53 protein-coding genes (1 of these 53 cut by a window edge) are annotated in these 57,310 nt (G+C 51.9%); 29 read left to right on the forward strand and 24 right to left on the reverse strand.

Going from position 1 to position 57,310, the window contains the following annotated elements; translation table 11 throughout:
• Positions 1–318: 318 nt before the first annotated feature.
• Complete coding sequence (locus H8B13_RS16835; RefSeq protein ID WP_187311993.1) at positions 319–732, reverse strand: DUF2251 domain-containing protein; 414 nt, start codon at positions 730–732, stop codon at positions 319–321.
• Between the two features lie 68 nt (positions 733–800).
• Positions 801–3,641 carry an excinuclease ABC subunit UvrA gene (gene uvrA, locus H8B13_RS16840; RefSeq protein WP_187312231.1) on the reverse strand — a complete coding sequence of 947 codons (2,841 nt, stop codon included), beginning with the start codon at positions 3,639–3,641 and terminating at the stop codon, positions 801–803.
• A 253-nt stretch (positions 3,642–3,894) separates the two neighbouring features.
• Between uvrA and H8B13_RS16845 the strand changes: the two genes are divergently transcribed.
• The 3 genes from H8B13_RS16845 (at position 3,895) to H8B13_RS16855 (ending at position 5,350) form a co-directional block, all read left to right on the forward strand.
• Entirely contained in the window at positions 3,895–4,293 is a 399-nt protein-coding gene (locus H8B13_RS16845; RefSeq protein ID WP_187311994.1) for a hypothetical protein, read from the forward strand.
• Between the two features lie 90 nt (positions 4,294–4,383).
• A complete protein-coding gene (locus tag H8B13_RS16850) occupies positions 4,384–4,716 on the forward strand; it encodes a hypothetical protein (RefSeq protein WP_187311995.1) in 333 nt (110 codons plus the stop codon).
• Between the two features lie 124 nt (positions 4,717–4,840).
• On the forward strand, positions 4,841–5,350 hold the full coding sequence (locus tag H8B13_RS16855; protein WP_187311996.1) for a DUF1905 domain-containing protein: 510 nt from the start codon (positions 4,841–4,843) through the stop codon (positions 5,348–5,350).
• 200 nt (positions 5,351–5,550) lie between these two features.
• Here the strand turns inward: H8B13_RS16855 and H8B13_RS16860 are convergent, their stop codons facing one another.
• On the reverse strand, positions 5,551–6,237 hold the full coding sequence (locus H8B13_RS16860) for an SGNH/GDSL hydrolase family protein (RefSeq protein WP_187311997.1): 687 nt from the start codon (positions 6,235–6,237) through the stop codon (positions 5,551–5,553).
• Between the two features lie 266 nt (positions 6,238–6,503).
• Here H8B13_RS16860 and H8B13_RS16865 point away from each other — a divergent pair, with 266 nt between their 5' ends.
• Positions 6,504–7,988 (forward strand): alpha/beta hydrolase family protein, encoded by a 1,485-nt coding sequence (locus H8B13_RS16865; protein WP_187311998.1) that lies wholly within the window; start codon positions 6,504–6,506, stop codon positions 7,986–7,988.
• Between the two features lie 242 nt (positions 7,989–8,230).
• A complete protein-coding gene (locus tag H8B13_RS16870) occupies positions 8,231–9,712 on the forward strand; it encodes an alpha/beta hydrolase family protein (RefSeq protein WP_187311999.1) in 1,482 nt (493 codons plus the stop codon).
• A 91-nt stretch (positions 9,713–9,803) separates the two neighbouring features.
• Here the strand turns inward: H8B13_RS16870 and H8B13_RS16875 are convergent, their stop codons facing one another.
• The 3 genes from H8B13_RS16875 to H8B13_RS16885 all read right to left on the reverse strand — a co-directional run bounded on the left by H8B13_RS16875 (position 9,804) and on the right by H8B13_RS16885 (position 12,811).
• Positions 9,804–10,730, reverse strand: a complete 927-nt coding sequence (locus H8B13_RS16875) for a hypothetical protein (protein ID WP_187312000.1) — start codon at positions 10,728–10,730, stop codon at positions 9,804–9,806.
• Positions 10,731–11,102: 372 nt separating this feature from the next.
• Positions 11,103–11,510 (reverse strand): DUF4974 domain-containing protein, encoded by a 408-nt coding sequence (locus tag H8B13_RS16880; protein WP_187312001.1) that lies wholly within the window; start codon positions 11,508–11,510, stop codon positions 11,103–11,105.
• A gap of 8 nt (positions 11,511–11,518) precedes the next feature.
• Entirely contained in the window at positions 11,519–12,811 is a 1,293-nt protein-coding gene (locus H8B13_RS16885) for an MFS transporter (RefSeq protein WP_187312002.1), read from the reverse strand.
• A gap of 681 nt (positions 12,812–13,492) precedes the next feature.
• On the opposite strand from H8B13_RS16885, the gene H8B13_RS16890 reads away from it, so the two are divergent.
• From H8B13_RS16890 to nth, 3 genes are all read left to right on the forward strand, one after another.
• Complete coding sequence (locus tag H8B13_RS16890; RefSeq protein WP_187312003.1) at positions 13,493–14,128, forward strand: RNA polymerase sigma factor; 636 nt, start codon at positions 13,493–13,495, stop codon at positions 14,126–14,128.
• Positions 14,067–14,297 (forward strand): hypothetical protein, encoded by a 231-nt coding sequence (locus tag H8B13_RS16895; RefSeq protein WP_222841461.1) that lies wholly within the window; start codon positions 14,067–14,069, stop codon positions 14,295–14,297. Before H8B13_RS16890 ends, H8B13_RS16895 begins: the two co-directional genes overlap by 62 nt.
• A gap of 68 nt (positions 14,298–14,365) precedes the next feature.
• Positions 14,366–15,094: an endonuclease III gene (nth, locus tag H8B13_RS16900; protein WP_187312004.1), complete on the forward strand. Its 729-nt coding sequence runs from the start codon at positions 14,366–14,368 to the stop codon at positions 15,092–15,094.
• Positions 15,095–15,107: 13 nt separating this feature from the next.
• On the opposite strand, the gene H8B13_RS16905 is transcribed toward nth, so the two are convergent.
• Complete coding sequence (locus tag H8B13_RS16905) at positions 15,108–16,316, reverse strand: glycosyltransferase family 4 protein (protein ID WP_187312005.1); 1,209 nt, start codon at positions 16,314–16,316, stop codon at positions 15,108–15,110.
• Positions 16,317–16,376: 60 nt separating this feature from the next.
• Positions 16,377–17,399, reverse strand: coding sequence for a gliding motility lipoprotein GldB (locus tag H8B13_RS16910; protein WP_187312006.1), 1,023 nt, complete (start codon positions 17,397–17,399; stop codon positions 16,377–16,379).
• Between the two features lie 86 nt (positions 17,400–17,485).
• On the opposite strand from H8B13_RS16910, the gene H8B13_RS16915 reads away from it, so the two are divergent.
• Entirely contained in the window at positions 17,486–18,142 is a 657-nt protein-coding gene (locus H8B13_RS16915; RefSeq protein WP_187312007.1) for a porin family protein, read from the forward strand.
• A 183-nt stretch (positions 18,143–18,325) separates the two neighbouring features.
• Here the strand turns inward: H8B13_RS16915 and H8B13_RS16920 are convergent, their stop codons facing one another.
• The 3 genes from H8B13_RS16920 to H8B13_RS16930 form a co-directional block, all read right to left on the reverse strand.
• Entirely contained in the window at positions 18,326–19,933 is a 1,608-nt protein-coding gene (locus H8B13_RS16920; RefSeq protein WP_187312008.1) for a ribonuclease E/G, read from the reverse strand.
• A 400-nt stretch (positions 19,934–20,333) separates the two neighbouring features.
• A complete protein-coding gene (locus H8B13_RS16925) occupies positions 20,334–21,251 on the reverse strand; it encodes a tetratricopeptide repeat protein (protein ID WP_187312009.1) in 918 nt (305 codons plus the stop codon).
• A gap of 83 nt (positions 21,252–21,334) precedes the next feature.
• Complete coding sequence (locus H8B13_RS16930; protein WP_084443967.1) at positions 21,335–21,640, reverse strand: HU family DNA-binding protein; 306 nt, start codon at positions 21,638–21,640, stop codon at positions 21,335–21,337.
• A 199-nt stretch (positions 21,641–21,839) separates the two neighbouring features.
• On the opposite strand from H8B13_RS16930, the gene mutY reads away from it, so the two are divergent.
• The 4 genes from mutY (at position 21,840) to recG (ending at position 26,370) form a co-directional block, all read left to right on the forward strand.
• Positions 21,840–22,931: an A/G-specific adenine glycosylase gene (gene mutY / locus H8B13_RS16935; RefSeq protein ID WP_222841462.1), complete on the forward strand. Its 1,092-nt coding sequence runs from the start codon at positions 21,840–21,842 to the stop codon at positions 22,929–22,931.
• A gap of 94 nt (positions 22,932–23,025) precedes the next feature.
• Positions 23,026–23,451, forward strand: a complete 426-nt coding sequence (locus tag H8B13_RS16940) for a single-stranded DNA-binding protein (protein ID WP_187312010.1) — start codon at positions 23,026–23,028, stop codon at positions 23,449–23,451.
• A gap of 121 nt (positions 23,452–23,572) precedes the next feature.
• The gene (gene gldD / locus H8B13_RS16945; protein ID WP_261990430.1) at positions 23,573–24,202 is read left to right on the forward strand and encodes a gliding motility lipoprotein GldD; all 630 of its coding nucleotides are present in this window, start codon (positions 23,573–23,575) and stop codon (positions 24,200–24,202) included.
• Between the two features lie 71 nt (positions 24,203–24,273).
• Complete coding sequence (recG, locus tag H8B13_RS16950; protein WP_187312011.1) at positions 24,274–26,370, forward strand: ATP-dependent DNA helicase RecG; 2,097 nt, start codon at positions 24,274–24,276, stop codon at positions 26,368–26,370.
• Between the two features lie 61 nt (positions 26,371–26,431).
• On the opposite strand, the gene H8B13_RS16955 is transcribed toward recG, so the two are convergent.
• Positions 26,432–26,668 (reverse strand): hypothetical protein, encoded by a 237-nt coding sequence (locus H8B13_RS16955; RefSeq protein WP_187312012.1) that lies wholly within the window; start codon positions 26,666–26,668, stop codon positions 26,432–26,434.
• 566 nt (positions 26,669–27,234) lie between these two features.
• Here H8B13_RS16955 and H8B13_RS16960 point away from each other — a divergent pair.
• Positions 27,235–28,524, forward strand: a complete 1,290-nt coding sequence (locus tag H8B13_RS16960; protein ID WP_187312013.1) for a hypothetical protein — start codon at positions 27,235–27,237, stop codon at positions 28,522–28,524.
• Between the two features lie 72 nt (positions 28,525–28,596).
• On the opposite strand, the gene H8B13_RS16965 is transcribed toward H8B13_RS16960, so the two are convergent.
• The 5 genes from H8B13_RS16965 to H8B13_RS16985 all read right to left on the reverse strand — a co-directional run bounded on the left by H8B13_RS16965 (position 28,597) and on the right by H8B13_RS16985 (position 36,711).
• Positions 28,597–30,381: an acyl-CoA dehydrogenase family protein gene (locus tag H8B13_RS16965; protein ID WP_187312014.1), complete on the reverse strand. Its 1,785-nt coding sequence runs from the start codon at positions 30,379–30,381 to the stop codon at positions 28,597–28,599.
• 228 nt (positions 30,382–30,609) lie between these two features.
• On the reverse strand, positions 30,610–31,788 hold the full coding sequence (locus H8B13_RS16970) for a thiolase family protein (RefSeq protein ID WP_187312015.1): 1,179 nt from the start codon (positions 31,786–31,788) through the stop codon (positions 30,610–30,612).
• Positions 31,789–31,836: 48 nt separating this feature from the next.
• The gene (locus H8B13_RS16975) at positions 31,837–34,245 is read right to left on the reverse strand and encodes a 3-hydroxyacyl-CoA dehydrogenase/enoyl-CoA hydratase family protein (protein WP_187312016.1); all 2,409 of its coding nucleotides are present in this window, start codon (positions 34,243–34,245) and stop codon (positions 31,837–31,839) included.
• Between the two features lie 69 nt (positions 34,246–34,314).
• Entirely contained in the window at positions 34,315–34,794 is a 480-nt protein-coding gene (locus H8B13_RS16980) for a MarR family winged helix-turn-helix transcriptional regulator (RefSeq protein ID WP_187312017.1), read from the reverse strand.
• A gap of 141 nt (positions 34,795–34,935) precedes the next feature.
• Positions 34,936–36,711, reverse strand: a complete 1,776-nt coding sequence (locus H8B13_RS16985) for an AMP-dependent synthetase/ligase (RefSeq protein WP_187312018.1) — start codon at positions 36,709–36,711, stop codon at positions 34,936–34,938.
• A gap of 155 nt (positions 36,712–36,866) precedes the next feature.
• Here H8B13_RS16985 and H8B13_RS16990 point away from each other — a divergent pair, with 155 nt between their 5' ends.
• The 4 genes from H8B13_RS16990 to H8B13_RS17005 all read left to right on the forward strand — a co-directional run bounded on the left by H8B13_RS16990 (position 36,867) and on the right by H8B13_RS17005 (position 39,925).
• The gene (locus H8B13_RS16990; protein ID WP_187312019.1) at positions 36,867–38,015 is read left to right on the forward strand and encodes a formimidoylglutamase; all 1,149 of its coding nucleotides are present in this window, start codon (positions 36,867–36,869) and stop codon (positions 38,013–38,015) included.
• Between the two features lie 54 nt (positions 38,016–38,069).
• Positions 38,070–38,399, forward strand: a complete 330-nt coding sequence (locus H8B13_RS16995) for a cytochrome b5 domain-containing protein (protein WP_187312020.1) — start codon at positions 38,070–38,072, stop codon at positions 38,397–38,399.
• Positions 38,400–38,441: 42 nt separating this feature from the next.
• Positions 38,442–39,248 (forward strand): N-acetylmuramic acid 6-phosphate etherase, encoded by an 807-nt coding sequence (murQ, locus tag H8B13_RS17000; RefSeq protein WP_187312021.1) that lies wholly within the window; start codon positions 38,442–38,444, stop codon positions 39,246–39,248.
• Between the two features lie 110 nt (positions 39,249–39,358).
• Positions 39,359–39,925 carry a hypothetical protein gene (locus H8B13_RS17005; RefSeq protein ID WP_187312022.1) on the forward strand — a complete coding sequence of 189 codons (567 nt, stop codon included), beginning with the start codon at positions 39,359–39,361 and terminating at the stop codon, positions 39,923–39,925.
• Between the two features lie 73 nt (positions 39,926–39,998).
• On the opposite strand, the gene H8B13_RS17010 is transcribed toward H8B13_RS17005, so the two are convergent.
• The 3 genes from H8B13_RS17010 to era form a co-directional block, all read right to left on the reverse strand.
• Positions 39,999–40,247: a YtxH domain-containing protein gene (locus H8B13_RS17010; RefSeq protein ID WP_187312023.1), complete on the reverse strand. Its 249-nt coding sequence runs from the start codon at positions 40,245–40,247 to the stop codon at positions 39,999–40,001.
• Positions 40,248–40,546: 299 nt separating this feature from the next.
• Positions 40,547–41,869, reverse strand: coding sequence for a ribosome biogenesis GTPase Der (gene der / locus H8B13_RS17015; RefSeq protein WP_187312024.1), 1,323 nt, complete (start codon positions 41,867–41,869; stop codon positions 40,547–40,549).
• A gap of 119 nt (positions 41,870–41,988) precedes the next feature.
• Positions 41,989–42,882 carry a GTPase Era gene (gene era / locus H8B13_RS17020; RefSeq protein ID WP_187312025.1) on the reverse strand — a complete coding sequence of 298 codons (894 nt, stop codon included), beginning with the start codon at positions 42,880–42,882 and terminating at the stop codon, positions 41,989–41,991.
• A gap of 193 nt (positions 42,883–43,075) precedes the next feature.
• Between era and hemH the strand changes: the two genes are divergently transcribed.
• Positions 43,076–44,116, forward strand: coding sequence for a ferrochelatase (gene hemH / locus H8B13_RS17025; protein ID WP_187312026.1), 1,041 nt, complete (start codon positions 43,076–43,078; stop codon positions 44,114–44,116).
• A 115-nt stretch (positions 44,117–44,231) separates the two neighbouring features.
• Entirely contained in the window at positions 44,232–45,053 is an 822-nt protein-coding gene (locus H8B13_RS17030; RefSeq protein WP_187312027.1) for a sulfite exporter TauE/SafE family protein, read from the forward strand.
• 19 nt (positions 45,054–45,072) lie between these two features.
• On the opposite strand, the gene H8B13_RS17035 is transcribed toward H8B13_RS17030, so the two are convergent.
• The 4 genes from H8B13_RS17035 to glmM form a co-directional block, all read right to left on the reverse strand.
• A complete protein-coding gene (locus tag H8B13_RS17035) occupies positions 45,073–45,603 on the reverse strand; it encodes a PRC-barrel domain-containing protein (RefSeq protein ID WP_187312028.1) in 531 nt (176 codons plus the stop codon).
• A gap of 77 nt (positions 45,604–45,680) precedes the next feature.
• Complete coding sequence (locus tag H8B13_RS17040) at positions 45,681–46,340, reverse strand: hypothetical protein (RefSeq protein ID WP_187312029.1); 660 nt, start codon at positions 46,338–46,340, stop codon at positions 45,681–45,683.
• A 212-nt stretch (positions 46,341–46,552) separates the two neighbouring features.
• Entirely contained in the window at positions 46,553–47,704 is a 1,152-nt protein-coding gene (locus tag H8B13_RS17045; RefSeq protein ID WP_187312030.1) for a cysteine desulfurase family protein, read from the reverse strand.
• A 95-nt stretch (positions 47,705–47,799) separates the two neighbouring features.
• The gene (glmM, locus tag H8B13_RS17050) at positions 47,800–49,194 is read right to left on the reverse strand and encodes a phosphoglucosamine mutase (RefSeq protein WP_187312031.1); all 1,395 of its coding nucleotides are present in this window, start codon (positions 49,192–49,194) and stop codon (positions 47,800–47,802) included.
• 174 nt (positions 49,195–49,368) lie between these two features.
• Here glmM and mazG point away from each other — a divergent pair, with 174 nt between their 5' ends.
• From mazG to H8B13_RS17095, 9 genes are all read left to right on the forward strand, one after another.
• Positions 49,369–50,208 carry a nucleoside triphosphate pyrophosphohydrolase gene (mazG, locus tag H8B13_RS17055; protein ID WP_187312235.1) on the forward strand — a complete coding sequence of 280 codons (840 nt, stop codon included), beginning with the start codon at positions 49,369–49,371 and terminating at the stop codon, positions 50,206–50,208.
• 276 nt (positions 50,209–50,484) lie between these two features.
• Complete coding sequence (locus H8B13_RS17060; protein ID WP_261990431.1) at positions 50,485–51,360, forward strand: MotA/TolQ/ExbB proton channel family protein; 876 nt, start codon at positions 50,485–50,487, stop codon at positions 51,358–51,360.
• An 89-nt stretch (positions 51,361–51,449) separates the two neighbouring features.
• Complete coding sequence (locus tag H8B13_RS17065) at positions 51,450–52,055, forward strand: ExbD/TolR family protein (RefSeq protein ID WP_261990432.1); 606 nt, start codon at positions 51,450–51,452, stop codon at positions 52,053–52,055.
• A 74-nt stretch (positions 52,056–52,129) separates the two neighbouring features.
• Positions 52,130–52,591 (forward strand): biopolymer transporter ExbD, encoded by a 462-nt coding sequence (locus H8B13_RS17070; RefSeq protein WP_315985157.1) that lies wholly within the window; start codon positions 52,130–52,132, stop codon positions 52,589–52,591.
• Positions 52,588–53,415: an energy transducer TonB gene (locus tag H8B13_RS17075; protein WP_261990433.1), complete on the forward strand. Its 828-nt coding sequence runs from the start codon at positions 52,588–52,590 to the stop codon at positions 53,413–53,415. Before H8B13_RS17070 ends, H8B13_RS17075 begins: the two co-directional genes overlap by 4 nt.
• A gap of 212 nt (positions 53,416–53,627) precedes the next feature.
• Positions 53,628–54,467, forward strand: coding sequence for an energy transducer TonB (locus tag H8B13_RS17080; protein WP_187312034.1), 840 nt, complete (start codon positions 53,628–53,630; stop codon positions 54,465–54,467).
• Between the two features lie 221 nt (positions 54,468–54,688).
• The gene (locus H8B13_RS17085) at positions 54,689–54,946 is read left to right on the forward strand and encodes a hypothetical protein (protein ID WP_187312035.1); all 258 of its coding nucleotides are present in this window, start codon (positions 54,689–54,691) and stop codon (positions 54,944–54,946) included.
• A complete protein-coding gene (locus H8B13_RS17090; RefSeq protein WP_187312036.1) occupies positions 54,927–55,886 on the forward strand; it encodes a PstS family phosphate ABC transporter substrate-binding protein in 960 nt (319 codons plus the stop codon). Before H8B13_RS17085 ends, H8B13_RS17090 begins: the two co-directional genes overlap by 20 nt.
• A 45-nt stretch (positions 55,887–55,931) precedes the next feature.
• On the forward strand, positions 55,932–57,310 hold the 5' portion of the coding sequence (locus H8B13_RS17095; RefSeq protein WP_187312037.1) for a tetratricopeptide repeat protein. Its footprint extends 220 nt past the window's final position; the window shows 1,379 of its 1,599 coding nt (coding positions 1–1,379); the start codon lies at positions 55,932–55,934; its stop codon lies off the right edge, out of view.

A 57,310-nucleotide genomic window follows, 5' to 3' on the forward strand; every position in this document is an offset into this window, starting at 1 on the left:
ACCCGGGCTACTCGGCCATCGGCCGCCTGCGCGGCTTAGCCGAATTGCGCGGCCTGGAACTGGGCATTTCGCGCAGCCTAGCAGCGGAATAATCGCCTCCCAAACGGTGTAGAGACGCAACACTTTGCGTTTCGTCGTTAGCTCCGCTGACCTCTGGTTGCTGATGTTGTTTCCGCCCTGTCATCCTGACGAAGGAAGGACCTTATGGCAAGTGGAAGGATTCGTTCTTAGGTGAGGAGGTCCTTCCTTCGTCAGGATGACGGTAAAGTGGGTGATAGACAATTCTTGTTCTGACAACCAACTTTGCCCCCCGGCCACTTAGGCAGCAAAGTATCTATCCACTAACTCATCCGTTAGCTCCCGCGAGCCTATTTGTCCATTTTGGGCGGGTGGAAAAGCGTTGCGGCAGAACCCAGCCTGGCGCTGGAAATCATACAGCGCGTGACTGGCACCATTGATGAGCAGTACGGCCGTGTTTTGGGCTTCATCCCAGAAGATTTGGGCGGTTATGGGCATCTCCCGATCTTCAATATCGGCCACGTTGTAGATGTGAAGGGCATCAAGCAATTCCAACTCAGCATCATTGCGCAAAGCGTAGAAGTAGCCGGTGGTGCCGTCGTCTTCAAATAGAACTTGAAAGTCGTTATTAGCCGCCGTGCTCCCTATCAGGCGGTTTTTCTCGCCGGGCTCTGGCTCTCCTACTCGGAATTTTTCTTCGACGCTTAAGATCATAGTGCCATAAAAAAAGGAGCCGCTGGGTAGCGGCTCCTTCGTCTTACGAGAAATCTGGTTTGGTGGCGCTACACTTTGTCGGCCAGGAAACGGGCCGTGTGGTTGGTGTCTTTGAGTTTTACCATGTCCTCGGGCGTGCCTTCGAACAGTAAATGCCCCCCATTGAGGCCACCTTCCGGACCGAGGTCGATGATCCAGTCGGCGCACTTGATGATGTCGACGTTGTGCTCGATGATTAGGACCGAGTTGCCTTGCTCGATCAGGGCGTTCAGGGCTTTGAGCAGCTTGTTGATGTCGTGGAAGTGCAGACCGGTGCTGGGCTCGTCGAAGATGAACAGGATCTTATCCTGCTGCAAGGTGGCGCCTTTGGTCAGGAAGGAAGCCAGCTTTACGCGCTGAGCCTCACCGCCCGAAAGCGTGTTCGCCGACTGCCCTAGGCGGATATAACCTAGCCCCACGTCGTCCAGCGGTCTGAGGCGTTCGGCTACTTTGGGCTGGCCTTTGAAGAACTCCACGGCATCGGCTACGGTCATGTCGAGCACGTCGTCGATGCCTTTATCCTGGAATTTCACGTCCAGAATGTCCTGCTTAAACTTGTGGCCGTTGCAGCTTTCGCAGGTCAGGTAGATGTCAGCCATAAACTGCATCTCAATCTTCACCTGGCCTTCGCCCTGGCACACTTCGCAGCGCCCACCTTCAATATTGAAGCTGAAGTGCGAAGGCTTTAAGCCCCGCGCTTTGGCCAGTGGCTGCTCCGAAAACAAGGTCCGAATAGCGTCGTAAGCCTTCACGTACGTCACCGGGTTGGAGCGCGAGGACTTGCCAATTGGGTTCTGATCGACAAATTCTACGTGCGTCACCTGCCCGTTTACGCCCATGAGGCGGTCAAACTTGCCGGTGGCCTCGCCAGCTCCGCCGCCGAGCTGCTTCATGAGGGCAGGGGCCAAGATGCGCTTTACCAGCGTCGATTTGCCCGAGCCTGATACGCCCGTCACCACCGTCATCACGTTCAGCGGAAACTTCACGTTGACGTTTTTGAGGTTGTTTTCGCGGGCGCCAGTTATTTCCAGCGCGTTCCGCCAGGGGCGGCGCGAGGTGGGCACTTTCACCTCCATTTTGCCCCCCAGATACTGGCCGGTATAGGTTTTGGTGTCCTTGAGAATCTCGGGGTAAGTGCCCTGAAACATGAGGTTGCCGCCGCCCGACCCGGCTTCAGGACCAATGTCAATAATCTGGTCAGCCTGCTCCATCATCATCTCCTCGTGCTCCACCACAATCACGGTGTTGCCGAGTTTCTGCAAAGAGCGCAGTACGCCAATCAGCTGCTCCGCGTCTTTGGGGTGCAGGCCGATGCTGGGCTCATCCAGAATATACATGGAGCCCACCAGCGCCGAACCCAGCGAGGTAGCCAGCGAAATACGCTGCGATTCGCCCCCCGAGAGCGTGCTACTCAGGCGATTGAGCGTGAGGTAGCCCAAGCCCACGCGGTGCAGGTAGCCCAGGCGGTTGGTTACCTCCGTTACGAGGCGCTCGGCCACTTTGGCGTCGTGCTCAGTTAGGGTTAGGTTGTTGAAAAACTCCAGGGCCTTGCTCACCGGCAGCAGCACCACGTCGGTGATGCTTTGGCCGTCGATCTTGACGTACTGGGCGTCTTTGCGCAGGCGGGTGCCGCGGCAATCGGGGCAGGTGGTACGGCCCCGGTAGCGGCTTTGCAGCACGCGGTACTGGATTTTGTGCGTCTGGGTGCTCACCCAGCGGAAGTAGGCGTCGAGGCCCTCAAAGTACTTATTGCCGTCCCAGAGCAAGCGGCGCTCGGCCTCGGTCAGCTCATTGTAGGGGCGATGAATGGGGAAATCGAAGCGGATGCCGTTTTTCAGCAAAGGCTTCAGCCATTCGCTCTGCTTGTCGGTGCGCCAGGGGGCAATTGCGCCCTCAAACACAGTCAGGTTTTGGTCGGGAATAACGAGGTCTTCGTCAATGCCCAGCACCGAGCCGAAGCCTTCGCAGGTCTGGCAGGCGCCGTAGGGGTTGTTGAAGCTGAAGAAGTTGACGCTTGGCTCCTCGAAGCTCATACCGTCCAGCTCGAAGCGGTCGGAGAAGGTGCGGGTTTCGTCGTCGAGGCGCACCAGGCAGGTGCCGTGGCCCTCGAAAAAGGCGGTTTGGACCGAGTCGGAGAGGCGGAACTGCAAATCTTCGTCGCCGGGCCGAATCACGGCGCGGTCAATCATGATGTGCACGGCGCCCTTCACTTCCGGCTTGCCTTCCCCAATCAGGTCTTCGATGAACGACACTTCGCCGTCTTCGGTCACCACCCGCGAGTAACCTTTTTGCAGAAGCAAATCCAGCTCTTTGCTCATCTTCCGGCCTTCCTCGGAAGGAGTCAGCGGCGCCAGCAGCATCACGCGAGTACCATCGGGCAGCGTGAACAGAAAATCGACCACGTCGGCCACGGTATCCTTGCGCACCTGCTCGCCGCTCACGGGCGAAAACGTGCGACCTACGCGGGCAAACAGCAGCTTGAGGTAATCGTAAATCTCGGTGCTGGTGCCGACGGTGGAGCGGTTGTTCTTAATAGAAACCTTCTGCTCGATGGCAATAGCCGGCGAAATGCCCCGGATATAATCGACGTCGGGCTTGTCCATACGGCCCAAAAACTGGCGGGCGTAGCTGCTCAGGCTCTCCACGTACATGCGCTGACCTTCAGCGTACAACGTGTCAAACGCCAGGCTCGACTTGCCCGACCCCGACAGCCCCGTAACGACAATGAACTTGTTGCGCGGCAGCGCTACGCTGAGGTTTTTGAGATTATGAACCCGGGCATTTTTAATCAGAATAAACTCGCGCGGATCAAGCGCGTCAATCGGGTCGTCCGCGGGGGCCGACACCTGGAGGGAAGCAGTTTTGGGCATAGGTAACGTAACAGCCGGCAGCGGGTGGAAGGTTTCGCCCACAGCGTTTTGAATTCGCAAAGGTACGGCGGGGGTGGTTGGGTTGGTAACTGGGTGGTTACTTTGCGCAATGACTAGTTGATAGATGACTAGCCCAAGTTTACTGCTGTTGGTATGATTTGCTCTACTGTCTTGCGTACTAAAGGTATACTTATCGTACTTAGAGTATTCGTAATAGAAACGTTTAGTATCATGTTAATTTTTCACTTTTAAAATGATTACAAAAACAGACTTTACTTCAATTGAACAAGAAGTTATTGAAAGCTTAGAAGAAGCTTTTAGTTATTTAAAGACTCATTCTATAGACAACAGCTATATTCTTTTTTTGGCTGACGGCGAATACAAAGAAAAGTATAAAAAATCAAGTATAAAGTTAAATCCATTCACTATAGATAATATTGAAGACAGAGATAAAGACCAATCAAGATTAAATTTTTTTATCAAATTTATGAATAGTTTTTATTCATTTTCTGATTCTATAAATCAGACAAAAGATAATGAATTTAGGCTTACTATGGAACTCATGATTTACACTCATGTATGGGAAAGCAAATCTTATTTAAAACAATTATATCGACTTGCTTCTCTAATTGATGGAAAAAGTTATGAATGAAAAGTTGTAGTTCCTGAAAAAAGCAAGCATAATTATATTAGATCAGATGTACGGGATAAACTAGAACAGAAAAAATTAAAGTTAGCCACAGTGATTTCTAAAGGCTTCCATACGTCATTAAGAAATGCTTTCGCTCACTCAGAATACCATTTTACTAATCACGAATTGATAAAGCTTGACACTTACAAAGGTGAACCTTGGGATATAAAGGAGATATCTTATAATGATTGGACAAAACGTTTTGTATATTCTGCTTTATTGTCTTATCATTTTTTAAAATTTAGAGAAATCAAAAGAAAGACATTACCTCAAGATTTTGGAGAAATTGAATATTTGATAAATCATCCAATAACTTTTACCAAATCATATAACACAAAAATTTATTATGATGCAGATTATGACAGATTTAGTTTCTATAAATAAAATACTACATGAGAAGCAAGATTATCCTCAGCTTAACTAAAGATATGCAAGCAAAATCAATGAATACCTATTGATGAAGTAATGCTCCCTAACTAACGAGTCTTAGGCTCAATTATCTTCTATTATGCCCATCGAAGTCATAAATGCGGAAGTGACGCTGGAGAAATTTTCCGGCAAAGGTGGCTGGACGTATGCGCCCGTATCGGCGCCAGCGTCGTTTTCGGGCTCCAAGGGCTACTTCAGCACGCTGCTGGTGAGCGGGCACATCGATGCGTTTGAGTTAACCAACGCTCACTTGATGTCCATGGGTCAGGGCCGGCTGTTTCTGCCGGTGAAGGCTGCTATTCGCAAGGAGTTAGGCAAGCAGGCAGGCGACGTGGTGCGGCTGGTGCTCTTCTGCCCCGATGAAGAGGCGCCGCTCACCGTATCCGCTGATGACTTTCGGGAGTGTCTGGCGGAGGTGACCGGCGCGCTGGAAGCCTACGAGCGCCTGAGTGCCGAGCACCAACAAGCCTGGGTGGCGTGGGTAGCGGCCGCCGCCACCGATGAGCAAAAAGTAATTCGAGCTGAAGCTGCGTGCACGCGGCTGGCACATTTGCCCCCCAACACGAAAAGCTGCCTGCCGCCGACATAAAAAAGCCCCCCAGCGGTTGCTGAGGGTAGTGCTTTTGCTCCTTGCAGTGCTCAGACAGTCACTAGGCGGTCATGCAGAGCGCAGCGAAGCATCTCGCTCGCGGTAGATAGGAATACTACTCTTACTAAACACGCGAGATGCTTCGCTCCGCTCTGCATGACGTTCTAGTAATAATTGGAACAATCCCTCTAATAGCTTTCTTACTTCGCCAAAACCGGCGCTACCGCCTGGGTCCAGATTTCATAGCCGGTGCGGGTCATGTGCAGGCCATCTTCCAGGAATAGCTCGGGCCGGGGTTTTCCGTCGGCGCCTAGCATGGGCGGGCCCACATCCACGAAGCGCAGCCGCTTGGGATGCTTCTCTATGTATTGACGGATGAGGTTATTGGCATCCTGCATTTTGGGGTACATTTCCCAGCGCGCCAGGCTGGGCTTGATGGCAATAAAAACCAGTTCTGACTTAGGCAGCTTCTGGCGCATGAGCTTCTCAAACGCCCGAAACGAGGTGTACACTTCCTGGGGCGTGGCGCCGGCGGCTATGTCGTTGTCGCCTTCGTAGAGCACCACTTGCCGCGGCCGGTAGCGCACCACCAGTCTATCGAATAGCTGAATGGCATCGGGGAAGCGCGAGCCGCCGAAGCCACGGTTCAGCACTGGCTGATTGGGAAAATCGGTGTCCAGCGTTTCCCACATGCGAATAGAGGAGCTGCCGTAGAACAGAATGGAGGCGATGGGGGGCTTTTTGAGGCTGTCCTGGCGGGCAAACTGACGTAGCTCGGTCGTCCATTGGGCGGCGGGTGGCGCCGTTGTTTGGGCGTAGCCACTTAGCGCCAGCCACGACAGAAGCAGAAGAGTAAAACCAAATCGCATATAGTGGGGTGTGAGCATGCTGAAGGGCAAAAACTAGAATTGCTGTATGATAAGATACTACCGAAACAGGTAACCAAAAGGCTTGGCGCGAGGCGCTAAATCATAAAGTCTGTCGTTCAACCTTAGAAATGCCCCCCAGCCGGCCGCGCTTTACTTACGCAAAGCCCGCCTTTGGCAGTGATGAAGAACAGGCTTGTGAAGTAGCAAAATTTGCGGAACGTTATACTATTCTCATCCCTGGCTGGCGTTTTGCACCCACTGTAGCTATTCCTATCCCGCCGTATATGCGTTCTACCACCCCACTTCTGCTTTTCCTTCAACTGGCACTTGTTTGTAGTGCCTCCCTGCTCAGCGCCGCTCCCCTCCCAACCCTGGGGGGCAAATGGAGCGGCACCCTCAAAATACCGAGCGGTAAGCTGCTCCAACTTCAGATTGATATAACTGACACGAATGGAAAGCGCACAGCCAGCCTCGATATACCCACCCAAAACGCTCACGATATCGCCGTGGAGCGTGTAGAGGTTCGCGGCGACAGCCTGCATTTACAGGCCAGTGCCATTCGGGCCTCTTTTGCGGGTCGCATAGCGCCCAACGGCGGCCTGATCACGGGCCGGTGGCGGCAGAACGGCGCACGGCTGCCCCTTCTGTTGCAACGCACCTCTACAGCCGTCGTAGCCGCAGCGGCTGCCGCGGCCCCGACCACGGTATCCACCAAATCGGCCGTAAGCAGCAAAAACGCCAAGCGCCCCCAAGAGCCCGCCGCGCCGTTTCCTTACCGTGAGGAGGAAGTTCGATTTGCCAATAAAGCCGCCGGTATTCAGTTCGGCGGCACCCTGACCTTGCCCCAAGGCGCCGGGCCATTTCCGGCCGTAGTGCTGCTCTCCGGCTCCGGCGCCCAAAACCGCGACCAGGCCGTGTTTGGCCACCGTCCCTTCTGGGTTGTTGCCGACTACCTCACCCGCCGCGGCATTGCCGTACTGCGCTTCGACGACCGCGGCGCGGGCCAGTCGGGGGGCAATTCGGCCACGGCCACGGCCGCCGACTACTCCACCGACGCCCAGGCCGCGCTGGACTTTCTGCGTACCCGTCGTGAGATAAATAGCAAAAGACTTGGACTGGTTGGCCACAGCGAAGGCGGTACGGCTGCCATTGCCGCCGCCAATAAAGCGCAAACCTCAAGCCCAAGCTTCTTGGTATTGCTGGCTACGCCCGGTGTGCTCGGACCGGAAGTAATTGTGCGGCAGACGCTGGATATCTCCCGCCTGAAAACCCATGACGCCAAGATTCTGGCCGGCGTAGAGCAGCGCCAGCGGGCTTTACTCAATATCGTGCAGCAGATCAGCGACAATAAGCACGCGCGGGCCCGCCTCATTCCGGCCATGATTCCGCCTATTCCGCTGCCCCCTGAGCAGGCTGCCCAGATGCAAAAGCTAGCGGAGGATAAAGCCGCCATGATGACAACTCCCGCTTACCGCTTTATGCTGGAGGATAATCCGCCCAAAAACCTACGCACGATCAAGTGCCCGGTGCTGGCCCTCAATGGCTCCAAAGATCTGCTGGTAGCAGCCGAGCCTAATCTGAAGTCGATCGAGAAAGCCTTGAAAACCGGTGGCAACCGCGACGTAACAGTGCGGGAGTTATCGGGCTTAAACCACCTCTTTCAAACGGCTTCCACTGGTGCTGTAACCGAGTACGAGGGCATTACTGAGACCTTTTCCCCCACCGCCCTGCAAGCAATGGGCGACTGGATTGTGCAACGGGCTAGGTAAGTCGTGGCTTGACTATTAAAGCGTCAGCACTAGTCTTTGACGCCTGCCAAGTAAGTTATTATATTTTTCCAATACAAGGCTCCTACTATCTGAACGGCACACGAATTGTGCTAGTGCAAATATTTGTATTAAATTATCCCGAAATAGCTCTTAATTCTCTTCTACTCTTAATTATTCATGATTAAGAAGGTACGGCTACGTTTTCTTCCACGGACTTTAGGGATGTCACATATTTTAACTTTATGAAGAAATCTTTATTCATTTCTCTGTTTGTCTGTCTATTACTTTGGCTACCTACAATCAGCGTAGCTGGTGAGCCTACTCCCTTAAAAGGGCAATGGAAAGGGCTGCTGAAGGTGCCGGGGGGCAGCCTAGAACTGATTATCACCATCATGCCGCTCACCAATGGCTCCTACTATGCAGCGCTTGACGTGCCCAAGCAGCGGGTTAACCGCATGCCGGTAGAAGTTGAGCTTAAAGGCAACGATCTGACGCTGCGTATGGAGCAGGCCGGCAGCAGTTTTGTGGGTAAAGTGGCTCAGGGAGGCGCTACTCTCACCGGAACCTGGAAACAGCCGGGCCTCACTGCTCCGCTCGTGCTGAAGCGGCTGGTAGTTTCAACGCCGCCGGTAGCTAAAAAAGCTCGCCTCACTCCTCCCTACCGGGAGGAAGATGTTACGTTTATGAATACTGGTGCCAAGCTGAAGCTCGCGGGCACGCTTACCATTCCGGCAGGCCCAGGTCCATTTCCGGCGGTGGCTTTGCTATCTGATACAGGTCCGCAGGATCGGGATGCCGGGCAGCAGGAATACCGCATGTTTGGACAGCTCGCCGATTATCTTACCCGGCGTGGCATTGCAGTGTTGCGTTTTGATGATCGGGGCGTGGGCAAATCAGGCGGTGATTACCGCACGGCTACCACCGTCGATTTAGTAGGCGATGCGCAAGCAGCCTTGACTTTCCTGCGCTCACGCGAACTCATCGATCCGCAGCACGTGGGCTTGCTGGGCCACGGCGAAGGCGCCAACGTAGCCTTATTGGCCGCAGCCGACCAGCATACGAAGACCCCTGACTTTGTGGTATCCTTGGCAGGCTATGGATTAACCGGCCGGGACGTACTCTTGCGTCAGCAGGTAGAAATTATGCGCCTTATTGGGTCGGATGCCCAGCAAGTGCAGGCAGCTGTAGACCTGCACAACCGCATGGTAGAAGTGATACGCCAGACCCCCGACGATACGCAGGCGCGAGCAAAGCTGGCCGGTATCCTACGGCTCAATAACACGCACATAGATCCGGTAATGGCGAAGGCGCGTGCCATTCAGCTCACTACGCCTTGGTCGCGCTACTTCATGGATTTCGACCCTACCCACAAATTGTCCGATGTAAAGTGCCCTGTGCTGGCGCTGAATGGCGTGGATGACTTACAAGTAGCAGCTCGCACAAATCTTTCCATGTTATCGAAAGGTCTCAACGCTAACCGCGATGTGACCGTGCATAAGCTGGCAGGTGTCAACCATTCTTTTCAACCCGACGTCAAAGATTGGCCTATTGTAAATGGGCAGCAACAACCTGCTTTCTCACCCAAGGCTCTGGATACCATCCGGGAGTGGGTTATGGAGCGTAGCGGGCAGCCCGACGGTAAAAAGCTAGCGGCGCACACTGCTTTCTTCAACCGATTGAAGCCTAACTTCTCTAAGCAGCCTAAGAGTCAGGCCAGCCGGTAGCGGTATTTGCTTTTTCTAGCAAAACTCGCTCACCGCTTCCTTCGCGCAGATGATGCACGGAGGAAGCGGTGAGCGAGTTTTGTTTATAAGCTTATAAGCGCACCCCAACGATGTAGCCAACCCAACCCAAGACGCGGGTGGTTGCGCTACCATCATCCAGCCAGAGGCTGCGGTTTTGTAGGAGGCTGGAATATACCTGGGCCCGTTCCGTATCGTAGCGCTGGGTGACGAGCACGCTCACTGTGGGCCCGGCTACAAGGCGCAAGCGGCCACCTGCTTTCAGCGGGGCGAAGCCTACCAGCAAGCGTAGCTGGTTGTGCAGATTCAGGTCTTCAGTCCAGCCGCGGCTTTCCTCGTTTACGTGCATAGTCGCTGCATCGAGGCTTAAGCTGACGCGGCGCCGGGCAAATACCTCCGTGCCCACGCCATAGCCGAGGCCCCAGTGTCGGTCGCGGCTGCCGAAGCCATTGTAGGCGCCGGTGAAAAAGGTGTAGAAACTGGGCGAGCCGCCTAGCTTCAGGCTGGCACTCACCGGCCACGATTCCGTATTTATTACCTCCACACGGTGGTAGCCGCGGCGCACGAAGTTGAGCGGCGCACTACTTACGCCAGCCACCGAGTCAGCAATATTGAGAAGCCCCGCCACCTGCACACCCCGCACCGTACCGCCGACATTGAATAAGCCCGCAGCTTGCGTACCCCACACTTCTCCCAGTGCTACGTTGAAAAAGCCCGCAGCCTGCATCGTTGGTCGACCGGGGGGCATTTTAGCGTCTGTAATCTCACTATCCGTTGACTGGGGGGCTTTTTTGGCAGGGCCGACATAATTGAATAGACCAGCCGTTTGAGCACCGCTTACGGGTTGGGTAGCTACATTGAATAAGCCCGCTGCCTGCCACCCTGTAGCGGTTCCGCCCAGCACATTCAGCAAACCTGCGCTCTGAAAGCCGGTAAGGTTGCGCCCCACTATGTTGGCCAGACCGGCTACCTGTATACCCCGCACCGAGTCGCGATCCACGTTGAAAAGCCCCGCGGCTTCCACCCCATTTACCCCCGCCGAATAGCCCCCCCAGTACGTTCAAAGACACTCGGTTTACGTTTGGCCGCTCCGCAATCCATTCGACCCCAAAGGTCCCAGAAAAGAAACCTGTACCTGCTTAGTGACAGTAGGCCACCTCGTTTTTTCTGCGGCTACTTCTGGGGTAGCAGGCTGCGCTGTAGAATCTGACCAGGCGGTTGCGGCGACTGTATCCACCGGGCCAGCTGAAACGGAGGCTACACTAGCGTTGGTGATTGGCGCGGCGGTCTGCACCGATTGAGTTCCTGACTTCGTGGTGTCATTCGCAGCCACGGCGGTTGAAACCTGGGGGGGGGGGTTCTTACTTAGTAGCTATTTACTAGATGCTGTCGGCTTGTTGGGGGTTAAAGTAAACGCGGCAGTTGCTTTCGTCGCAGCGCCCTTACTTACTGCATTTGCACCTGAGTCAAGGCTAGGCTTGGACGGAGTTGTGGAGTGCAGCACCACTTGGTCGCCCACCAACTCATAGCCGATATTTTTACCCGCCAGCACCGTATTGAGTAGAGAGCGCAACGGTTGATTTTGAACACTGAGCGTCACGGGCTGGCTCAAATCAAGCGCCGTATTGCTATAGGAGATTCGCACGCCATATTGGCGCCGCAGCGTACGCAGCACTGATTCGAGCGGCGCCTGGTTGAAGATCACCGTTACTTTACGCTCCAGCACAGAGGCGGAGCTATTTTGGGCTTGAGTAGATAGCCCGGCAAGGGCAAAAAGCAAGGCCAGGGCTAGGCTGCTGCAACAGGTTTAGGCTCAGGTGTCAAGTCTAAGCGACGCAACTTATCAGCTTTAATAGCCGTGATTCCCACTACTAATAGCGTCATCACGCCACCAAATATCACCGACGGCACCACACCCATAAGCCGGGCTGCCGCTCCCGATTCGAAGGAGCCGATTTCGTTGGAGGAACCGATAAAAATGTTGTTCACGGCCGAAACTCGGCCTTTCATATGCTCAGGGGTGAACGTATGCAGCAGTGTAGAACGGACAATTACCGAGACTGAGTCGAACGCTCCGGTAAGAAACAACAGTACCAACGACAGCCAGAAGTTGCGCGACAGCGCGAAGCATATGGTCGCGACGCCAAAGCCCCCCACGGCCCACAATAGCTTGCGCCCGGCCCGGTGCCTCAACGGGAAATACGTCATCATTACAGCCATGAGTACCGAGCCCACAGCCGGGGCGGCTCGCAAGTAGCCTAGGCCTTCAGGGCCGGTGCGCAGAATAGAATCGGCGAAAATGGGCAAAAGGGCCACTGCCCCACCAAAAAGCACTGCAAACAAATCGAGTGATAAAGCAGCCAGCACCAGCTGGTTACTAAAAATAAACTGCACACCCGACAGAATACTTTCCTTTAAATCTAGACGCTCCCCTTCTATCGCGGGCAAGGCGCGGCCGGCAATGCTACCATACAGCAGCAGGGCCAACGCCATCAGTACCGCATCGACACCATAAGCGGTGTTGATGCCAGCTTTGGCAAATAAAAGCCCCCCAATAGCTGGGCCGAGCACCGCAGCCGCCTGATACGTGGTGCTATTCCACGTAATGGCATTCGATAGCCGTTCACGGTCGGGAATAAGCTGGGGCATAAAGGAGAAAAGCGCTGGCCCCAGAAAGCCGCGCGCAATACCACTCACGAATATGACAGCATACAGTGGCAGCGTATAAAACTGATCCTTTGCCAGCAGCCACGACCCAACTGGCCGAGTGAGCATGAACAGCGTCACGGAGCAGAAAAGCAATACGGTGACGGCGGCCACAATAATATTCTTGCGACGCACCGAGTCCGCGACATGCCCGGCGTACAGCGACACCACGATGCTGGGGATTGCTTCGGCCAAGCCAATCAGGCCTAACGCCAGAGGATCATTCGTGAGTTGAAACATTTGCCAGCTCACTACCACGCCCTGAATTTGGGTAGCGACAGTCATACACACGCGAGCTGACAACAGGCGTCGAAACTCGGGCAGTCGCAGGGCGGCGTATGGATCGTGAGGCCCGGCAGAGGAAAGTACGGACATAAGAGAAACGCGGGTCGAAATCGGGCCCAAAGGTAGCGCAACCCCGTTGGAAAGTAGGGTTACCTCGCACCAGCCTCAGCTTTAGTAATGATTTGGACTTAAGTACAAATGGCGTTCAAAATTGGTTTTCACACGATGGTGCGTATAGCTAACAGGCAAATAAAGTGTAGTGAGTGCATGGTGAGCAACAGAATTTATAGTACTCGAACACTGGGGGGCTTTTTTCGTCTGGCTACGCGCTATTGTACTAAATCCGGGTGGTGCAACAAATTCGTATTAGTATTTTAGAGGAATCTGGCTACCATAATTAAGTCGGTCAAGCGCACATTTTAACGGCAGAATTACCTATTATTGTTTACTCAATCTGGTTTGCAGCAGCATTGCGGTGTTGTTATTGCTCATCAGTAAACACACTTGCAGCCTGTATTTAGGGCATTTTCAGTAGTTACTTTCACTGGTTTTTGAGAATTAGAAATAATAAATACTTGATTTCCAATATTTAATAATTTGTTTTGAATCACTCAGAAAAAATATTTTAATAGATTGTTTATCACATTGTATTTGGTCAACTAGTTTTATACATTTGACTCTTCCAGTTATCTTTTTATAAGAATTTTCTCTTTCACCGGCAACCTGCACTATTTGACTTAAAGCTCTACGTTCTCTTAACCCGTAGCCTTTATGGAAACCATGCAGCCGAGTGATTCCGCGTTGATTTCGCTCTACATTGCCGGCAAAGAAGATGCATTCGCTCTCTTGCTGGAGCGGCACAAAGCCCGCGTCTTCACTACTATTATGCTCATCGTGCGCGATGAAGCTGTTGCTGAAGACTTACTCCAAGACACCTTTATAAAAGCCATCCACACCATGAAGGGTGGACGCTATAATGAGGAAGGAAAATTTTCTTCCTGGATCTGCCGTATTGCCCACAATTTGGCCATCGACTGCTTCCGCCGCGAAAAACGCAAACCTTTATTGAGTCTCGATACAACAAGCCATGCCTTTAATTCGTTGGCTTTAGCGGAAGAGGGCGCGGAAGCGACCATCACCCGCGAAGAGACCCATGCCCGGTTACGCGAATTAATTCAGGACCTGCCCGCGGCGCAGAAGGAAGTGCTTGTTATGCGTCATTATGGCGATATGAGCTTTCAGGAAATCGCCGATGCAACGGGGGTCAGCATTAATACCGCTCTGGGGAGGATGCGCTACGCGCTTATCAACCTGCGGAAAAAAATGGCCGCACAACCCGTTTTCTATGATCAAAACATTTACCCAAGAGAAGCTGATCCGGTACGTGTACAACGAGTTGCCGGATAAGGAACGCCAAGAAGTAGAACAGGTCTTGGTGCATGATGCTGACCTGGCTGCCCGCTGTGCCGATTTGCTGCTGGCCCAGCGTTGCCTCACCAGCTTGCAGCGCGGCCCTCAGCCTGCCACTACCCAAGCCATTCTACAGTATTCGCGCACCTTTCTGACGCCGTCGTAGAAGAGAAAAGAGGGAATGAGTAATGAGAGTAGCGTATTTTGCTGCTTCATTACTCATTCCCTCTTTTTATGCGCAAGGCCGAACGGTTTCGTCGCTTTCTGGACTACTTCACCACGCACTTCCCGGAGCCGCAAACGGAGCTACAGTATTCCAATCCGTACGAGCTTATTGTGGCCGTAGTTCTCAGTGCCCAGTGCACCGATAAGCGCGTAAACCTAGTAATGCCCGAGTTGCTACGTCACTTTCCGACACCGGCACACTTAGGCGTGGCATCAGCAGATGATGTTTACCCTTTTATCCGCAGCGTATCCTACCCAAATAATAAGGCGAAACACTTAGCTGGCTTGGGGCGGATGCTAATGGAGGACTTTGGAGGTGAAGTTCCGAGCACCATTGAGGAGTTACAGCGCTTGCCCGGCGTCGGCCGAAAGACGGCGAATGTGGTTGTATCCGTTATTTACAACCAGCCCGCAATGGCCGTAGACACGCACGTCTTCCGTGTGTCGCACCGGCTTGGGCTAGTTAATCGCTCATCAACTACGCCGCTGGCAGTGGAGAAGGACCTGGTGCGCTACATTCCCGAAGCGCTAATTCCCAAAGCTCACCATTGGCTGATTCTGCATGGCCGCTACATTTGCGTAGCTCGCCAGCCTAAATGCGCGATTTGTCCCCTGATGGATATTTGCAAGTATTATGCGGAGCACTTTGGCTTGCCAGCTGCTGATAATGCTGGATCCTTAACGGAGCCAAAATTGCCCCCCAGCAGCCCAGATAATCTATCTGTAGGCACAACATAGTACATAAGTAGTTCTAGTTGGTATTAGATATTGCGTCCTCCAGCACCGTCTGAACCTCGGCTGCTATCAGTTGCCTATCAAAATGTAGCAAGGCAATATCTCTTCCCCTTTCTCCTGCTTGTTTCAGGTTGGAAGGGTTGGCCAATACGTCACTCAGACATGAAGCCATCATGGATGCGTCGCCGGCGGGCGTGTACCAGCCACACCTGTAGTCTTCTACCCATTTTTTTGTCCAGCCATTGTTCGTGACCACTACAGGAGTACCCACGGCAAGGCTGTCATAAAATTTCGCGGGTGAATTTGCGTCTAATACAGGCAGATTCAAGAAAGAAACAACCGACACCTCGGCCATTTTGAACCACGTAAATACGGCGTGGCGGGGCTGGGGGGCAATTAAGCGAATACCAGTGCATCGGACAGCCGCTGCTCGAATCAGGGGTTCATAAAAGCCATGCCCAATAAATAACCACGTAACATCCGGATGGCTGGGGGCCATCTTTTCGGCCGCGGCAACCAATGTTGGGATGTCATTAGCCCGCCCGAAAGTACCAGCATACAATATCACTCTGCGACTCGTCAAGCCCTGCTGATGCCGCAAAGCCGCTACGGCCGCGTCGGTGGCCGTAGCGGCTAGGTGAAAGTCCGTACCGTTGAGAACCGTAGTTACTTTAGCTGAGCTTATCCCTAGAGCCTCAATATAGCGTGACATATCGGGCGATAGAGGCAGAATATGTTTTGCGCTGGTATATAATCCTTTCTCCAAGGCAAACAGCCGTTTTTGAGCTATCTTATTAGGCACGGCACCCATAGCAATCGGGAAGGAGGGCCATAAGTCTTGCACCTCAAACACCCACGGCACCCGCCGTAGGCGCGCAACTCGCGCCGCGGCCCAGGCAGCCGTTAGCGGCGTAGATATTCCCCAGATAACATCCGGCTTGTCCAAACGCAAGCCTTCGCGCAGGGCATAGGCTGCATATTGCCCAAAAGCTAATGCCCGCCGGCCGACACCCATCTTATTATGGTAGGGTACTTCGGCGGCTCGCATTTCTACGCCTTCCGGCACCCACGGAAACTGTTGGGTAAGGCGCTGTGGCTCCCAGGTACGCGTTGTAATCAACGTTACACGATGCGTGCGGGCCAAATGCGCGAGCAGGGTGTAATGCCGACTGGTGGCCGGACAATCGGGGTTGGTATGATACTGACTGAAAACCGCGATATGCACTTCGGCTACTAAAAACTATCTCTTACTTCCTCTCGCTTTTGCTCGGCAAATTTTCTGAAGCTACTTACGCTTTGGCCGGTAACGCGACTCGTTCAGAATAACCTGTGGATCCTTCATGGCCATGAGCTTAGCAAGCGTCACATTTGGATGATTGTCCATGTATTTGCGCACAATTTGCCAGCCTACCCAGGCACCAATACGACCAGGGGCCGTTTTGGCAATTTCGGGCACATTGGGGCGCTCACTCACGTATTTCTGAATGGTAAAAGGGCTGTTGTTATAGAGCAATTTTTTCTCGATAAAATGAGCCCACACCTTACTTTCATTAAACTCCAACCCGGCCAGTTCCTCGGCGGTGTAGCCAATAAGTACCGAATCGGGAGTGCAGGGCAGTACCTTCTCAGTGAAGTAAAGCGACTTACCTAGTTGTATCATCTCACCAAGCATGGTTTGCTGGTTAGCGGGCAACGGTTGGTTGTACTTGCTGGAAATGGCCTGCGCTACGGTCGGTAATAGGTGAGCAGGTGTGTAGCGCCGCAAGATGTAGCCGGGCACATTGGGGCGGTAGCTAGCTTTAGGGCCCACGAAGAAGTCGAGGCTGAGTACCATCAGGCTATCATTCACAAATAAATCCTGGCTTAAGCCGCTTACAAACGTCTTGACTGGTGGCACTCGGAAGTCGGGGAAATAATAGCGTACGTGCTGCATCAGCTGCTTTAGCTCCATCTGCAGCGTGTCGGTGCTGGAAAATTCAGCTAACGTTTCACGGCCTAGCTTCTGCAACCCCGGATTGGTAGCCAGGCGCGTGAGAGTAGCCGCCAGAGCCGCATCGGAAGGGTACTGGCGGCGCTGCAGAAACTGATTGGCCAACAACGGGTTCCGAGCCAAGAACTGCTGGGCCTCCGCTTCGTTCTTGATAGCAAAGAATGATTGCTCCAGACGCTCAACTTGTACGGGCGCCTCTATCTTGGCTACTTCTGGGTTTATTTCGCAGGTGTTAGCCTTTTTGCAGCCAGCCAGGAGCAATAGAGTACTTAGCCAAATGGCAAAACGGGCACGCGGGGGGGCAGATTTATAATACACGGTTCTATCTTTGGGACGAAAATAGCCAAAACGAAACGCCAGCCAGTCAGCTTTCGTGTTTCAGGTGTCGTTTTATCCGTTTAATTATGAAAAAAATACTCTTAGCCCTGTTCTTACTAGGCGCTTCCCTCGGTACTGCTTCCGCTCAGGTTGAAATTGGCATTAAGCTTTCACCATCTATTGCCTACCTGAGGGCTGATGCACCTTCGCAATACAATTTTCAATCGGAGAAAAGCAAGGTCGGTATCGGTGGTGGCTTAGTTGTCGATTATTTCTTTGGCCAAAACTATGCTTTCGGCACGGGTTTACAACTCACCAGCAAAGGCGGTACTGTTTCTTATGATGCCAATACCACTATTCAGGATAATGAGCAGAAGATTAGCCTTCAGTACCTAGAGATACCGCTAACCGTGAAGCTGTTTACCAACGACATCACCACGGATACTAAGCTTTACTTCCAGTTGGGGGGCAAAATTGGCGGCTTGGTAGCAGCCCGCATTGATGGCGAAAAATTCTACCAATTCGGTGGCGAAAAGGCCACGAAGCACTTTATCATTCCGGATGCTGCCTTACTTGGTGGCCTCGGGGCTGAATATCAAGTGGGTCAGAGCACAAAAGTGTTTGCCGGTCTCTCCTATCATCACGGCCTTGCTAATGTGGACCGTTACTTCAAAAAGAATGGTTTCAATGGTGCTACCCTAAAAAACGGAGAAGTAGCGCTTGACTTGGGCATCAAGTTCTAATCGAGCCAGAAAAAGCCCCCCAGCCGCGTCTTATACTTGGAAGATGTGGCTGGGGGGCTTTTTTGACCGAATACTAATTTACAGAACACAGCTCGGGTCTATCAAAAAGCCCGCCTTGCTCATCCAGAGCGAGGCGGGCTTTCTTCTTGGTCAGGGGCTTTTCGCAGAAAAAACCGTTAGTCCTTAATCGATAATCTCTATTTCGCGGTCTTGGAGGCGAGCCATAGCGGCTGCGGGTGAGTGCAGCTCAATGTCTTCGCCTCGCTCGTCCTCAATGCGGTAGTCGGTGAGGCCCAGGCTAGTATCCTTGGTCACTTTTACCCACTTATAGTATTTCAGATACCACTTCATTTGCTTGGAAACCAAGCCTTTGGTGTAGTACGCGTACAGGAAAGGGTGCACGTGCAGGGTAATACCCGACTGGTTTTGGGTCACGAGCAAATCTTCAATGCTATTCTCAATCTCGTCGGTAACAAGGATAGAGGCCGAAATCTTGCCGGTGCCGCCGCAGGTGGGGCATAGCTCGCCGGTGATGATGTTTTCAGCGGGCCGCACGCGTTGCCGCGTGATTTGTAGCAAGCCGAACTTGGTGATGGGAAGAATCGTGAAGCGCGCTTTATCGTGCTTCATAATATCCTTCACCGCGTCCTCCACTTTTTTGCGGCTCTCCGCTGATTTCATGTCAATAAAGTCGACAACAATAATGCCCCCCATATCACGCAAGCGCAGCTGACGGGCCACTTCGCGAGCCGCCGACATGTTTACGTGTAAGGCATTAGCCTCCTGGTCGCTTTCCTGGTTGCTCTTGTTGCCCGAGTTTACGTCGATGACGTGCAAAGCTTCGGTGTGCTCAATAACGAGGTAACCACCACCGGGCACCGTTACAGTTTTGCCAAACAGCGTTTTGAGCTGCTTCTCAATGTTGAAATGCTCAAACATCTTCACCTTGCCAGTATAGTGCTTGAGCAGTCCCAACTTATCAGGAGCGATTTTCTCCAGGTAAGCACGCATCTCCTCGTACATCGGCGCCGAATCGACGGTGATGGCGTCGAAGGACTCATTGAGCATGTCGCGCAGCATGGAGCTAGTGCGGCCCAGCTCACCCAGAATTTTATCACGCTCCTTGGCGGTGCGTAGGGTCTGGAAGAGCTGTTCCCAATTAGCCGTCATGCTCTGCATATCCTTATCCAGCTCGGCTACCTCACGGCCCTCCGCTACAGTTCGGATAATAACGCCGAAGTTGTCAGGCTTGATAGAAGCGATAAGGCGCTTGAGGCGGTCTCGCTCCGTACGGCTGACAATCTTCTTGGAGACGCTAATGGTATTGGAGAATGGCACCAATACGAGGTAACGACCAGCCATCGAAATATCGGTGGATAGGCGCGGACCTTTAGTCGAAATGGGCTCTTTTACAATTTGAACCAGCAGTTGCTGGCCCTTTTTGAGCACGGTGTCGATCTTGCCGACTTTGTCGAGCGGCTCCTCAAACTGAAAAGTCTTCAGTGGCCCGACGGTGATTTTCTGCGATTGTACGCCTTTCACCCACTTATTCAGCGACGGGAAGTTCTCGCCCAAATCGCCATAGTGCAGAAAAGCGTCTTTTTGATACCCGATGTCAATGAACGCAGCGTTCAGACCGGGCATCACTTTCTTGACCGTACCCAGGAATATGTCACCAACGGAATAGTTGGTGTCGTTGCGGTCGAAATGATATTCGATGAGCCGCTTGTCCTGGAGCAGGGCAATTCGTTCGCCATCCTGAGCAGAATTAATGATTAATTCGTTACTCAATGTCTCGGTAGCTTAACTAATCTCCCCAAAAGCGCCTGCCTTTGCCCCCCGAAACCCACAAAGGGAAGCCAGTGCACCAAGGCACCAGCTTCCCTTCCGAGCCACGGGGAAAGCATCAAACCAGCCACTCTCAAGGATACTAAATGAGAGATAAACGGACTTTGGTTGAAGCCTCAACCGTCCGCCAGCTAACCCCGCGGGGCTTACTTCTTCTTATGACGGTTCTTGCGCAGACGCTTCTTGCGCTTGTGGGTGGCAATCTTATGACGCTTTCTCTTTTTACCGCAGGGCATGTGGTTGTAGGTTAAATGGTTGAATGATTCTATTGTCGAATAGCTGACCTTTTATTCCTCGCTCCTGCATCAAGTGCAGTGAGTTTCGGAATTACAAATCTGCCGATTTATTCCAACTTGCTCAGCTCCTCATCAACGGAGGCCGCCAAACTAGGGTCGCTGCTTAGGCTTTTCGCTTTAGTAAAAGCCGCTCTAGCTTCTTCCTTAGCACCCGTTTGGGCCAAAGAAACGCCTAAATAAAACTGACCGTTCACATTTTCTGGATTCACTTTCACAAGCTCCTGAAAACGTTCTACGGCTTTATCATACTGGTTGCTTTGAATAGAGAGGATGCCTAGGTTATAGAGCGCCTTCTCATTGCGGGGGTTGGCAGCCAGCACCTCGCGCAGTAACGTGACGCCCTGCACGGGGTTGTCGCTGGCCATGTAAGCCATACCCAAGTTAGTTTTGGCGTCGAGATTATCGGGGTTATTTTTCAACACCTTCTCGTACAGTTCCCGGGTTTTAGTGCTCAGCGTTTTGGCCCGCTCCTCCGTAGCTGCGAAGCCAAAAGCCTCGAAGTACTCATCAGCGGCCCGTTTCCAAGCTTGCTCACCGGGGCGCGCAATAGCTACCTGCTCGTAGTAATAGCCAGCGCTATCAAACTTAGCGATGGCCTTATACTTAGTAGCTAGGTCAGAGGCTACGCGCAAACGAGCCTGCGGATCGCGCTCCTTATTGTAGCGCGCGGCCAATTGCTTGATTTCGCGGCTTTGCTCGGCTGTAGCCTGCTGATGCGGCTGCTCAGGTGTAGCACCTGCTGGCCCAGTGGTTTGCTCCTGATCGCCCGAGGAAGCAATGGCCTTGGAACCATTTGTAGCAGGGCCGCCACCATCGCGGTTGGCCGTCCGAGCTGCATCCTGATTCATTTCCCCTTTACCTTCTTTTGGCTTCACCGTTACCTTGGGCAACAGAAATAACCCAGCCACCAGCACGAGGGCGATGACTAGTATAATTAACTGATGTGAGCGGGAACGTGACGCCATGCAGAAAAAGCAGGCCGCCGGGCTCCCAGTTACGGAGCGCCCGACGGCTAGCCGGCAAAAAGTAAATGGAAGAAAAAGAAGGATTAAGCCTGAGCGGTTTCCTTAATTTTCTTGCTGTTTTTGATTTTGCCGATGAATGTTTTCGACGGCTTGAAGCTAGGGATAAAGTGCTCGTCGATGATGATCGACGTATTTTTAGAGATGTTACGAGCCACTTTCTTTGCCCGCTTCTTGTTTACGAAGCTGCCAAAGCCGCGTACGTAGATGTTGTTGCCGTCGGCCATCGAATCCTTTACTACTTTGAAGAAGGCTTCAACGGTAGCTGACACGTCTCCTTTTTCGATGCCGGTCTTGTCGGCAATCTCGGCGATTACTTCTGCTTTAGTCACGCTGGTAAATGAAATGTACTATGGAGAGAAAAAATATGCTGGGCAAAATATCCCGATTCAACACGTAAGCCCTTGCCCGGTAAGCTGTTCGCTTATGAATTGGGGCCACAAAGGTAGTTTCCTTTTTTGGTTTTGCAACATTATTTACTGATTCCACACGGCTCTGTCTTTCTTTCCTAAATTATTTATTCTCAATATATTGACTTCCCTCTCTTCTGCTTCCGCCCACCCTTTCTTCGCCTCCGCTCTTCTCGAATGGTACCCACGCCACCGCCGCGAACTGCCCTGGCGTCACACGCGTGATCCGTATGCTATTTGGCTCTCAGAAGTCATTTTACAGCAAACCCGCGTGAAGCAGGGCCTCCCCTATTACCTCGACTTTGTAACAACTTATCCTACCGTTCAGGAGTTGGCTGCGGCTCCCGAGGATGAGGTAATGCGTCACTGGCAGGGCTTAGGTTATTATTCCAGGGCCCGCAACATGCATCACACCGCCAAACAAGTTACAAGCGAGTTTGGGGGGCAATTTCCAAGCTCCTATGAGGGCCTGCTCCAACTCAAGGGCGTGGGTCAGTACACTGCCGCCGCTATTGCCTCTTTTGCCTACGACGAGCAGGTGGCCGTGCTTGATGGCAACGTGTACCGGGTGCTGGCCCGCGTGTTTGGCATCAGCTCGGATATAGCCGCGTCGGCCAGCCGTAAAGTGTTTCAGCAGCTGGCTGATACGCTTATTCCAGCAGCCTCGCCCGCTGAGTTCAACCAAGCTATTATGGAGTTTGGGGCTATTCAGTGCACACCTCTGAAGCCCGACTGTCTTTTTTGCCCCCTGCAAGGTCAGTGCTTCGCTTTTCAGCACGGCATGGTGCAGGAACTGCCCGTTAAAAGCAAGGCTAAAGCAGCACGTACACGCTATTTTCACTATATGGTGTTGCGCTACGAGGACACTGTTTACCTCCGCAAGCGTACCGACAAAGACATCTGGCAGGGCCTCTACGACTTTGCGCTTACGGAAACCGAAAGCCCCGATTTGCCCCCCACCGACCTGCTCGACGCGATAGAAGCTCTGGGGGGCAAATTGGATACTAGTAGCGTTTCGGAGCCGGCTTACGCGGCCCGGCATGTGCTGAGTCACCAGAAGGTGGAGGCGCGTTTTCACCCTGTTTGGCTAGAAGCGCCACTGCCCGTTTCCACCCTGACGGCTACTGGTTTGGCAGCTTTCACTAGTACAGAAATAGAGCAGTTACCTAAGGCCGTTTTGATCAGTAATTACTTAGGAAGACCCGGTTTTTAAGCCGACTTCGGCTTGGATGGCAGGTGTATTTTTTGTATCTTTAAAGGAATAGGAAGCAGCTTATTTTGCTTCGTAAACCCTTATTAATCAAGCTATGTCAGCAGGAGTTAACAAAGTAATCTTAGTTGGAAATTTGGGTAAAGACCCGGAAGTGCGCCACCTAGAGGGTGGCGTAAGTGTGGCCAATTTTACGCTGGCTACAAATGAGTTTCACAAGGATAAAAGCGGGGCCCGTATTGAGCGTACTGAGTGGCATAACATTACTGCTTGGCGTGGCCTGGCGGAAGTAGCTGAGAAATATTTGCGCAAAGGCCATCAGGTATATATCGAAGGTCGCATTCGGACTCGTCAGTATCAAGACAAGGACAACCAGACCCGTTACATTACCGAAATCGTGGCTGATGAGATGACCATGCTGGGTGGTAAGCCTCATACTGACGGAACTACTACTCAGGCTGCACCAACTCCGGAGGCTCAAACCTTCCGTCAGGAGCCGGAATTAGACCAGTTACCATTTTAAAAATGCCCCCCAACGGGTTATACTACCTGAAAGCCTCGGCACGAAGCCGGGGCTTTTTGCGTTTCAAGGCTTTCAGGAACGAATCAGTAGATTGAGACAACATCTTCATTTCCGCCTACCTTTGATTATCATCTTCGCATTGTTTCAAATGCCTGTTTTTCGACTTTTCCACGGTTTGAGTGCGGTCCTGCTTTTTGCGGGGGCCATATTTACTTCCTGCACATCTTCTGGGGGCGACTATACGCCTAAGCCTAAGGGTTATAATCGTATTGATTTGCCGCCCCATAGCTACCAGCAGCTCCCATCGGGCCGCCCCTATACCTTTGAGTATTCGCAGCACGCGCGTATTCTGCGGGATTCATCATACTTAGCGCAGCCCAACTGGATTAACGTTTATTACCCGAAGCTGGGCGCTAACGTGCAGATCACTTATACTAATGTGCAGCAGAACCCCAAACTCTATAACAAGATGATGGAGGATGCGCGTAAGCTCACCAGCAAGCACCAAATCAAGGCATCGGCCATCGACGAGAGCATCATGCAAACGCCGAGCGGAATGAAGGTGGCCGTATTTGAACTAGCCGGTGACGTGCCCAGCCAGTTTCAGTTTTATACGACTGATAGCACCAAGCATTTTTTTCGCGGAGCTCTTTACTTTCCTATCGCGACGGCTAATGATTCACTCGCCCCGATCATTGACTATGTCAAGAAGGATATCGTGCAGATGCTCAATACCTTAAAATATCAATAACGTTTTGCTTAGTGAGCAATGCAGGGATTAAGGACGCATTCGTTTTACCCCGGCATTGCTCATTCCCATGAATGAGCAATTTCTTCAATACCAAAATAGAATATTTGCGGGGGGTAGGTACCCAGCGGGCGCAGCTTCTGCAAAAGGAGTTAAACCTCTTTACCTACGGCGACCTCATTCAGCGCTACCCTTTCCGCTACCTCGACCGCACCCAATTCTATAACATCGTCGACCTGCACGATGACCTGCCGTATGTGCAGGTGAAGGGTGTGTTGCGCAACCGTGAAGTGTTGGGCGAAGGCCCTAAGCAGCGTTTAGTAGCTAAAATTGCTGACGAGAGTGGCGAGTTGGAACTGGTATGGTTTAAGGGCGTAAAATACCTGCAAAACGTCGTCAAGAACCACCAGGAGTACATTGTTTTCGGTAAGCCGACCATGTTCAACGGCAAGCCACAAATGGCTCACCCAGAACTAGAGGAAGTAACGGAGGCGAAGCCGGGTCAAAGCTTCTTGCAGCCCGTTTACAATACCACCGAAAAGCTTAAGAACTACCATCGTATTGATAGCAAGGCGCTAGCCCGCATTGTGGCCGACTTGCTCAAAATTGCCCCCCCGCACATTCAGGAGTCGTTGTCGCCGGCGCTGATCCAGCACTACGCGCTCATGGGCAAGGCTGATGCGTTGCAGCAGATTCACTTCCCGCAGAGCCCTGAGCTACTCCAAGCAGCGCGGTTTCGGCTCAAGTTTGAGGAGCTATTCTATGTCCAGCTCAAACTGTTGCGCCAGCGCGACCAGCGCAAAGTAGAGCTAGCCGGCCAGATTTTTCGAGAAGTGCCGTCGTTGGTTGATTTCTATAAGAACCATCTACCCTTCGACCTCACTGGTGCCCAGAAACGTGTTATTCACGACATCTACAAGGATTTTTGCGCTGGCAAGCAGATGAACCGCCTCTTGCAGGGAGACGTGGGCTCAGGAAAGACCATCGTGGCCTTTATTGCTATGCTCATGGCTGCCGATAATGGTGCCCAAAGCTGCCTGATGGCGCCTACCGAAATTCTGGCTGATCAGCACTATGTTGGCCTCAAAGCTTACGCTGACCAGTTGGGCATCAGTATTGGCAAGCTTACGGGCAGCACGCGTACTGCTGAGCGACGGGTACTGCATGAAGCATTGCGGGCAGGCCAGATGCATATGTTGGTGGGTACTCATGCCCTGCTGGAAGATGTAGTACAGTTTCGCAACCTAGGTCTGACTATCATGGATGAGCAGCACCGCTTTGGTGTTGCCCAGCGCTCGAAGCTGTGGCAGAAAAACCCACACGTGATACCACACGTGCTAGTAATGACCGCTACGCCCATTCCGCGCACGCTGGCCATGACGCTTTATGGTGACCTCGACGTATCGGTGATTGATGAGCTGCCCGCTGGTCGCAAGCCCATCGTAACAGTACATCGCTACGATGCTAATCGACTGAAGGTGTTTCAATTTCTGCGCGATCAGATCAATCTGGGTCGACAGGTGTACATCGTGTATCCACTGATTGAGGAATCGGAAACCCTGGACTACAAGGATCTTACGGACGGCTACGAAAGCGTAGCGCGTGCCTTCCCTGAGTTTCAAATCAGCATTGTGCACGGCCGCATGCGGGCCGAGGAGAAAGACTTCGAGATGCAGCGCTTCATCAAAAAGGAAACGCAGATCATGGTGGCTACCACCGTTATTGAGGTGGGCGTAAACGTGCCAAATGCCTCCGTAATGGTAATTGAAAGCTCTGAGCGATTTGGCTTGTCTCAACTGCATCAGCTGCGGGGCCGGGTGGGCCGCGGCGCTGACCAGAGCTACTGCATCCTAATGTCGGGCTACAAGCTGAGCAAGGACTCGCGCACTCGCCTCGAAACAATGGTGCGCACCAACAATGGCTTCGAAATCGCTGATATTGACTTAAAGCTGCGCGGCCCCGGCGACCTGATGGGCACGCAGCAAAGTGGCGTGCTCGATCTGCTCATAGCTGATTTAGCCAAAGACGGCCGTATTCTGAGCGAATCGCGGGCGGCAGCCCAGCAGCTCCTCAGTGAAGACCCCAGTTTGAGTCGCCCCGAAAACCTCAACATCCGCCGACATATTGAGTCGTTGCCGGCAACGACAGTAAACTGGAGCCGGATTAGCTAAAGCACGTTTAGCTAAGAAGCATAAAAAAAGCAACTAACTAGTTGCTTATCAAATGCGTGCTCTAATTATTACTTACCTGTGCTTGTTCTTGCAACCACCACTGCTTGCCATCTTCCTGGGCAGTACCTTGCAACGTAGCCTGACGCGAGAAGAAAGAGATCATATGCACAGGCAGCTCGTTCCTAGCAGCACCCTTAGCAGCACCCTTAGCAGCAATATCTCCGGCAACGGGCTCTTTCACCAACTTACCAACAATGATGAGGCTAAACAGTAATAAAAACTTTAGTAATGATTTCATATAAGGAGGTAATCTAATAAACGACTGCCTTAGAGGCGCACAAAGTTAAAGCCAAAGTTGGCAAACAGACAAGGAAACAAATGGGGAATAGTAGTAAACGTGATTTAGGATGCTCGGAAGCGTTTTTTAATTTTTATTAATGCTTTTGTCCTCCGTTTTTAAGGTAGCGAGCAGAAAGCGCTTATCGGTAATTTCATATTTACATACATTCCATCCACAAAGTAAGCACACTCAAACCCTTATGTTGAGCACCAGAATATTAAGGCTTCATCAACAAATGATTACTTACTGATAGGTTACTCAACTGGTAGCGGCGCCATATACGAGATGCGGCCGGAGATGGATACCTTTGATCCTATTTTTTTCCGATAACTATCATTTTTCTAACTCAACTGCCTTTCAACGTGCGATTTGCATCCCTTCATTCATACTGCCTTATCTTTGCTCTCAGCCTGAGCTTGGCTGTACCGGCGCTAGGGCAACGAGTTAGATCAGTAGCTTTTACCTATTTACCAGAAAAATCTGACGACCGCTATAACCAACGGGTAGCTAAAAAGACGCTTCCTATGGCTGATGGCAGCTTTGTTATTCTGGCACACCGTACGGCTACCGAATACGCCGTAGAGCGTTACGACAAAGAGCTAAAGCGCCTCTGGTCTACACCACTACCGCTCACTAGCGAGGAAAGTATTGATGGATTTAGCCATAGTAAGCAACAGGTTACAGCTATTGTATACCGCAAAGACGGGGCTACCCAAAGCTTAGCGGCGCAGTCTTTTGATTTAAGCACCGGCAAAATTGCCCCCCAGAAAAAGCTCACCGAAACTGCCGCCCGCAATCGCCGCCCCGGCGCGGCCTTCTCACTTGACGGCACCAAAATCGTGGCGTGGCAGTACGTCACCCGCGACCAGCAGATTCGGTCTATCAGCGCCAGCGTGTACGATGAAAAGCTAACCAGGCTCAAGGACCGCATCTACAATTTTCAGGATCTGGGGGGCTTTTTTTCGAATACTATTCACATCGACAACGAGGGTACGCAGTATGTAACCCTGCTGAGCGACGATATGAAGAAGCTCACTGTGCGTCGTTACCGCAATGATAATGCGGATATCAAAGTCATGTCGGTGGCGTTGGGCGGCTCCTTTGAGGGCAAGGCCGTAATGGTGTTCGATGCCAAGTTTGCTCTTAGACCAGACACTACGCTCTACGCCGCCGCTATTTGCACCGAGCGCCTGACGGGCCTTTACTACAGCCTGAAAGTAGTAAAGTTCGATTTCGCGGGCGAGGGCACGATGAAGTTTGCCCCCGAGTTTCGCTTTAAGCCCGAATACCTGGCAGAAGTAAACAAGGCAACGCAATCCACAGCTAAGCGCTTAGAAGACGTGTACCTGACTGACTTACTATTCACGGAGGAGAAGCAGATGGTAATCGTAGCGGAGAAAAAGTATGAGGAGGGTGGCGACGCTTCGCCGGTGCATGCTCGCGAACTGCACCTGTTTGGCTACAATGAGTTTCAGCTACCAGAGTGGCACAGTATCATCGATAAAAAGCAGGTAGCCTCGCCTGCCGAAGCTTTTGCTGGCATTGGCTACCGCGTGGGGGTTTTTGGTTCCGAGATTCATATTCTAACGCAGGAAAACCTGAAAGGCAAATCAGACCTGTACTTGCGCCGGGTAAACGCACAAACCGGCGTAGTGCAGCCTGCTAAAGGCTTGGGTCTTAACGTAGCAAATGATCAGCAACTGGCTTATGTAAAAGATTTTACCGCTTGGCTCGACCCCAAAACTATCGTGGGAGTGAGCCGGCCAAGTAAGAAATCAGCCGCGCTACAACTCAATAAAATCGCGGTGAAGTAGTCACAGATTTAGTGATTAAAAAAGCCCCCCAGAATGAATCTAGGGGGCTTTTTTAATGCTTAGCTCTATTAACTAGTACACGTACTCGTTTGCCTCAATCATGGCGGCGGCGATGCGGCGGCGGGCTTCTTTAGTGTTGAACAGCTCCGCTTTGGTGAAGCGCTTGAGGCCGGTAGCCAGCAGGCGCTGCTCGTCGCCTTCGGTCATGGCGGCAATAGCATCTTTGGCCGCTTTGGTAACGGAGTCAATCGTATCGGCCAGATACACACGGGCAATATCGATCTGGTTGGCCATAGCAGCTTCGTTGCTCAGGCTGATTTCCTTCTCAACCCGCAACAGCGTGCTCTCAGCCGTGTACACCTTGATCGACATATCGGCAATGTTCATCAGTACTTCCTGCTCTTTAGCTAGCGAGTTCATGTACTTCTGAACGGCCGTACCGGCTACCATCAGGATTGCTTTCTTGAGATTAGCAATAATCTTCTTCTCCGCGCCAAACAGTGAGTCATCAGCTTCGGCGAAGTCTGGAATGGCCAACAACTCCTGCTGTACCGCCTGAGCGGGGCCCATTAAATCAAGCTCGCCTTTCAGACCCTTTTTCAAGATCATGTCAACGGCCAGCATGCGGTTGATTTCGTTCGTACCCTCAAAAATGCGGTTGATGCGCGAATCGCGGTAAGCGCGGTCCATGGGGTAGTCGGCCGAAAAGCCGTAGCCTCCGAAAATCTGCACGCCTTCATCGGTCACGAAGTCAAGTACTTCCGAAACTTCCACTTTCAGCATCGCGCACTCCACGGCAAATTCGCGGGCGGCGCCCAGCAAGGCTTCGTTCGATGATTTACCTTGGCTCAACAACTCCTGCTCCATGCGGTAGATATCCATACCGGCGCGGTAAATAGCCGACTCGGCTGCGTACACGCGAACAGCCTGCTCCGCCAACTTGTGCCGGATAGCGCCAAACTTGGAGATGGGCAGCTTAAACTGCACCCGCTCATTAGCATACTTAATGCTCAGGTTAAGCGCCATTTTGCTGGCACCCAAACAAGCGGCGGCCAGCTTGATGCGACCAATATTCAGGATGTTGAAAGCAATAAGATGGCCTTTGCCAATCTCACCGAGCACGTTCTCTTTCGGCACCGTTACGTCCGACAGGAACACCTGACGGGTCGAAGAGCCACGGATACCCATCTTGTGCTCCTCGGGGCCGAAAGTTAGGCCAGGCGTGTTGCGCTCTACAATGAAACCCGTGAACTTGTCACCATCAACCTGAGCGAAAACGATAAATACCTCAGCGAAGCCCGCATTGGTAATCCACATTTTCTGCCCGTTCAGCACGTAGCTCTGGCCGTCTTCGGTCAGGATGGCTTTGGTTTTGGCCCCCAATGCGTCGGAGCCCGAGCCGGGCTCGGTAAGGCAGTAAGCACCGGCCCACTCGCCACTTGTTAGTTTAGGTAAATACTTGGTCTTCTGCTCTTCGTTACCGAAATACAGAATGGGCAACATAGCAATGCCCGTATGCGCCGCGAAGGCCACCGGGAACGAGTGGCCGCCGCCCACGCCTTCGGTCACACGCAGAGCGGTGTTGAAGTCCATGTCGTAGCCACCATATTCGGCTGGCATCGATACACCGAACAAGCCCAGCTCACCCGCTTTCTTCATCAACCCAGCCATCAGACCTTCCTCGTGATTGTCGAGGCGATCCAGTAGCGGGTATACTTCACTAGTCACGAAGTCCAGACAGGTCTGGTACATCATGTTCTGCTCCTCGGTGAATTCTGCGGGCGTAAACACGTCTTGCGCATCCGTCTCTTTAATGATGAATTCACCGCCTTTTCTGAGTGTGTTTGATACTTCCATGACTATGTGAGGTTGAGAGTTGTGATTGATTTTCTGGAATTGCATAGAAACGAAACTGTTAGGCTTGCCGACTATATGGGCCGAACAATGTCTTAAATTTCATTACCGAAATATACAAAAATATGTTAGGCTTGCCGAGTACTTAGTGGAAAGAAAACCCCAATTGCGTCGGGGCTTTCTTTCTATTTATACAAACAGGATATTCTCCTGTCCAGTTCTTATTTTAACCTATTTGAGTAGCTCGTAGATGCCGGCTACGCCTTGGCCACCGCCTACGCAGGCAGTCACCATGCCGTACTTCTTACCCCGCTCGCGCAGCTCATCGAAGAGCTGAATGCTGAGCTTAGCCCCTGAGCAACCTAGTGGGTGACCCAAAGCAATGGCACCACCATTTACGTTGAGTTTTTCCTGATCAATACCCAACTCGCGCACTACGGCAATAGACTGAGAAGCGAAGGCTTCGTTTAGCTCAAATAGATCAATATCGTCGAGCTTCATACCGGCTTGCTTAAGCGCTTTCGGCACGGCTTTGATCGGGCCCATACCCATAATACGCGGGTCAACGCCTTCAGCGGCGTAGGTCACCATGCGGGCAATAGGCTCCAGGTTCAGCTCCTTCACCATGCGCTCCGACATCACGATAACGAAAGCGGCGCCGTCGGAAGTCTGCGAAGAGTTGCCGGCCGTAACGCTGCCGCCGGCCGCAAACACGGGCCGTAGCCGCGCCAGCGCTTCTACCGAAGTATCAGCGCGAGGGCCCTCATCGGTATCTACCACGTAAGAGCGCGTTTTCTTCTTGCCCGAAGCCTGATCAAGGTAAGTTTCTTCGACCGTGATAGGCACGATCTGCTTCTTGAATTTACCTTCCTTGATGGCTTTAATGGCCTTCTGGTGCGAGTTGTAAGCAAACATATCCTGGTCTTCCCGGCTGATGCCATAGTCTTTGGCCACAGCTTCAGCAGTCAAACCCATGCCCAGATAATAGTCCGGGTGATTCTTAACCAGGTTGTAGTTAGGCACTGTTTTCCAGCCCACGGTCGGCACTTGCGACATGTTCTCAGCGCCACCGGCCACAATGCAGTCGGCCATACCAGCCGTGATCTTGCTGGCGGCCATGGCAATGGTCTCGATACCCGAACCGCAGTAGCGGTTTACCACTAAGCCTGGTACGTTTATGGGCAAAGCCAGCAACGAAATCATACGCCCGATTTGCAGGCCTTGCTCGGCTTCAGGTACCGCATTTCCCACAATCACATCGTCTACACGCGTAGGATCGAGTTGGGGTACGGAAGCCATGAGGTGTTTGATCACCTCAGCGGCGAGGTCGTCGGTACGGGTGAAGCGGAAGCCACCCCGGGGGGCTTTTCCTACCGCCGTACGGTAACCAGCTACGATATATGCATTCATTATCTTAGATCTTGAAGAAAGTAATGGAATTAGACCCGGCGCTATAAGCTAGTTTCTCAAGGGCTTACCCGTAGTCAGAATGCTCTGGATACGCTCCAGCGTTTTCCGCTCACCAGTCAGCGACAGGAACGCTTCACGCTCCAGATCTAGCAGGTACTGCTCGCTTACTTCCGTGGGCTGCGACAAGTCGCCGCCGCACATGACGTAGGCCAGCTTGTTGGCAATTTTCACGTCGTGCTCCGAGATGTATTTGCCTTCCTTCATGGCGTACACTCCGCTCATAAACATACCCAGCGCGCCCTTGCCGTGCACTTTGATGTTGGTTTTCTGTACGGGCATGGTGTAGCCAGCATCAGCAAGGTCCAGCGCTTCGGCTTTGGCCTGGGCAATAAGCCGCTGGCTGTTTACTACGATTTCGTCGCCGCGCCGCAGGAAACCTAAGTCGAACGCCTCAGCGGCCGAAGTAGAAACCTTAGCCGTGCTTACCGTTACAAACGTGTTGCGCAGCAGATTAAATTCCGGTTCGCCTTCCTCATACTTAGCCGCCGTACGCAAGGTCATTTCCTTGGTACCGCCACCGGCCGGAATAAGGCCTACGCCAAACTCCACCAAGCCCATATAGGTTTCCGCCGACGCTACAACTTTATCGGCGTGCAGGCAGACTTCGCAGCCACCACCCAACGATAAGCCGTGCGGTGCCGTCACGACGGGAATGCTGGAATAGCGCATCCGCATCATGGCGTTTTGGAACTGCTTGATCATCAGGTTTACCTCGTCGAACTCCTGCTCGAGGGCATACATATAAAGCAAGGCCAAATTGGCCCCCGCAGAAAAGTTTGGCGCGTCGTTTCCTACCACGAGAGCGCGGTAACCGGCTTCGGCCATATCCACACCCTTCATTAAGCCCTGAATTACATCAGAGCCGAGGGTGTTCATTTTGGAATGGAACTCCACGCCCAGCACGCCGTCGCCGAGGTCATGGATGCTAGCACCAGCATTGTTCCAGAGTACTTTGCCCGTGGCCCGCAGGTTGTCTAGAATTACGAAATTCTCAACGCCCGGAATCGATTGGTAGCTCTTGCTTTCGAGGTCGTAGTACTGCTTGGCGCCCGCTTCAGATACTTTGTAGAAGGAAGTGCGGCCGGCGCCCAGCATCTCCTGTACCCACGCGGCAGGCTGCTTGCCTTCGGCCTGCATCAGCTCCAAGCCTTGCTGCACACCCAGCGCATCCCAAGTTTCAAATGGACCCATATCCCAGCCGAAGCCGGCCCGCAACGCGTCGTCTATCTTATATAGAGAGTCGGTGATTTCGGGAATTCGATTGGTAACGTAAGCAAACAGACCAGCGAACATCTTGCGGTAAAACTCACCGGCTTTGTCTTTACCGCTGGCCAGCACTTTGAAGCGCGGGGCCAGCTGCTCGATAGTTTTCGTCAACTCCAGCGTGGCAAATTTTACCTTTTGGCTGGGCTGGTACTCCATCGTTTTCAAATCGAGGGCCTGAATCTCAGATTTGCCCCCCGCGCCTTTTACTTTCTTATAGAAGCCTTGGCCGGTTTTGTCACCCAGCCATTTCTTCTCGCCCATTTGCTTGAGGAAGTCGGGTAGCTCAAATACAGCTTTAGCTTCGTCGTTTGGCAGACCTTGCGCTAAGCCATTAGCTACGTTAATGAGCGTGTCCAGACCTACCACGTCCGAGGTGCGGAAAGTAGCCGACTTGGCGTGACCGATAACTGGACCAGTAAGCTTGTCTACTTCCTCCACCGTCAGGTCCAGCTGCTGCATGATTTGCAGCACGTCCATGATGGCGAACACGCCCACGCGGTTAGCGATGAAAGCAGGTGTGTCTTTGGCCAGTACGGTAGTTTTGCCCAGGTACAGGTCACCGTAGTGCATTAGGAAATCCACCACGGCCGCATCAGTGGCCGACGTCGGGATGATTTCGAGCAGCTTCAGGTAGCGGGGCGGATTGAAGAAGTGGGTGCCGCAGAAGTGTTTCTGAAAATCTTCGGAGCGGCCCTCAGCCAATAAATGAATCGGAATACCAGAGGTGTTTGACGTGATGAGCGTGCCGGGCTTGCGCACCTTTTCTACTTTTTCGTAGAGACTTTGCTTGATATCAAGCCGCTCCACAACTACCTCAATCGTCCAGTCGCAGGTAGCAATGTCCTTGAGGTTATCGTCGAAATTGCCGGTTTTGATGCGCGAGGCATCCTGCTTGCGGTACAAGGGCGAAGGATTGGAAGCCACGGCCGCCTGTAAGGAGGCATTCACGATGCGGTTGCGCACGGCGGGGTTTTCCAGCGTCAGGCCTTTGGCCTCTTCCTCAGGCGTCAGTTCGCGGGGCACGATGTCGAGCAGCAGCACTTGGGCACCGATGTTAGCGAAATGGCAGGCAATGCGCGAGCCCATTACGCCGGAGCCGAGCACGGCTACTTTCTTGATAGTTCGATTCATAAAGCTGAAACGGGTAATCTGTTGGCAGAGAATAGAATAGATAGAAGGCAAAACGCCCCCAAAAGCCCCCTAGGCGGAGGTGGTTTCGGGGCGAAGCGGCTTAAGTGTGAAGTCGTCGAATAAGGATTTGCTCTCGATCATGGCGTTGATCTGGCCTATCACCTTGAAAAGGGTGTCCAGCTGCGCCTGCGGAATTTTCTCCCGCACTTTCTGATTGAAGTGGCGCACCGTCTGGCGCGAAATCTCCTTGCCGCGCAGGCCTTCTTCAGTCAGGAAGATGCGCACGGAGCGCTTGTCCTGAGTGTCGGCTTGCTTGAAGATGAGGCCACGCTCTTCCATACTGCGCAGAATACGCGTGAGGCTGCGCGTCTCCAGACCCAGCAGGGGGGCAATTTTGGTGGCGGGAGTGCCATTTTCCTGATCAATATTCAGGAGCACGAAACCGATGCTGGTCGTGATGTCGTGCTTGGCAGCCTGCGTATTATACATGCGCGAAATGGCATGCCAGCAGACTTTAACGTTATAATCGACGGTTTCTTCGGGTTTCATCGGGGAGAGGATGTCCGGTAAACATACAAAGAATATGTTAGGCTTGCATACTACTTTGCGATAAAAAAGTTGTGTCCCATTATGTTCAGTAATGCGCCCAAGCAAAACGGCCCCGCTATTTTATTAGCGGGGCCGTTTCGGTTAGCGAAGTGCGTTCTGATGATATAAGCTCTCGATTAAGGCTCGATTATTCTCGGTAATGGCTTTGCGCTTCACCTTCATTGTGGGCGTCATCTCGCCGGTTTCTACGGTCCAGAGATGATCCATGAGACAGATTTTTTTGACCTGCTCCCACTGCGCAAACCCTTTATTGTAGTCCTTGACCAGAGACTCGTACATGTCCACGATTTTCGGGTCCTTCACAATCTCTTCGTTCGAGGTAAAGGGCACATTGTGGCGCTTGCACCAATTCTTGAGCTCATCAAACGAGGGCACCACCAGTGCCGACGGAAACTTCTGATCGGCGCCTACTACCATGGCCTGCTCAATCAGCGGCGACTCTTTCAGCTTGTTTTCGATGACCTGGGGGGCAATATATTTACCCCCCGAGGTCTTGAACATCTCCTTTTTGCGGTCCGTTATCTTGAGGAAACGACCGTTCACAAACTCGCCAATGTCGCCGGTATGAAACCAGCCGTCTTCGTCGATTACTTCTTTGGTTAATTCGGGCTTATTATAGTAGCCTTTCATCACCGAAGCCGATTTGGTAAGGATTTCACCGTCCGGGGCGATTTTCACTTCCGTATTGTCAATCACGGGGCCTACGGCGCCGATGAAGTTATTCTCCCGCTCGAAGCCGCTCACGGCAATTACAGGGGAGGTTTCGGTGAGGCCGTAGCCTTCCATCACCGGTATGCCCGCCGCCCAGAACACGCGGGCCAGCCGCGGCTGCAACGCCCCACCGCCCGACACGATGCACTTCAAATTGCCCCCCAGCGCCTCGCGCCACTTGTTGAAGATGAGCTTGTTAGCCAGTGCTAGCTGGGTGTTGTAGAAGAAGCCCTGGTTTTTCTGGGTGTCGAACTTCAAGCCCAGATCAAGCGCCCAGAAGAACAGATTTTTCTTCACGCCTTCCAGATCGTGGCCCTTGGCAACTATCTTATCATATACCTTCTCCAGCAGGCGCGGCACGGTGGTAAAAATCTGCGGCTTTACTTCGCGTAGGTTGTCAGCAATGACTTCCATGCTCTCGGCATAGTAAATACTCACGCCGTTGATCATGTACAGATACGTCACCATGCGCTCGAAAATGTGGCAAAGCGGCAAGAAGCTCAGGGCCGTGTCGTCCTTGGTAACGGGCACCGAGGGCTGTGAATTACGACAGTTGCTGAGCAGGTTATCGTGGCTGAGCATCACGCCTTTGGGGTTACCAGTAGTACCTGAAGTGTAGATGATAGTCATCAGATCGTCGGGCTGCACGGCGGCTTTTATTGGGTCCAGATCGGCTACGTTGTCTTTCTTCCCCATAGCCAGCAGCTCGTCGAAGTGCCGGGCTCCTTCGATCTTATCGAAAGTAAAAATGTGCTGTACTTCGGGCAAAGCAGCTGTGGCCTCTTTCACCTTAGCGTACAGAGCTTTATCGGACACAAACACGGCCTTTACGCCGGCATCGGTAAAGATGTACTTATAATCTTCAACCGTAATGCTAGGGTACATAGGCACGCTTACGGCACCAAGTTGGGAAATGCCAAAGTCGGCTAGCATCCACTCCGGACGATTCATGGAGATGATAGCAACTTTGTCATCTTTTCCGATTCCCAACTGCCGCAGCCCCAGACTTACCTGATTGGCTGCTTCACTTACTTGTTGGGTACTCATCTTTTGCCATTCACCATTGACTTTGGCGGCCAGACAATCAGATTTCGGATACTTCGCAAGCTGGTTAGGCAGAATATCAAACGCGCGACGAACTTCCATTTAATAAGAGCGAAAGGGTGGGAAATACTGGTTAAATAACTGGATTTTTTCGCGGAAAGCCAACTACCACGGTGCGATTGAATCACTGGGGGGCAAATATGGTGGACGGCTGCCACGATTTGCGTAATTTCGCCGGCCTGCCTTGCTTTTGCCCGATGAATCTGGCTATCTTTTTCGATCCGCTCCCTGAGGAGCTAGTGCCTCCGCTCATTGCTCCTACCACGCTCGGGGCGCATCTCACCTGCTTTCTGGATACGTTTCCGGATTGGCGGGATGCTGACATGGCCATTATCGGCCTGAATGAGTGGCGAGGCAGTACGGCCGGCGCTCCTGCTAAACACGGAGCCGACACCGTGCGACACCGTTTCTACCAGCTGCAGAAGGGCGCGGCCCCGCTCCGCCTCACAGACTTGGGCAACCTGCGCCCCGGCCTTACGCTGGAAGACACCTACCGCCGCCTGTGCGAAATAGTGGCCACGCTGCTCGAACACAACACAGTGCCCATTCTGTTGGGCGGCAGCCACGACCTGGATTACGGGCAGTTCCTGGCCTACGAAACCCTTGATAGGGCTGTAAGCTTCGCTACCGTGGATGCCCGCGTGGATATGGCCGAGCATGACTCGGCCGCCGCCGAGGATTCACACCTTCGGCGCATGCTCATGCACGAGCCCAGCTTTCTGTTCAACTTTGCCCAGCTAGCGCACCAGCAATATCTGGCGACGCCGGAAGTATTGGCGGCGCTGGAAAAGCTGCATTTCGAAACGTTGCGCTTGGGTGCCGTGCGTACGGATGTGCGCCAGGCCGAACCGTTGCTGCGTCAGGCCGACTTTGTAAGCTTCGATGTAGCAGCGCTGCGCTGGCAGGATGCGCCGGCTTATTCACCCGCCAACCCTTTCGGCTTGACCAGCGAGGAAGCGGCACAGTTGGCCTGGTATGCCGGCCACAACGACCAGCTCAGCAGCTTCGGCCTCTACGGCTACCGCCCCGACTACGATCCGCACGGCTTGGGCGCCGCCACACTGGCTACAATGCTTTGGTACTTTATAGAAGGATTTTATCATCGGCGCGGCGAAACTGATTTTCAAAGTTCCCGCTTCAAGCGCTACGCCGTGGGCCTGCCCGGTACACCGGCCAAGCTCGTCTTCTACAAAGCTAAACGCACCGAGAAATGGTGGTTGGAAGTAGAGAGTTTGGCGGATAGTGCTATTAAACGGGTGGTGCCGTGCAGCTACGAAGACTACGTGTACGCCGCGCAAGGCGACTTGCCCAACCGTTGGATTCTGACGCAGGCGCTATTGGGCTGATCCATTTTGGTGGCCACTTGAGCTCAAGTTTCTTAGAAGCTTCTTTTATTCTAAATGTATAACCCTCTTTCATCAGCGGCGAAACCCGAAGATCATTCCCTAAAAACCGACACTTTACCTGAGTATACGGTATCGCAGCTGGCACTGCGCAACGGGCAGGATCGGGATGAGATTTGGGTTGGTTACCAAGGTTTAATTTACGATGTGGGTCGGTCTCGCCTCTGGACACGCGGCAACCACTACGGGCACTGGGCCGGCCAAGACCTTACCGCCGAGCTTAACCGCGACGCCCCGCACACGGCGCATGTTTTCGATAAATTCCAGGTGATTGGCCGGCTAAAATTGCCCCCCAGCCCCGTCACTGCCAACCAGACCGGCCGGTAACCGTAAGCGCCGTCATTCCACCCACCTATTCCGACCTCTGCCATGAACTCCACCGAAAGCGCCTCCCTTTTCAACAACCTCGAAACCCTTTCTACGCACGATCTGCTAGCCGGTATGAACAGCGTCGATCAGACCGTGCCGCAGACCGTCGCCAAGTCGTTGCCGCAAATTGAGGCGCTGGTAGATGCTACGGTGGCTTGTATGCAGCGTGGGGGGCGTTTATTTTATATTGGCGCGGGTACGAGCGGCCGACTGGGGGTTCTGGATGCTTCCGAGTGTCCGCCCACGTTTGGCGTGCCCCAGGGTATGGTTATCGGCATTATTGCCGGCGGCGACACCGCTATTCGTCAGGCCGTGGAGAATGCCGAAGATGACGCTGAGCAAGCTTGGCAGGACTTGCAAAAGCATAGCATCAATCAGAATGACATGCTGGTGGGCATTGCTGCTTCTGGTCGCACACCTTATGTAATTGGTGGTTTGGAGCAGGCGCGGAGCCAGGGAATTGCGACGGGTTGTATTGTTTGCAATGCCGGCTCTTTGGTAGCTGCCGCAGCCGAGTTTCCGGTGGAAGTAGTTACAGGGCCGGAGTTTGTAACCGGGAGCACGCGTCTGAAAGCGGGTACGGCGCAGAAGCTGGTTCTTAACATGCTCACCACGGCCACCATGATTCGGCTGGGCAAAGTGAAAGGCAATAAAATGGTGGATATGCAGCTCAGCAACTACAAGCTCGTGGACCGCGGCGAACGAATGCTGATGGATGAGCTAGGCATTGAGCAAGCGGAAGCTGCCACTCTTCTGCAGAAGCATGGCTCGGTGCGGGCGGCGCTGGCGGCTCATGCTAATCAATAACGGGGATTGGTAGCGCTAAGCTCTGCTTTATATCCAGCCAATATTTTTGAGCGGTGTATGGAACAGAACGTTCGGTGGCACGTTTCTATCAAAAAAACAGCCGCCTTCCCGTGCACACCATCGAGCCGCATTATAATTGGATTGAGCAGTATTCGGCCTCCGAAGATCCCCGCTCGCCCCTGTTCGAGGCCGAAAACAGCCTTGATTCCTTCACCAATACTATCTACGGCTACTACATTCACCCTCAATGGGATAGCCTAGAGTCTGACACCTTATTTCTCAAAATTCTCTTCGTAGATTACGAGCAGGGTATTGCGGTCATAGAGTTCATTGGCGAGTGGAACGACGCCATCGAGAACGACGTAATGCAACTCAAGCGCAACATCATTGATCTGATGGTGCACGAGGGCATCCGCAAGTTTATCCTCATTGGGGAAAACGTGTTCAACTTCCACGGCTCCGACGACTCGTACTATGAGGAATGGTTTGAGGACGTGGAAGATGGCTGGATTGCCGGCGTCAATTTTCAGGAGCACGTATTGCGCGAAATGCGCCAGTACAACATCGATAACTATGTAAACTTCGGCGGCCAGCTTGATGAGTTACCGTGGCGCACTTACGAGCCGCGTCGCCTGTTTGAAGTGGTAGACAGTATGCTACAGCGACGGCTCAATTGAAAAAGTATTGTCAATAAAAAAGCCCCCCGGAGCAGGTCCGGGGGGCTTTTTTTGCGCTTGTGCGCTACTCGAATTAGTGAGTAGTGGTAGCAGCAGGAGTAGTAGTAGAAGGAGTTGCGTCAGCAGCATCTTCCATAGCATCAGACGTGTTCTCAGCAGCGTCGCGGGTCGAGTCAGCAGCCTCTTCCATAGCGTCGGCCTTTACTTCGCCAGCCTCTTCTACGTTCTCAGCAGCATTCTCTTGAGCGTTTTCAGTCTTCGTGTCGCAAGAAGCGAAAGTGAACGAAGCAGCAGCGAGGGCGAGGAACAATACTTTTTTCATGATCAGGGTAAATTTGAGAGGGGGTTGAAAAATCAATTTTAGGGTGAATCTCACATCTTTCCGCAAGCGGTTTAACAGGAGATTCGGAGCTTTATACCCTAATCAGCAATAGGTAACCCGACAGGACCAAGAATTTTGTTAATTATTTACAGATGGCAGTATATTTCATCAATTTATTCCAGTAAAAAGCCCCTCAGAGTCACTCTGGGGAGCTTTTTACTGGAATAAATCAACCAAATAAAAATGATAATTGCTTGCCTCTTTATTGCCAGGATATCTCTATTCGGTTGGATAAGTGACTATTTCTTGCGGAAAATAATACCGATTGGCACACCCGTAAAGTCGAAATGCTCGCGCAGTCGATTTTCCAAGTAACGGCTGTAGCTGTCCTTCACGTACTGCGGCAGGTTGCAGAAGAAAGCGAAAACCGGGTTGTGCGTGGGTAGTTGGGTCACGTACTTGATCCGTACCATCTTACCCTTCACCGACGGCGGCTGGTGGGCCTCAATCTCCCGCAGCATCACCTCGTTCAACTGGGAGGTCGGAACCTTCTTGGTCTTGTTATGATACACCTGCACGGCCGTTTCGATGGCCTTGTGCACACGCTGCTTGGTAAGCACCGACGTAAATATGATAGGCGGATAGCTGATCGGAGCAATTTTCTCCCGAATCAGATCCTCAAACTCCTTTACGGTATTCGTCTGCTTATCCTCAATCAAGTCCCACTTGTTGACTACAATCACAATACCCTTGCGGTTGCGGTCAGCTAGGCCGATGATGTTCACATCCTGCGCCTCAATGCCACGAGTGGCATCAAGCATCACGATGCAAACATCAGATTCTTCCATAGCCCGAATAGAGCGCAGTACGGAATAGAACTCGATGTCTTCGTGCACCTTGTTTTTACGGCGCAAACCGGCCGTATCTACCAAGATAAAGTCATTACCGAAGGCGTTGTAGCGGGTTTGAATAGCGTCGCGGGTGGTGCCGGCAATATCCGTCACGATGGTCCGCTCCTCACCGAGCAGCAGGTTAAACAAGCTGGATTTGCCCACGTTAGGACGCCCCAGAACCGCAATTTTCGGCAAACCGGAATCAGGCTCTTCCTCCCATGGATCGTCGAAGTGACTAACCACAGCATCCAGCAAATCACCGGTACCGGAGCCGTTCTGGCTGGAAATGGTGAAGATATCGCCGTCGCCTACACCTAAGGCATAAAACTCACCGGCCGCGTGTGCCCGAGCGTTCGTATCCGCCTTATTAGCAACTAAGTAGATCGGCTTTTTGCCCTGATAACGACGTAAAACGTTGGCAAACTCCTCATCTAGGCCGTGCAAGCCAGCGTCAACGTCAACCATAAACAGGACCACATCGGCCTCGTCAATAGCGAGCTTTACTTGCTTGCGGATTTCTTCTTCGAATACGTCGTCGGAGCCGTGCACATAACCACCCGTGTCGATAACGGTGTAGTATTTACCGGTCCAGTCGCCGTAGCCGTAGTGACGGTCGCGGGTTACGCCGCTTTCGTTATCCATTATGGCCTTACGCTGGCCAACTAAGCGATTGAAAAGTGTGGATTTGCCCACGTTGGGCCGCCCCACAATAGCGATGGTATTCTTCATGATACGATGCCCCAGCCGCCAGTCCGACCTACGTCTGGCAGTGCCCGGGGATATTAAATGAAAGATGGTCGGACTTGATTTTAGAGGTGAGGAGTGTGAAACCGCTCCCTCTTAAGTATTTATTGATAGCCAAACCGGCTCAACGCTTTCGGGTCGGTGCGCCAATTTTCATTGACTCTTACGTGGGTTTCTAAGAACACCTGTTTGCCGAAGAACTTCTCCATTTCTTCCCGCGCCCAAGTGCCTACTTTTTTCAGCGCCTCGCCTTTGTGACCGATGATAATGCCCTTCTGACTGGCCCGCTCCACGTAAATAGTGGCTCGGATGCGAATAATTTTCTCATCTTCCTTGAACTCCTCCACACCAACTTCGCAGCTGTAAGGGACTTCTTTTTTATAAAGCTTGAAGATTTTTTCCCGAATCATCTCGGCGGCAAAAAACCGCTCTGGCTTATCGGTCAGCTCATCTTTAGGGTAATACGGCGGGTGCTCGGGCAAGCGCTCCAGTACCAGTTCCAGAACACGCTCGGTACCCAAAGCATTCAAGGCCGATATAGCTAATACTTCGGCGGCATTGGGCAACTGCTCGCGCCAATAGGCCAGTTTGGCTTCTACCTCAGCCTGCTCGGCTTGGTCAATCTTATTAACCAAGACAATAACTGGCGTATCGGCCCGGCGCAGGCGCTCTACTACGGGCTCTTCGTCGTGCTTTTCGTAAATATCGGTCACAAACAGAATCACGTCGGCATCTTCTAGGGAAGAATACACGAAGCTCATCATAGCATTGTGCAGCTCATATTTGGGCTGAATAATGCCGGGCGTATCCGAATAGACGAGTTGGAAATCGTCGCCGTTTAGGATGCCCATGATGCGGTGGCGCGTCGTCTGGGCTTTGCTGGTAATAATGCTGAGCCGCTCGCCCACGAGCACGTTCATAAGCGTGGACTTGCCCACGTTGGGCTTGCCGATAATGCTTACAAAGCCGGCGCGGTGCGGTTTGGGTTCGGGATTCACGAGGATGCTGCTGAAAATGAGGCTGCAAAGGTACGGCTTTCGGACGAGTGTACCGTGGTGCCCAATAAGTTAGGTATCTGAAGCACCATATAAGACTTTTAGTCCGTCTATCTGTTCCTACTTTACGCATTCCTAGTTAGCGCAAACCATTGGTACTCTACCTTTGTATTGCGTCCGACGTTTTGTACTGTTTATGCCTGAAAATACCCCCCAGCGCCGTATCGGCGTTCTGCTCGTCAATCTTGGTACGCCCGACTCGCCCCAAACCAGCGACGTGCGCCGCTACCTCAACGAATTTCTTACCGACGGCCGTGTAGTGGATATGCCGGCCGCTGTGCGCTATCCCTTATTTCAGGGCTTAGTAGTGCCGTTGCGGGCCCCCAAATCGGCCAAAATATACCAGCAACTCTGGACCGAACGGGGATCTCCCCTCCTCTTTCACGGGCTCGATTTGCAGAAACTGGTGCAAGAGAAGTTAGGCTCCCAGTATGTAGTGGCCTTCGGGATGCGCTATCAGAACCCGAGTATCGAAAAAGCATTGGAAGAATTGCGTGAAGCCGCCGTCGACCGCATTATTGTGCTGCCGCTGTTTCCACAGTACGCTTCGGCCAGTACAGGCTCCGTGCAGCAAAAGGTGATGGATATAGTGCGCAAGTGGTGGATAGTGCCCAGCATCAGCTTCATCAGCTCCTTCGCCGATAATCAAGGTTTTATCGACACCATTGTGGCTTTAGGAAAAGCTGAGATGGAGAAGCGCGACTACGACCACGTGGTGTTCAGCTACCATGGTATTCCGGAGCGGCACGTGCTCAAAGGCAGCTTCAACGGGTATTGCCAGTTGGGCAAATGCTGCAATACGTATAACAAGAACAACCGCTACTGCTACCGTGCTCAGTGTTTTGCTACGTCGCGCTTAGTGGCAAAAGGCTTAGGGCTAAGCCCAGATCAATATACGGTGGCCTTCCAAAGTCGCTTGCAAAGCCGCCTCCGCGACCCTTGGCTGCAGCCTTATACTGATGAGATTTTGAGGCCGCTACCAGCGAAAGGATTTAAGAACGTACTGGCTTTCAGTCCCGCTTTCGTAGCCGATTGTCTGGAAACCACCATTGAAGTGGGCGAAGAATTCAAGGAGTTGTTTGAGGAAGCCGGTGGTGAGCATTGGCAGTTGGTACCATCTCTAAATACTCACCCGCTTTGGGTAAATGCAGTGACGGAGATGATTCGCCAGAATTAATCAGTTCTCCAGCACGTAAAAACCTCTATGCCTGAACAGTCACTGGCTATTCAGACACAGAGGTTTTTTAACGCCCTAATGAAGCAGTAACCAGCCGCTTTCTATATTATTAATTATGAATGTGCTGCCACTTGCTATTTCCTGGGAGCAGATATGGGAAGTGGTCAGCAATGCTCAGACGTTCTACCTCTTCGTGGCTATTGGATTTGTGGCCCAACTCATTGACGGGTTGCTAGGCATGGGCTATGGTGTGGTGACAGCAATTAGCCTGATGTCAATGAATATGTCGCCGGCTACGGTGAGTTCGAGTATTCATACAGCCGAGATGTTTGCCAGTGGCGCTTCTGGCTACAGTCATTACCGACTGGGCAATGTCAATCGGCGCTTGTTCAGGGCATTACTGGTGCCGGGAGTGCTGGGGGCTGTAAGCGGGGCCTTTCTGCTTTCTTACTTCGGAGAGCATTTTTCCGCCTGGGTAAAGCCTACGCTAGCAGTGTATCTGTTGCTGCTAGGGTTGCGCATTCTGCGGCAGGCTTTTCAGCGGCCGGGCCCTTCCCGCCCCGTAAAGCATATTGGTTGGCTGGCCGGTGCGGGGGGCTTTTTAGACTCGTTCGGTGGTGGCGGCTGGGGCCCATTGGTTACCAGCACGCTGCTTATGCGAGGGCGCGCTCCCCAATATGTTATCGGCTCCGTCAGCCTCACCGAGTTCTTTGTCACCTTTGCCAGTGCGCTTACCTTTTTTACTACTCTTGGGTTTTCGCACTGGCAAGTAGTGCTGGGGCTGATTGTGGGAGGTATAGCAGCGGCTCCTTTGGCAGCGCGCCTTGCCGGGAATCTGCCCGTCCGATGGATGCTCGCGGGTGTGGGCCTGATGGTTATTGTCTGGAGTCTTTGGGCACTCTACAAGGCATTTAGCTCAACAACGATTATTTCTTAAAAAAAGCCCCCAGCATTAGCTAAACAATATTTCCATTCTGGTCACGCCTGCGAAAGGCATTTAACTCAGCGGGCCGACGGTTCTGATAGAAGCGCTGCTCATCGTAGGAAGGCTGATTGTAGAAAGTCTCAGAACCGGTTTCGGGTAACGGCAGCTTCAGAGCCCGTAGCATCGCCTCTTCGTAGTCGCGGCTGATTTGAATCTCGGAATAAGGCGGATATTCCAATACCGATTCCATCGTCAGGGCCGGGACAAACACGTTATCACCCTCTTCGTCCAAAGCAGCTACGCCAATGGGCAGCAGAATATGGCGCTCGTTTTTGTTTACGCGCAAGTTGCTGCTCAGCTCAATATCGAGGTAGCGAACCTTCAACGCATCTTCCTCTACTATTAACTCTGCTACTTCGCCAAATTTCTGCCCATCGGCGCCACGCACGCTCCAGCCACGCACATCGGGGCTGCTATCTGCTACTTCAAACTCGGTTAAATCGCGCAGACGTCGTAGATGCATACCCTCAGCGGGTGGAATAGGAGCAGAAGTTGGTTCCATGGGTAAATAAATGAAAGTCAAATAGATAATGAACTATAATCCTGAAGAAATACCGCGGGATTATTCTGTACACGAAATCAGGCCGCAGGCTTACTTAATGTGCCAACCACATCGGCGGCCCGCACCAGAAACTCCCGTACCGCGGACACTTCAGCCTCTGTTATCTGATTGGGCAACTCGTCAGCGCGTTGTACCAGTTCCGCAACAGGGCGCGCCAGGGCAGGATAGGATTTTTGCTGCATTGCCTGCATTAAAGCCGCCGCCGCCACCAAACCCGGCCGTACACTAGCTTGGGAGTTCTCGCTCAAGCGACTGGTGGCGCTGGTCAGGTCATTGCGCTTCTCCGTAATGTTGCTGTCGCGCAAGTCGTTGCGGTCGGTTAAGTCAACGAGGGTAGCCGTGAGCAGTTGGAGGCCACGACGTGCGTAATCGGGAGTATCATCCTCATCCGCCGCGAACCGAGCCAGTTCTTCGGCTGATGCCGGTGTTTCTTCGGCGGCCATATCCGTTACGGCTTGCGGACCGCCATCGGCGGGCGGGGGTGTAGCGCGCGCTTGTGCCTCGGTATCAGCATCTGTTGGAGTGACAGTGCCAGTTGCAGGCGGAGCAGTAGCGGCGGGCTCCGAGTCGGCGCGCAGCAGGAAGTAAGCTCCTACGGCCAATGCCGCCAGCACCAACAAAATCAGCAGCCATGGGCTGAACGAGTTCTTTTTGCGTTGAATATTTATTTCAGCCATAAGTCAGATTAAAGCAAGTCTGTGGAAAGCAGTACGGACAGCAGCCAAAATAGGTACTGAATGCACCTGGTAGCTTTAATCATCCGGACTCGCGCTATGTATTAAAACATTGTAATACACAACTTTAATATTCTGTCTCGATACTATATATGATAAAAAAGCCCCCAGAAAATTCCGGGGGGGCTTTTTTGCTTCTGTGGAATGTGACAAGCTTACGCTGGCACTTTCCGATACATTTTGGCTAACTGCTCCACGGCAAATTTTACTTCCTCTGCCGTATTATACTTACTCATGGAGAAGCGGATAGCTCCACGCTTAGGGTCGCAGTTTAGCGCGCTTAGCACGTGCGAACCCGCATTAGCGCCGCTCGAACACGCCGACCCACCCGAAACCGACACCCGATTAATATCAAGATTGAAAAGCAGCATCTCGTTAATATCCGAGGGCGGCAGGCTCACATTCAGTACGGTGTATAGGCTTTGTTCGGCGTCGGCGGAGGTGCCATTGAACTGCACATCCTCGATTTCAGCTTTCAGAGAGGTTATAAACAGGTCTTTCAAGTCCTGAATATGACGCTGGTGGTCGGCCATATCCCGATAGGCAATTTCCATAGCCTTGGCTAGCCCCACAATGCCATATACATTCTCAGTGCCGGCCCGTACGTTGCGCTCCTGAGCGCCGCCATGAATCAGGGGCGTAACCTGCGTACCGGAACGGGTGTAGAGGAAGCCGACTCCTTTCGGGCCGTGAAACTTATGCGCCGACCCGACCAGGAAGTGCGTTTTAAGCTGCTGCACATCATGGCGATAATGGCCCATGGTCTGCACCGTATCCGTGTGGAAAACCGCGTCGTACTGCTGACATAGCTCAGCAATAGCCTCTACGTCGTTGATGTTGCCTATCTCATTGTTGGCGTGCATTAGACTCACGAAGGAGCGCGGGTGTGCGGCCAACAGCACAGCCAGATGCTCCATATCAAACTGGCCTCGCTCATCGTGGCGTAGGTAGCTGAGTTGGATATCACCGCTTTTTTCCAGCGCCTGCAACGTATGCAGCACGGCATGGTGCTCCAAAGGAGAAGTGATGGCATGGCGCAACCCCAGCATACGAATACTTCCGAAGGCAGCATAATTATCAGCCTCGGTGCCACCCGAAGTAAAAGAAATCTCCGCTGGTGCCGCATTTATCAAATGCGCAATGGTCTTGCGCGCATTCTCGATAGCTGCCCGCACCTGTCGCCCATGACCATGAATGCTGCTGGGGTTGCCGAAATGGTTTTGCAGAAAGGGCATCATAGCCTCCAGCACCTCAGGGTCGAGGGACGTGGTAGCGGCATTATCGAAATAAACGGCTTGCTGAGACATAGGCACCGATAAATAGCATGGGGAGGTAAATACCAAGAGGAATGAATAAGCGACCATCACAGAAAATCTTCCCTGTGCCAGCCATCTTATCAAATCTATGCTTTAGTAGAGAGAATCTCTTTGATGTCTCCGATGATCTTGTTGGCCAGATGATCAGCGGTAGCATTCGACTCAGACTCCGCGTAAATGCGGATAATGGGCTCCGTATTGGATTTACGCAGATGTACCCACTCTTTGTCAAACTCTATTTTGACTCCGTCGATGGTATTGATGGGCTGCTTCGCGTAGCGCTGCTGCACCTGCTCCAGAATCTTGTCGGTGTTGATGTCAGGCGTCAACTCGATTTTGTTTTTCGAGATGTGATAATTCGGATAGGACGCCCGCAAGCGCGTCATCGTCAACCCAGATTTTGCCAAGTGAGTCAGAAATAAAGCAATGCCCACCAACGCATCGCGCCCGTAGTGCAACTCAGGGAAAATGATGCCCCCGTTACCTTCGCCCCCAATAATAGCGTTGGTTTGCTTCATCATATTCACCACGTTCACCTCGCCTACGGCAGCGGCGGCATAATTGCCCCCTAGGCGCTCCGTCACGTCGCGCAGGGCGCGGGTGCTGCTCAGGTTGCTTACCGTATTACCGCCACCGTTCTGCTTGAGCACATAATCGGCCACGGCTACTAAGGTGTACTCCTCGCCGAACATTTCGCCGTTTTCGCTTACCAGCGCCAAGCGGTCCACATCGGGATCGACCACAATACCAAGGTCATAGCTGCCTTTTTCGAGCACCCGTGCAATATCGCGCAGGTTTTCGGGCAACGGCTCGGGGTTATGGGCAAAGTCACCGGTAGGCTCGCAATGGAGCTTCTCAATTGTTGAGACACCTAACGCCTCCAGTAGCATAGGCACAGCCAAACCGCCGCTGGAGTTGACACAGTCAATTACCACCCGAAAATTTTTGGCTCGAATGGCTTCTACATCTACCAAGGGCAAGGCCAGCACGGCTTTTACGTGCTTTTTAAGAAAGCTGGAATCAGTGCTGTATTGCCCTAGCTTGTTTACCGGCGCAAAGTTAAATTGCTCTGCATCAGCCAAGGCTAATACTTGCTGTCCATCCTGTTCAGAAATAAACTCGCCTTTGTCGTTGAGCAGCTTTAGCGCGTTCCACTGCTTAGGGTTATGAGAAGCAGTCAGAATAATACCGCCACCGGCTTTTTTAGCGGGTACAGCCAGTTCTACGGTAGGCGTTGTACTCAGGCCCAGATCTATTACATGAATACCTAAGCCCTGCAAAGTGGCTGCTACCAGCTTGCTCACCATTTCGCCCGAAATGCGGGCATCGCGGCCAATAATGATGGTGTTGTTCTGCGTGGTATCCAGCACCCACGTTCCGAAAGCGGCAGCATATTTTACTACGTCGATAGGCGTAAGCCCATCTCCTGCTGCGCCTCCAATAGTGCCCCGAATACCCGAAATTGATTTTATTAGTGCCACAAGCAATGGTTATTTTAAGTCGCAAAAGTAGACAAACGCGCTGCTTTCTCTATGAAAGTAGTTTTAGGACAACGACAATTTTTAGTCCTTAAATCATTTTTCAACGTTGATGCACGGGCCTTCTTGCCTGCGCTATCATTACTCTATGCTGAAAGAGACCGTATATTTGATTTAATGGAAAAGTCTTCTCCTTCACGTCGTCCCAAGCAGTTAGCTGCCTTTAGCCGTCTATTGGACGTGCTTGACCGGCTACGCGCTGAGTGTCCCTGGGACCGTAAGCAAACCATGCAAAGCTTACGACATCTCACTATTGAAGAAACCTACGAGCTCTCCGACGCCATCCTGCGCGATGACTTAGCGGATGTGCAAAAGGAACTTGGCGATGTATTTCTGCATTTGGTCTTTTATGCAAAAATAGCCTCGGAAAGTGGCCGTTTTGATATTGCTGACGTTCTGAATGCACAATGCGAAAAATTAATTTTTCGTCATCCGCATATTTATGGCGACACGCAGGTGTCGGATGAAGAGGAGGTAAAGCGCAACTGGGAGCAGTTAAAGCTGAAAGAAAAAGGAAACACCTCAGTGCTAGGTGGAGTACCCATATCCTTGCCAGCGCTGGTGAAGGCCATGCGCATCCAGGAAAAAGCGCGCGGGGCGGGCTTTGACTGGGAAGAGCCAGCTCAAGTGTGGGAAAAAGTACAGGAAGAACTGGGCGAGTTCGGAGCCGAATTTGCCCCCCAGAACGCTGACTCTATCGATTCGGAGCGTGCGGCGAGCGAGTTTGGCGACTTATTATTTTCGCTCGTAAATTTTGCCCGCTTCGCTGGAATCAACCCTGAAGAAGCTTTAGAACGTACCAACCGTAAGTTTATTCAGCGATTTCAATACCTTGAAACAGAAGCCGCCCGCGATGGACACCAACTCACCGATTTAACCCTAGCAGAGATGGATACGTACTGGGAAAGGGCCAAAAAACTACCTGCTTCAACTACCTCTAAGAGCGTTGGAAAATAGCTTTTTTTTAAGTTGCACACCGTTTTAAACCGTTTAAACCCATATTTCATTTGGCGGCACGCTGGTTTTTATTTAGGTTTGCCAAGCATAGACCTTCTGAGAAACTAGGCCCCGCACACGAGCAGACCCATATTTTATCTCCATTATTGGGGGCAAAATATGAGGGTGAGCGGGGCCGCCGTCGTCTTTAGGCTATTCTTTTTTCACCAAATACCCCATTCATTTTCTCCTTTACCTCTCAACCTTTCACTACCAACCCCCTAATCCTCCGGCACAATGGAACAGAAGAATGCCATGAACAAGAACGTGCGGCCTGCCGCCGCTACCGCTGCTCCTAAGGAAGACGCGAAAGGCGGATCAGCGTTCGCCGCCATCGTAATTCCGTTGGCGCTTATAGTATCGATTATCATCTACGAGTTTGTATTCGGCAACGGTGCTAACTTCCAAGGTGGTAACAATGAGAATCACCCACTTGAGGGTAACTACCTTGGCATCGTGTACAAGGGGGGCTTTATTGTACCCATCCTGCTCACCTTGTTCTTGCTCGTTATTACGTTCTCCATCGAGCGTTACCTGACTATCGGCAAAGCCCGCGGCACGAAGAGCATCGAAAGCTTTGTTCGTTCGATCCGTCAGAAACTGAATGTGAACGACATCACGGGTGCATTAGCTGTTTGCGACCAACAGAAAGGTTCAGTAGCCAACGTAGTGAAAGCCGGTTTGCTGAAGTATCAGGAAATGTCTCGTGAGCGTGGTATGGACAAAGACCAGAAGATTCTGTCGATCCAGAAAGAGATTGAAGAGTCTACTGCCTTGGAATTGCCAATGCTGGAGAAAAACCTCGTTATCATCTCGACAATTGCTTCTATCGCTACGCTGGTAGGTTTGTTGGGTACGGTAGCTGGTATGATCAAGGCCTTCTCGGCTCTAGCGCAAGCTGGTAACCCTGATGCTACAGCTCTTGCAAACGGTATCTCGGAAGCCTTGATCAACACGGCTCTGGGTATCCTTGGCTCAGCGCTGGCCATCATTGCCTACAACTACTTTACGAGCAAAATTGACGAGTTGACATACAGCATCGACGAGGCTGGCTTCAGCATTATTCAGACGTTTGCCGCTCAGCACGGCGAAAAGGAAACTTACACGGCATAAGTTGCAGTTAACGCACTAAAGCCTAGGCTTCCACCGTTGTTGAATTCAAACTAAACAAGCCAGAAATGCCTAAAGTAAAGCCCCATAGAATGTCCCCCTCGTTGGATATGACCCCGATGGTGGACCTGGCATTCCTGCTGGTGACATTTTTTATGCTCACCACCAAGTTCGCCCCTGAAGAAGTTGTAATGGTGGACACGCCATCCTCTACTTCGGACCTTAAGCTGCCAGAAACAAACCTCATTACCCTTTCAGTAGATAAGGACGGCAAAACTTATTTTGCACTGGACAGTGAGCCTGCAAAAATCTTGATGTTGGAAAAAGTAGGTGCTAAATATGGTATCTCCTTTACGCCCCAACAAAAGAAGCGCTTTGGCCAAATGACCAGTTTTGGTGTACCCATTCAGCAGCTTGGCTCTCTTCTCGACCGCAGTAAGGAAGAGATAAAAACCATTAAGCAACCGGGTATTCCAACTGACTCTACGAACAATCAAATCATTGATTGGGTGATACAGGGAAGAGCTGCTAACCAACAGCTCTTCAAGAAGCCGGTTTATATTGCCATCAAAGGCGATAATAACGCGGATGTACCGACGGTTCGCAAACTTATCAAGTACATGCAGGACAAGGATATCAACCGCTTCAACCTGATTACTGATTTGGAGATGAAACCCAAAATAGTAGCCGGAAACTAACTGATCGTAGCGAAATGGCAGAAATACAACAACAAGCCGATTCCGGAGGAGGTGGGAAGAAACGGGCCAAGAAAATGTCGACCAAAATCGACATGACACCCATGGTTGACTTGGCCTTTCTTCTTCTTACCTTCTTCATGCTCACGACTACGTTCAATAAGCCGAACGTAATGCAGGTGACGATGCCGGTAAAGCCAAAAGAAGGTGATCCACCATCCGAGATTAAATCGTCGAATGCGATGACGCTAATCTTGGGTGAAGCAAACAAGGTGTATTACTACGAAGGTCTATTGGCCGACGACGTAAAACCTGAGTTGCAGGTCACTAACTATGGTGCTACTGGTGTTCGTAAAGTGTTACTTGATCGGATGCGTCGCAATCCGAATACTGTAGTGCTGATTAAACCAGCCAGAAAATCAGTATACAAGAACATGGTTGACATTCTGGACGAGATGAATATCACGAACCAGAAGAAATACGCACTGGTGGATATTTCGCCAGCTGATACTGTACTTATAACGAAGTCAGGGCTATGATGGATAATGCGCAATTGGCCCGTGCATCCTTCGACGATATCGTCTTTGAAGGTCGCAACAAGGCCTACGGAGCTTTCGTGCTCCGTCGCTTGTATAGCAAGCACCTAACACGTGCTCTTCTCATCGGCATTGCAATCTTTGCAGTTCTAGTAAGTTTCCCCATTATTGCCCGTATGTTCGAGAACAGTCGGGAAGTGGAAGATGCGAAGAACCTAAAAGTAAATGAGCTAATGGAAGCGCCCCCGCTTGATAAAGCGGTACCACCACCACCACCACCACCACCACCAGAGGCTCCACCACCGCCACCGCCGAAGCTCTCTACGATTAAGTTTACTCCTCCCGTCATCAAAAAAGATGAAGAGGTAGTAAAGGAGGAAGAAATTCCGGATCAGGAAGAGTTGAAGGATAAGGTGGTTGCTACAGAAACCGTAAAAGGCAACACTGATGAGGTGGATCTGAGCGGTTTGGACGGTGAAGGTGATGCAGCAGTAGCTGAAGTAGTAGACACGAAAGTGTATACCTACGTAGAGCAAATGCCGCAATTTCCTGGTGGTAATGATGCTATTGTTGGCGCAATTCAAAAGGCCATCAAGTATCCAGCATTGGCACTCCGCAACCAAGTTGAGGGCAAGGTTTTCGTAAACTTTACCGTAAACCCACAAGGTGAGGTAACGGATGTGAAAATCACCAAAGGCATTGGGGCCGGCTGCGACGAAGAAACCGTTCGCGCTGTGAAGACTCTGCCGAGGTTTGCTCCTGGTAAGCAGAATGGCCGTGCAGTAAGCGTATCATTTACTGTTCCGGTAACTTTCGCTATCAAGTAAATTTCTTGCTTTTCGAGGCTTGAAGCCCCAAGTAACCGTCGTGTTGCTTGGGGTTTTTATTTGTAAAAATATATTGGTCGGCATGCATACCAGTTGAAATATATAGAGCGTTGAGAGTTTGAAAGCCAGTGAGGCAGTAATGAGAAGTGGGTACTATAAGGCTTGGGTAATGCGCGTTGCGGCCTCCTTTCACCTTTTAGCCTATACAACCCATGAAAACCCTCAATCTGCTCACCGCCACCCTCGACGATATCGTCTTCGACGGCCGCAATCAAGCGTATGGCGCCTATCTGCTACGTCGGCTCTACAATCGGCACTTGGCTACGGCCTTAGCTGCCACGTTGGCTCTTTGCTTAGCGCTGCTTAGCATTCCAATCTTGGTACAACGCTTAGCTCCAGCTATTGCAGATGCTACGCTTCCAACCGAGCCCGGGATCATCGAGCTTGAGCGCGTTATTTTGCCCCCTACTCCACCTCAACCAATAGCTCCAGTAGTTATATCTCCCCCAACACGCGCAGTAGTCGTGGAGGCTAATCCGGCTGATGTAATCTCAAGAGTGGTACCAGATGAGTTGCTAAAGAATCCCATTCCAATGGAGGATGCTATTGGTGAAACTACTCCTCCTGGAGCTATTATTGGTCCGGTCCCAATTACGGGAAGTGATACTGGCCTCGTAACCGATATTCTAAGTGCAGGCGGTACCGATTCGGGCAAGACGGCTGCCGGATCAGTTACCAAGCCTTTCCTAACGGCAGAAGTAATGCCCGACTTTGTGGGTGGCCCGGAGGCGCTACGCCGTTATATGCAGCGAAACCTGCGCTTTCCGAGCCAGGCAGCAAGCGCCGCGGTTTCCGGTCGTGTGTATATTTCCTTTACGGTTAATGCTGATGGCACCATCTCAGATGTAGCCGTAATTAAAGGATTAGGCTACGGTACAGACGAGGAGGCAGTACGGGTAATAAGTAAAATGCCCCCCTGGATGCCTGGACGCCAAAATGATCATGCGGTTCCTGTGCGCTATACAATGCCTATTACTTTTCAATATCAGTAAAGCGGTGCTTGAGTAACAGGCAAGCTTAGATTAGTAAGAAATGCAGCTTTCTTACCGCACAAAAAAATCCAGGGGGCAAATCGCTGCTTCCTGGATTTTCTGTATATATCCAGACTTAAAATATCCAGGATGATATATATTTTGGGCTGAGAGGCGAACAATCTACCTACTTTTATACGTTAAGGCACTAACTGAATAATTTTCCCCGTTAGATCACGCTTATGTTGAATCGCGAAACCACGGATGAACGCTTAGGAAAGCGCGGCGCTAATAATGTTATGCGCTACTTTTCTCTGTTTATGGCCTTAGCTTATATCAGCTTGGGCATCTTTCTTTGGTTTGCCTCGCCTGAGGCATTTTCGTTGTCGCCGGCCGTACAACGCACTTTGGGGGGCATTTTTGTCCTCTACGGAATTATTAGATTTGTCCGCACCTATCAGCAACATTTCAAGAAATCCAATGACACTTCTGCGCGCTAACTGGCGAGCAGCCGGCACCTTGCTCCTGCTCTCCGGCTTACTCACCACAGCTTGTAACCAAGGCAATCCCGCTGACAGAGATACACCTACCAGTGGCCGTCTCAACATCAGTGTGGACGAAACGTTTGAGCCTATCGTGCGTTCACAGGTCGACACTTTTCAGAAACTTTACCAATCAGCTACTGTCACGGCTGTTTACAAGCCAGAGGAAGCCGTCATGCAGGACTTGCTCGCAGATAAAGTACGCGCCGTAATTGTATCGCGGCAGTTGACAGATGCAGAGAAAGCAACCTTTAAGCAGCAAACCATCACGCCGCGCGTAACCAAAATTGCTACTGATGGATTGGCAATCATTGTGCACCCGAGCAACCCCGACTCGCTACTCACAATGGCTCAGCTTCGGGCGATTTTCACTGGCCAAACCCAGAAATGGGCACAGGTAAGCGGCAAAAAAGGACTGGGAGATATCAATGTAGTGTTTGATGCGAATCGTTCCAGCACTACCCGTTATGTTCAGGACTCAGTAACTCAGGGAACCCCCTTAACGAAGCGCGTGTTCGCGGCAAAATCGAACCCTGAACTACTCGATTACGTTGCTACGCATCCCGACGCAATCGGCGTGGTGGGTGCCAACTGGATAAGTGACCGTGACGACTCATCGGTGCAGAGCTTTCTGCAAAAGGTGCGGGTAGTGGGCATCAGTGCCCTAGACAATCCTAAGTCACCTGACGACTACGTACAACCGTATCAGGCTTATCTGGCTCTCAAAACGTATCCTTTGCGCCGCGAGCTGTTTGTTATTAACCGCGAAGCTCGTACGGGTTTAGGCAGCGGATTTGCTTCTTTTGTAGCTGGCACTAAAGGCCAATTGATTATTTTGAAGTCAGGACTGATGCCGGCCACTGGCCAAACGCGTATCGTGACAACTTCAACTAAGTAGACTTAAAACTTTTTTACTCACTCTTCTCCACTAACCCTTTTGCTCATGAACTTCAAGCCCTGGAAGCTTTCGTTCCTCGTTGCCTTGTCGGTTTCCGGCTCTACCGCTTTCGCTCAGAGTGCGCAGACCGCCCAAAAGTCACTCGAATTGGAGCGCTATAGTGAAGCCCGCGCTGCACTACTCCGTCAAGGCCAATCGCCTGAAGCGATGTATGAATTGGGTCGCCTGTATCAAATGCGGGAAATGCCCGATTCAGCTGCTTTTTACTTCAGCAAGATCACCCCTAATGCCGATTCTCCAATGTCGTTGGTAGCCGCTGGTCGTGCTGCACTGGCAAAAGGAAATGAGGCAGAAGCGGCAAATCAGTTTGATAAAGCGGTGAAAGCCACCAAGAAAAAGGAGGCATTCAACACGCTAAAAATGATTGCCCAAGCATATGCTGAGTCTGACGTTAAGGACACGGCTAAGGCTATAGCCTATGTAAATGCTGCACAAGCTGCTAACAAAGGCAAAGACGATTTGGGCCTAATGATCGCTCGCGGCGACATTTATCAGAAGTCTGAGAATGGCGGCGGCGAGGCAATGGGCAGCTACGATCGTGCATTGATCGTCGATCCAAACTCGGTAATGGCTAACTACCGCAAGGGTCAATTGTATGTGCGCTCACGTAACTTCAACGAAGCTCGTACTTCTTTTGAGAAGGCGATCAGCCTTGACCCAAACTTCGCTCCTGCTTATCGCGATTTAGCTGAAATGTATTACTTCGCTAAGCAATACGACTTAGCGCTTTCTACCTTTCAGAAATACATGTCAATAGCTGAGAAGACGCCTAGCACAAATGCTAAGTATGCTTCTTTCCTGTATCTGACTGGCAAATACCCAGAGGCTCTGACTGAGATACAAAACGTATTGAAGACGGACCCAAACAACCTGACAATGAATCGTCTGCTGGCTTACTCTCTTTATGAGAACAAGCAGAACGACCTGGCCTTGCCAGCGATGGAGAAATACATGAAGATGGCTCCTGCCAACAAGATTATCCCCGAGGATAACGTGTATTATGGCAAAATGCTGATGGGTGCTGGCCGTACGGATGAGGGTGTTGCCATTATCGAGAAGGCCATTCAGGCTAACCCTGATAAAGCTGGTGATCTTCAGAACGACTTAGCGCAGGCTTATATCGCTAAGAAGGATTACGCGAAGGCTATTGCTACATATCAGGCCAAAATTGCCGCTCAAGGTGATAAGCCTGAGCTAGCTGATCAGATTTATCTGGCTCGTGCTTATGAGCAGAACAAGCAGTTCGCTGAAGCTGATAAGTTATATAGCGCTGTAGCTACGGCTCGTCCAACCTACGTGCCTGTATACCTGATGCGTGCTCGCGCTAACTTTGGTTTGGATCCAGACTCCAAGCAAGGTACTGC

This window comes from Hymenobacter sp. BT188 (assembly GCF_014333585.1).
GTDB lineage: Bacteria > Bacteroidota > Bacteroidia > Cytophagales > Hymenobacteraceae > Hymenobacter.

What these genes read in the sequence shown, in the direction of transcription:
- H8B13_RS16835 (WP_187311993.1), bottom strand. Translation starts at nt 732, where the DNA reads ATGATCTTAAGCGTCGAAGAAAAATTCCGAGTAGGAGAGCCAGAGCCC.
- uvrA (WP_187312231.1), bottom strand. Translation starts at nt 3,641, where the DNA reads ATGCCCAAAACTGCTTCCCTCCAGGTGTCGGCCCCCGCGGACGACCCG.
- H8B13_RS16845 (WP_187311994.1), top strand. Translation starts at nt 3,895, where the DNA reads ATGATTACAAAAACAGACTTTACTTCAATTGAACAAGAAGTTATTGAA.
- H8B13_RS16855 (WP_187311996.1), top strand. Translation starts at nt 4,841, where the DNA reads ATGCCCATCGAAGTCATAAATGCGGAAGTGACGCTGGAGAAATTTTCC.
- H8B13_RS16860 (WP_187311997.1), bottom strand. Translation starts at nt 6,237, where the DNA reads ATGCTCACACCCCACTATATGCGATTTGGTTTTACTCTTCTGCTTCTG.
- H8B13_RS16865 (WP_187311998.1), top strand. Translation starts at nt 6,504, where the DNA reads ATGCGTTCTACCACCCCACTTCTGCTTTTCCTTCAACTGGCACTTGTT.
- H8B13_RS16870 (WP_187311999.1), top strand. Translation starts at nt 8,231, where the DNA reads ATGAAGAAATCTTTATTCATTTCTCTGTTTGTCTGTCTATTACTTTGG.
- H8B13_RS16885 (WP_187312002.1), bottom strand. Translation starts at nt 12,811, where the DNA reads ATGTCCGTACTTTCCTCTGCCGGGCCTCACGATCCATACGCCGCCCTG.
- H8B13_RS16890 (WP_187312003.1), top strand. Translation starts at nt 13,493, where the DNA reads ATGGAAACCATGCAGCCGAGTGATTCCGCGTTGATTTCGCTCTACATT.
- H8B13_RS16895 (WP_222841461.1), top strand. Translation starts at nt 14,067, where the DNA reads ATGATCAAAACATTTACCCAAGAGAAGCTGATCCGGTACGTGTACAAC.
- nth (WP_187312004.1), top strand. Translation starts at nt 14,366, where the DNA reads ATGCGCAAGGCCGAACGGTTTCGTCGCTTTCTGGACTACTTCACCACG.
- H8B13_RS16915 (WP_187312007.1), top strand. Translation starts at nt 17,486, where the DNA reads ATGAAAAAAATACTCTTAGCCCTGTTCTTACTAGGCGCTTCCCTCGGT.
- H8B13_RS16925 (WP_187312009.1), bottom strand. Translation starts at nt 21,251, where the DNA reads ATGGCGTCACGTTCCCGCTCACATCAGTTAATTATACTAGTCATCGCC.
- H8B13_RS16940 (WP_187312010.1), top strand. Translation starts at nt 23,026, where the DNA reads ATGTCAGCAGGAGTTAACAAAGTAATCTTAGTTGGAAATTTGGGTAAA.
- recG (WP_187312011.1), top strand. Translation starts at nt 24,274, where the DNA reads ATGAGCAATTTCTTCAATACCAAAATAGAATATTTGCGGGGGGTAGGT.
- H8B13_RS16955 (WP_187312012.1), bottom strand. Translation starts at nt 26,668, where the DNA reads ATGAAATCATTACTAAAGTTTTTATTACTGTTTAGCCTCATCATTGTT.
- H8B13_RS16960 (WP_187312013.1), top strand. Translation starts at nt 27,235, where the DNA reads ATGGCTGATGGCAGCTTTGTTATTCTGGCACACCGTACGGCTACCGAA.
- H8B13_RS16965 (WP_187312014.1), bottom strand. Translation starts at nt 30,381, where the DNA reads ATGGAAGTATCAAACACACTCAGAAAAGGCGGTGAATTCATCATTAAA.
- H8B13_RS16970 (WP_187312015.1), bottom strand. Translation starts at nt 31,788, where the DNA reads ATGAATGCATATATCGTAGCTGGTTACCGTACGGCGGTAGGAAAAGCC.
- H8B13_RS16975 (WP_187312016.1), bottom strand. Translation starts at nt 34,245, where the DNA reads ATGAATCGAACTATCAAGAAAGTAGCCGTGCTCGGCTCCGGCGTAATG.
- H8B13_RS16980 (WP_187312017.1), bottom strand. Translation starts at nt 34,794, where the DNA reads ATGAAACCCGAAGAAACCGTCGATTATAACGTTAAAGTCTGCTGGCAT.
- H8B13_RS16985 (WP_187312018.1), bottom strand. Translation starts at nt 36,711, where the DNA reads ATGGAAGTTCGTCGCGCGTTTGATATTCTGCCTAACCAGCTTGCGAAG.
- H8B13_RS16990 (WP_187312019.1), top strand. Translation starts at nt 36,867, where the DNA reads ATGAATCTGGCTATCTTTTTCGATCCGCTCCCTGAGGAGCTAGTGCCT.
- H8B13_RS16995 (WP_187312020.1), top strand. Translation starts at nt 38,070, where the DNA reads ATGTATAACCCTCTTTCATCAGCGGCGAAACCCGAAGATCATTCCCTA.
- murQ (WP_187312021.1), top strand. Translation starts at nt 38,442, where the DNA reads ATGAACTCCACCGAAAGCGCCTCCCTTTTCAACAACCTCGAAACCCTT.
- H8B13_RS17010 (WP_187312023.1), bottom strand. Translation starts at nt 40,247, where the DNA reads ATGAAAAAAGTATTGTTCCTCGCCCTCGCTGCTGCTTCGTTCACTTTC.
- der (WP_187312024.1), bottom strand. Translation starts at nt 41,869, where the DNA reads ATGAAGAATACCATCGCTATTGTGGGGCGGCCCAACGTGGGCAAATCC.
- hemH (WP_187312026.1), top strand. Translation starts at nt 43,076, where the DNA reads ATGCCTGAAAATACCCCCCAGCGCCGTATCGGCGTTCTGCTCGTCAAT.
- H8B13_RS17030 (WP_187312027.1), top strand. Translation starts at nt 44,232, where the DNA reads ATGAATGTGCTGCCACTTGCTATTTCCTGGGAGCAGATATGGGAAGTG.
- H8B13_RS17035 (WP_187312028.1), bottom strand. Translation starts at nt 45,603, where the DNA reads ATGGAACCAACTTCTGCTCCTATTCCACCCGCTGAGGGTATGCATCTA.
- H8B13_RS17040 (WP_187312029.1), bottom strand. Translation starts at nt 46,340, where the DNA reads ATGGCTGAAATAAATATTCAACGCAAAAAGAACTCGTTCAGCCCATGG.
- H8B13_RS17045 (WP_187312030.1), bottom strand. Translation starts at nt 47,704, where the DNA reads ATGTCTCAGCAAGCCGTTTATTTCGATAATGCCGCTACCACGTCCCTC.
- mazG (WP_187312235.1), top strand. Translation starts at nt 49,369, where the DNA reads ATGGAAAAGTCTTCTCCTTCACGTCGTCCCAAGCAGTTAGCTGCCTTT.
- H8B13_RS17060 (WP_261990431.1), top strand. Translation starts at nt 50,485, where the DNA reads ATGGAACAGAAGAATGCCATGAACAAGAACGTGCGGCCTGCCGCCGCT.
- H8B13_RS17065 (WP_261990432.1), top strand. Translation starts at nt 51,450, where the DNA reads ATGTCCCCCTCGTTGGATATGACCCCGATGGTGGACCTGGCATTCCTG.
- H8B13_RS17070 (WP_315985157.1), top strand. Translation starts at nt 52,130, where the DNA reads ATGTCGACCAAAATCGACATGACACCCATGGTTGACTTGGCCTTTCTT.
- H8B13_RS17075 (WP_261990433.1), top strand. Translation starts at nt 52,588, where the DNA reads ATGATGGATAATGCGCAATTGGCCCGTGCATCCTTCGACGATATCGTC.
- H8B13_RS17080 (WP_187312034.1), top strand. Translation starts at nt 53,628, where the DNA reads ATGAAAACCCTCAATCTGCTCACCGCCACCCTCGACGATATCGTCTTC.
- H8B13_RS17085 (WP_187312035.1), top strand. Translation starts at nt 54,689, where the DNA reads ATGTTGAATCGCGAAACCACGGATGAACGCTTAGGAAAGCGCGGCGCT.
- H8B13_RS17090 (WP_187312036.1), top strand. Translation starts at nt 54,927, where the DNA reads ATGACACTTCTGCGCGCTAACTGGCGAGCAGCCGGCACCTTGCTCCTG.